At 69.7% G+C, this 57671-nt stretch carries 45 protein-coding genes and 1 tRNA gene (1 of these 46 only partly in view); 26 read left to right on the top strand and 20 right to left on the bottom strand.

Annotated elements, in window-relative coordinates:
* From ACIRHA_RS41645 to ACIRHA_RS41630, 4 genes are all read left to right on the top strand, one after another.
* Positions 1-694 carry the final stretch of a tetratricopeptide repeat protein gene (locus ACIRHA_RS41645; RefSeq protein ID WP_403856949.1) on the top strand. Its footprint begins 1790 nt before the window's first position, so 694 of the gene's 2484 nt are visible here — the last part of the coding sequence; its start codon lies off the left edge, out of view; its stop codon occupies positions 692-694.
* Between the two features lie 29 nt (positions 695-723).
* Complete coding sequence (locus tag ACIRHA_RS41640; protein ID WP_403856878.1) at positions 724-1974, top strand: protein phosphatase 2C domain-containing protein; 1251 nt, start codon at positions 724-726, stop codon at positions 1972-1974.
* Between the two features lie 47 nt (positions 1975-2021).
* A complete protein-coding gene (locus ACIRHA_RS41635; RefSeq protein ID WP_403856875.1) occupies positions 2022-3377 on the top strand; it encodes a VWA domain-containing protein in 1356 nt (451 codons plus the stop codon).
* Between the two features lie 77 nt (positions 3378-3454).
* Positions 3455-4738 (top strand): FHA domain-containing protein, encoded by a 1284-nt coding sequence (locus tag ACIRHA_RS41630; protein WP_403856872.1) that lies wholly within the window; start codon positions 3455-3457, stop codon positions 4736-4738.
* 31 nt (positions 4739-4769) lie between these two features.
* Here the strand turns inward: ACIRHA_RS41630 and ACIRHA_RS41625 are convergent, their stop codons facing one another.
* On the bottom strand, positions 4770-5768 hold the full coding sequence (locus ACIRHA_RS41625) for a methyltransferase domain-containing protein (protein ID WP_403856869.1): 999 nt from the start codon (positions 5766-5768) through the stop codon (positions 4770-4772).
* A gap of 105 nt (positions 5769-5873) precedes the next feature.
* On the opposite strand from ACIRHA_RS41625, the gene ACIRHA_RS41620 reads away from it, so the two are divergent.
* Entirely contained in the window at positions 5874-6278 is a 405-nt protein-coding gene (locus tag ACIRHA_RS41620) for a globin (RefSeq protein ID WP_403856866.1), read from the top strand.
* Between the two features lie 165 nt (positions 6279-6443).
* Here the strand turns inward: ACIRHA_RS41620 and ACIRHA_RS41615 are convergent, their stop codons facing one another.
* The 4 genes from ACIRHA_RS41615 to ACIRHA_RS41600 all read right to left on the bottom strand — a co-directional run bounded on the left by ACIRHA_RS41615 (position 6444) and on the right by ACIRHA_RS41600 (position 9737).
* A complete protein-coding gene (locus ACIRHA_RS41615) occupies positions 6444-7127 on the bottom strand; it encodes a hypothetical protein (RefSeq protein WP_403856863.1) in 684 nt (227 codons plus the stop codon).
* Positions 7124-7555, bottom strand: coding sequence for a thioesterase family protein (locus ACIRHA_RS41610; RefSeq protein WP_351342833.1), 432 nt, complete (start codon positions 7553-7555; stop codon positions 7124-7126). Before ACIRHA_RS41610 ends, ACIRHA_RS41615 begins: the two co-directional genes overlap by 4 nt.
* On the bottom strand, positions 7555-9219 hold the full coding sequence (gene ettA / locus ACIRHA_RS41605; protein ID WP_403856860.1) for an energy-dependent translational throttle protein EttA: 1665 nt from the start codon (positions 9217-9219) through the stop codon (positions 7555-7557). Before ettA ends, ACIRHA_RS41610 begins: the two co-directional genes overlap by 1 nt.
* Before the next feature lie 251 nt (positions 9220-9470).
* Entirely contained in the window at positions 9471-9737 is a 267-nt protein-coding gene (locus ACIRHA_RS41600; RefSeq protein WP_403856857.1) for a hypothetical protein, read from the bottom strand.
* A 234-nt stretch (positions 9738-9971) separates the two neighbouring features.
* Between ACIRHA_RS41600 and ACIRHA_RS41595 the strand changes: the two genes are divergently transcribed.
* The 3 genes from ACIRHA_RS41595 (at position 9972) to ACIRHA_RS41585 (ending at position 16472) form a co-directional block, all read left to right on the top strand.
* Positions 9972-11213 (top strand): acetyl-CoA carboxylase biotin carboxylase subunit family protein, encoded by a 1242-nt coding sequence (locus ACIRHA_RS41595; RefSeq protein ID WP_403856854.1) that lies wholly within the window; start codon positions 9972-9974, stop codon positions 11211-11213.
* Positions 11214-11252: 39 nt separating this feature from the next.
* A complete protein-coding gene (locus ACIRHA_RS41590; RefSeq protein ID WP_403856851.1) occupies positions 11253-13292 on the top strand; it encodes a hypothetical protein in 2040 nt (679 codons plus the stop codon).
* Between the two features lie 117 nt (positions 13293-13409).
* Entirely contained in the window at positions 13410-16472 is a 3063-nt protein-coding gene (locus ACIRHA_RS41585) for an AfsR/SARP family transcriptional regulator (protein WP_403856848.1), read from the top strand.
* Between the two features lie 50 nt (positions 16473-16522).
* Here ACIRHA_RS41585 and ACIRHA_RS41580 read toward each other — a convergent pair whose 3' ends face one another.
* The 5 genes from ACIRHA_RS41580 to ACIRHA_RS41560 form a co-directional block, all read right to left on the bottom strand.
* A complete protein-coding gene (locus tag ACIRHA_RS41580) occupies positions 16523-17350 on the bottom strand; it encodes a cutinase family protein (RefSeq protein ID WP_403856846.1) in 828 nt (275 codons plus the stop codon).
* 171 nt (positions 17351-17521) lie between these two features.
* Positions 17522-19003, bottom strand: a complete 1482-nt coding sequence (locus ACIRHA_RS41575) for a TQXA domain-containing protein (protein ID WP_403856843.1) — start codon at positions 19001-19003, stop codon at positions 17522-17524.
* Between the two features lie 415 nt (positions 19004-19418).
* The gene (locus ACIRHA_RS41570; RefSeq protein WP_403856840.1) at positions 19419-20240 is read right to left on the bottom strand and encodes a single-stranded DNA-binding protein; all 822 of its coding nucleotides are present in this window, start codon (positions 20238-20240) and stop codon (positions 19419-19421) included.
* Positions 20241-20280: 40 nt separating this feature from the next.
* The gene (locus ACIRHA_RS41565) at positions 20281-22302 is read right to left on the bottom strand and encodes a GTPase (protein ID WP_403856837.1); all 2022 of its coding nucleotides are present in this window, start codon (positions 22300-22302) and stop codon (positions 20281-20283) included.
* A gap of 5 nt (positions 22303-22307) precedes the next feature.
* On the bottom strand, positions 22308-23951 hold the full coding sequence (locus tag ACIRHA_RS41560; RefSeq protein WP_403856834.1) for a dynamin family protein: 1644 nt from the start codon (positions 23949-23951) through the stop codon (positions 22308-22310).
* Positions 23952-24283: 332 nt separating this feature from the next.
* Between ACIRHA_RS41560 and ACIRHA_RS41555 the strand changes: the two genes are divergently transcribed.
* A tRNA-Arg gene (locus ACIRHA_RS41555) sits at positions 24284-24356 on the top strand.
* Between the two features lie 536 nt (positions 24357-24892).
* Here the strand turns inward: ACIRHA_RS41555 and ACIRHA_RS41550 are convergent.
* The 3 genes from ACIRHA_RS41550 to ACIRHA_RS41540 all read right to left on the bottom strand — a co-directional run bounded on the left by ACIRHA_RS41550 (position 24893) and on the right by ACIRHA_RS41540 (position 26143).
* Positions 24893-25303, bottom strand: coding sequence for a type II toxin-antitoxin system VapC family toxin (locus ACIRHA_RS41550; protein ID WP_403856831.1), 411 nt, complete (start codon positions 25301-25303; stop codon positions 24893-24895).
* Positions 25290-25508: a hypothetical protein gene (locus ACIRHA_RS41545; RefSeq protein ID WP_403856828.1), complete on the bottom strand. Its 219-nt coding sequence runs from the start codon at positions 25506-25508 to the stop codon at positions 25290-25292. Before ACIRHA_RS41545 ends, ACIRHA_RS41550 begins: the two co-directional genes overlap by 14 nt.
* A 146-nt stretch (positions 25509-25654) precedes the next feature.
* On the bottom strand, positions 25655-26143 hold the full coding sequence (locus ACIRHA_RS41540) for an ATP-binding protein (RefSeq protein ID WP_403856825.1): 489 nt from the start codon (positions 26141-26143) through the stop codon (positions 25655-25657).
* A gap of 215 nt (positions 26144-26358) precedes the next feature.
* On the opposite strand from ACIRHA_RS41540, the gene ACIRHA_RS41535 reads away from it, so the two are divergent.
* From ACIRHA_RS41535 to ACIRHA_RS41510, 6 genes are all read left to right on the top strand, one after another.
* Complete coding sequence (locus ACIRHA_RS41535) at positions 26359-27204, top strand: helix-turn-helix domain-containing protein (RefSeq protein WP_403856823.1); 846 nt, start codon at positions 26359-26361, stop codon at positions 27202-27204.
* Between the two features lie 10 nt (positions 27205-27214).
* Positions 27215-27406, top strand: coding sequence for a DUF397 domain-containing protein (locus ACIRHA_RS41530; protein WP_403856820.1), 192 nt, complete (start codon positions 27215-27217; stop codon positions 27404-27406).
* Positions 27399-27635 carry a DUF397 domain-containing protein gene (locus ACIRHA_RS41525; protein WP_403856818.1) on the top strand — a complete coding sequence of 79 codons (237 nt, stop codon included), beginning with the start codon at positions 27399-27401 and terminating at the stop codon, positions 27633-27635. Before ACIRHA_RS41530 ends, ACIRHA_RS41525 begins: the two co-directional genes overlap by 8 nt.
* A gap of 210 nt (positions 27636-27845) precedes the next feature.
* On the top strand, positions 27846-28169 hold the full coding sequence (locus tag ACIRHA_RS41520) for a WXG100 family type VII secretion target (RefSeq protein ID WP_403856815.1): 324 nt from the start codon (positions 27846-27848) through the stop codon (positions 28167-28169).
* Between the two features lie 8 nt (positions 28170-28177).
* Positions 28178-29434 carry a DNA/RNA non-specific endonuclease gene (locus ACIRHA_RS41515; RefSeq protein WP_403856812.1) on the top strand — a complete coding sequence of 419 codons (1257 nt, stop codon included), beginning with the start codon at positions 28178-28180 and terminating at the stop codon, positions 29432-29434.
* Positions 29435-29441: 7 nt separating this feature from the next.
* Positions 29442-29972 carry a hypothetical protein gene (locus ACIRHA_RS41510; protein ID WP_403856809.1) on the top strand — a complete coding sequence of 177 codons (531 nt, stop codon included), beginning with the start codon at positions 29442-29444 and terminating at the stop codon, positions 29970-29972.
* 300 nt (positions 29973-30272) lie between these two features.
* Here the strand turns inward: ACIRHA_RS41510 and ACIRHA_RS41505 are convergent, their stop codons facing one another.
* The 4 genes from ACIRHA_RS41505 to ACIRHA_RS41490 all read right to left on the bottom strand — a co-directional run bounded on the left by ACIRHA_RS41505 (position 30273) and on the right by ACIRHA_RS41490 (position 34093).
* Positions 30273-31307, bottom strand: a complete 1035-nt coding sequence (locus tag ACIRHA_RS41505; protein ID WP_403856806.1) for an aldo/keto reductase — start codon at positions 31305-31307, stop codon at positions 30273-30275.
* Between the two features lie 576 nt (positions 31308-31883).
* Positions 31884-32906: a P63C domain-containing protein gene (locus ACIRHA_RS41500; RefSeq protein ID WP_403856803.1), complete on the bottom strand. Its 1023-nt coding sequence runs from the start codon at positions 32904-32906 to the stop codon at positions 31884-31886.
* A 238-nt stretch (positions 32907-33144) separates the two neighbouring features.
* A complete protein-coding gene (locus ACIRHA_RS41495; RefSeq protein ID WP_403856800.1) occupies positions 33145-33594 on the bottom strand; it encodes a hypothetical protein in 450 nt (149 codons plus the stop codon).
* Between the two features lie 109 nt (positions 33595-33703).
* Complete coding sequence (locus ACIRHA_RS41490; RefSeq protein ID WP_403856797.1) at positions 33704-34093, bottom strand: hypothetical protein; 390 nt, start codon at positions 34091-34093, stop codon at positions 33704-33706.
* Between the two features lie 1491 nt (positions 34094-35584).
* Between ACIRHA_RS41490 and ACIRHA_RS41485 the strand changes: the two genes are divergently transcribed.
* The gene (locus ACIRHA_RS41485) at positions 35585-36055 is read left to right on the top strand and encodes a DIP1984 family protein (protein ID WP_403856794.1); all 471 of its coding nucleotides are present in this window, start codon (positions 35585-35587) and stop codon (positions 36053-36055) included.
* A gap of 570 nt (positions 36056-36625) precedes the next feature.
* On the opposite strand, the gene ACIRHA_RS41480 is transcribed toward ACIRHA_RS41485, so the two are convergent.
* A complete protein-coding gene (locus tag ACIRHA_RS41480) occupies positions 36626-37054 on the bottom strand; it encodes a phosphotransferase (protein WP_403856791.1) in 429 nt (142 codons plus the stop codon).
* A 488-nt stretch (positions 37055-37542) separates the two neighbouring features.
* On the opposite strand from ACIRHA_RS41480, the gene ACIRHA_RS41475 reads away from it, so the two are divergent.
* The 9 genes from ACIRHA_RS41475 (at position 37543) to ACIRHA_RS41435 (ending at position 51263) form a co-directional block, all read left to right on the top strand.
* A complete protein-coding gene (locus ACIRHA_RS41475) occupies positions 37543-37842 on the top strand; it encodes a WXG100 family type VII secretion target (RefSeq protein ID WP_403856788.1) in 300 nt (99 codons plus the stop codon).
* 76 nt (positions 37843-37918) lie between these two features.
* Positions 37919-38233 (top strand): hypothetical protein, encoded by a 315-nt coding sequence (locus ACIRHA_RS41470; RefSeq protein WP_361121436.1) that lies wholly within the window; start codon positions 37919-37921, stop codon positions 38231-38233.
* A 56-nt stretch (positions 38234-38289) separates the two neighbouring features.
* Positions 38290-38988, top strand: coding sequence for a hypothetical protein (locus ACIRHA_RS41465; protein ID WP_403856785.1), 699 nt, complete (start codon positions 38290-38292; stop codon positions 38986-38988).
* 25 nt (positions 38989-39013) lie between these two features.
* Positions 39014-43528, top strand: a complete 4515-nt coding sequence (locus ACIRHA_RS41460; protein ID WP_403856782.1) for a DUF6531 domain-containing protein — start codon at positions 39014-39016, stop codon at positions 43526-43528.
* A 17-nt stretch (positions 43529-43545) separates the two neighbouring features.
* Positions 43546-44115 (top strand): hypothetical protein, encoded by a 570-nt coding sequence (locus ACIRHA_RS41455; protein WP_403856779.1) that lies wholly within the window; start codon positions 43546-43548, stop codon positions 44113-44115.
* Positions 44112-44723 (top strand): DUF4291 domain-containing protein, encoded by a 612-nt coding sequence (locus tag ACIRHA_RS41450; RefSeq protein ID WP_403856776.1) that lies wholly within the window; start codon positions 44112-44114, stop codon positions 44721-44723. Before ACIRHA_RS41455 ends, ACIRHA_RS41450 begins: the two co-directional genes overlap by 4 nt.
* 169 nt (positions 44724-44892) lie before the next feature.
* The gene (locus ACIRHA_RS41445) at positions 44893-49344 is read left to right on the top strand and encodes a DUF6531 domain-containing protein (protein WP_403856773.1); all 4452 of its coding nucleotides are present in this window, start codon (positions 44893-44895) and stop codon (positions 49342-49344) included.
* 49 nt (positions 49345-49393) lie between these two features.
* Positions 49394-49834, top strand: a complete 441-nt coding sequence (locus ACIRHA_RS41440; protein WP_403856770.1) for an SMI1/KNR4 family protein — start codon at positions 49394-49396, stop codon at positions 49832-49834.
* 40 nt (positions 49835-49874) lie between these two features.
* The gene (locus tag ACIRHA_RS41435; protein WP_403856767.1) at positions 49875-51263 is read left to right on the top strand and encodes a hypothetical protein; all 1389 of its coding nucleotides are present in this window, start codon (positions 49875-49877) and stop codon (positions 51261-51263) included.
* Positions 51264-51338: 75 nt separating this feature from the next.
* Here the strand turns inward: ACIRHA_RS41435 and ACIRHA_RS41430 are convergent, their stop codons facing one another.
* Entirely contained in the window at positions 51339-55730 is a 4392-nt protein-coding gene (locus ACIRHA_RS41430) for an FtsK/SpoIIIE domain-containing protein (RefSeq protein ID WP_403856947.1), read from the bottom strand.
* A 211-nt stretch (positions 55731-55941) separates the two neighbouring features.
* On the opposite strand from ACIRHA_RS41430, the gene ACIRHA_RS41425 reads away from it, so the two are divergent.
* On the top strand, positions 55942-56886 hold the full coding sequence (locus ACIRHA_RS41425; protein ID WP_403856764.1) for a hypothetical protein: 945 nt from the start codon (positions 55942-55944) through the stop codon (positions 56884-56886).
* Positions 56887-56889: 3 nt separating this feature from the next.
* On the opposite strand, the gene ACIRHA_RS41420 is transcribed toward ACIRHA_RS41425, so the two are convergent.
* Positions 56890-57477, bottom strand: coding sequence for a sigma-70 family RNA polymerase sigma factor (locus ACIRHA_RS41420; RefSeq protein WP_403856761.1), 588 nt, complete (start codon positions 57475-57477; stop codon positions 56890-56892).
* Positions 57478-57671: the final 194 nt, after the last annotated feature.

Here is a 57671-nt window from a genome sequence, read left to right as displayed (position 1 = left end):
GCGGGTGGTCTGGTACCGGGGCGTCGCGGCGCTCGCGACCGGCGACCACACGAACGCGGCGCTGTCCTTCGACGCCATATACGACGCGTTCCCCGGCGAGCCCGCGCCGAAGCTGGCGCTCGGCGTCTGCGCGGAGGTGCTCGGCCAGCTCGACAACGCGGCGGAGTACTACCGCCTGGTGTGGTCGACGGACCCGAGCTACGTCAGCGCGGCGTTCGGCCTCGCGCGCGTGCAACTCGCCGCGGGCGACCGGGGCGGCGCGGTGCGCACCCTGGAGTCGGTGCCCGAGTCGTCGATCCACTACACGGCGGCGCGGGTCGCCGCGGTGCGCTCGCGACTGCGGGGCCGGACGGCGCAGGGGGCGAACGGGGACCCGTTGCTGCACGATCTGACGGCCGCCGCGGGACAGGTCGAGGCGCTCGACGCGTTCGGGCTCGACGCGGTGCGCCGCGAGCAGTTGTCCACCGAAGTGCTCGGCACGGCTCTGGACTGGGTACTCTCCGGTAGGCAGGGTTCCGGTCCGCCGCAGGATCCCGTGCGCACGGTGGTGCTCGGCAGCGATCTGGACGAGCGCGGCCTCCGCCTCGGTCTTGAACGCTCGTACCGGACTCTGGCCAGGCTCGCTCAGCGCGGCGAGGAGAGGATCGAACTGGTGGAGCGGGCCAACCGCTACCGCCCCCGGACGTGGGTGTGAGGATGTCGCAGACGCACAAGGCGGCCGCTATGTCAGTGTGTCCCAGCTGCGAGGAGCCTCTGGAGGAGGCCGATCGCTTCTGCGGGGCATGCGGATACGACCTGTCGGCGGAGCCGCGCGCCGAGGAGCCGGGCTCTTCCGACGCCTCCGTGGAGTGGCCGGCCGCCCCCGAGGGCGACAGTTCGGACCTGCCCGCCCCGGTCCACCTGCCGACCGACCTGGAGGGCACGGACTCCGGCGGCTCGGAACTGCCCACCGACGTACGCTTCGACATCCCGCCGTCCGATGAGGAGTTCAGGATCGCCGCGCCCGACCCGCGCACCGCGACGCCCGAGCAGCTGGGGTCCGCGACACCGCCCGCCGGAACCAAGCTGTGCGTGGCCTGCCGCGCCGGGCACGTCGACCCGGACGGCTACTGCGAGAACTGCGGCCACGCCCAGCCCCGCGAACGCGACCACATGGAGCAGGAGTTGGACGCGGTCGCCGCGGTCAGCGACCGGGGCCTGCGCCACCACAGGAACGAGGACTCCTTCGCGATCTCCTCGGCCGCGCTGCCCGACGGCTCCCCGGCCGTCGTCGCCGTGGTCTGCGACGGGGTGTCGTCGGCGACGCGGCCCGACGACGCCTCGCTCGCCGCGTCCCGCGCCGCCACCGAGGCGCTGCACGAGGCGCTGCCGCGCGGCACCCACCCGCAGCAGGCCATGCACGAGTCGATCGTCGCGGCCGCCGAGGCGGTCAACGCCCTTGCGGACGAGCCCGAGACGGCCCGCGAGCACAAGCCGCACCAGAACGCGCCGGCGTGCACCTTCGTCGCCTCCGTCGTCACCAAGGAACTGCTCATCATCGGCTGGATCGGCGACTCGCGCGCCTACTGGGTGCCCGACGACCGCGAGGCGCCCGCGGCCCGGCTCACCGAGGACGACTCGTGGGCCGCGCAGATGGTCGCGGCAGGCCTGATGAGCGAGGCGGAGGCGTACGCGGACGAGCGGGCGCACGCGATCACGGGCTGGCTCGGCGCGGACGCGTACGAACTGGAGCCGCACACCGCGTCGTTCAAGCCGGACCGCCCCGGAGTGGTCGTGGTCTGCTCCGACGGGTTGTGGAACTACGCGGAGTCAGCCGACGAGATGGCCCGCATACTGCCCGCGGACGCGGCGCGCAACCCGCTGCACAGCGCCCAGGTCCTGGTCGGCCACGCCCTCGACGGCGGGGGCCACGACAACGTAACAGTGGCGGTACTGCCGTTCCCTGTGCCGCAGTCGGGGGCAGGATCGGCGTAGCGCTGGAAAGCCGCGCAAATGGTCTTGTTCAGGGGGGACATGACACCATGGCAAATTTCTCGAAACCACACGTTCCGCAGTTCGCCGTCGAGGTCTACCAGAACGAATATCTGCCGGAGGGCGGCCGCGACGTCAACGCGATCGTCACGGTGACCTCGACCGGGGGCGGCACCGTGGGCGGCGCGGTCAGCGCGCCCCACCTGTACAGCGTCCCGGGCGAGGGCACGGACGCCGCGATCGCGCTGATGGTGGACTGCTCCGGCTCGATGGACTATCCGCCCACCAAGATGCGCGGCGCGCGCGAGGCCTCTGCCGCCGCGATCGACGCGCTGCGCGACGGTGTGCACTTCGCGGTGATCGCCGGCACTCATGTGGCCAAGGAGATCTACCCGGGCGAGGGCCGGCTCGCCGTCGCGGACCGGACCACCCGCGGGCAGGCCAAGCAGGCGCTGCGCAAGCTGTCCGCGGGCGGCGGCACCGCGATCGGTACCTGGCTGCGGCTTGCCGACAAGCTCCTGGCCTCGGCGGACGTGTCGATCAGGCACGGCATCCTGCTCACCGACGGCCGCAACGAGCACGAGTCGCCGGAGGACCTGCGCGCGTCGCTGGACGCGAGCGCGGGCCGCTTCACCTGTGACGCCCGCGGCGTCGGAACGGACTGGGAGGTGAAGGAGGTCACAGGCATCGCCTCCGCCCTCCTCGGTACCGCCGACATCGTCGCCGACCCGGCCCATCTCGCCGAGGACTTCACGCAGATGATGGAGACGGCGATGGGCAAGGAGATCGCGGACGTCGCCCTGCGGCTGTGGACGCCGCTCGGCTCCGAGATCACCTTCGTGAAGCAAGTCGCTCCCACCGTAGAGGAGTTGACGGAGCGCCGCACCGAGGCGGGCCCGCGGGCCGGCGACTACCCCACCGGCTCCTGGGGCGACGAGTCCCGCGACTACCACGTGTGCGTACGGGTCCCGGACGCCGATCTCGGCCAGGAGATGCTCGCCGCCCGCGTCTCCCTGGTGATCCCGCAGCCGGACGGCTCGGCACAGGCCGTGCCGCTGGGGGCACAGGGTCTCGTACGTGCGGTGTGGACGGACGACATGACAGCCTCTACGTCGATCAACCCGCAGGTCGCCCACTACACGGGCCAGGCCGAACTGGCACAGGTCATCCAGCAGGGACTCGACGCACGAAAGTCGGGCGATGCGGACGGGGCGACCGCGAAGCTGGGCCGCGCCGTGCAGCTCGCGGCCCTCTCGGGGAACGCGGATACGGCCAAGCTGCTTTCGAAGGTGGTGGACGTGGTGGACGCCGCGGAAGGTACTGTTCGATTGAAGGCGAAGGTCGCGGAGGCCGACGAGATGACTCTCGAGACCCGGTCGACCAAGACAGTTCGCGTCAAGAAGTAACCATCCACGTTCAAAATATCCACCCACGCACTACGGCAAGCCCTGCTTGCACTTGAAGGAGAGGGGGAAGCGCCGACATGCCGACCTGCCCGAACGGACACCAGTCGGGTTCCGAAGACTGGTGCGAGGTCTGCGGTCACCGCATGGCCGGTGCCGTGCCCCCGCCCCCTCCGCCCCCTCCGCCGCCTCCGGCCGCCGGTTACGGCTACCCGCAGCCGCCCGCGCCGCAGGCGCCGCAAGGCGGGGCGGGCACGCCCGAACTGTGCCCGCAATGCCGTACGCCACGTGAGGGCGGCGCGCCGTTCTGCGAGGAGTGCCGCTGGAACTTCCTCACGAACACGGCGACGTCGTACACGCCCGCGGCCCCGAACCCGCCGATGCCCACGTCGGGCGGCCAGGGCGGCCCCGGTGCGCCCGGCTTCCCGGGGCCCCACGAGCCGCAGGGCCCGAACCCGGCGCTGCAGTTCCAGCAGCAGCCGCCGCCAGGACCCGACGCGTACGAGTACCAGGGTTCGCGGCCCTCGCAGATGAACCGGCCCGCGGAGCCGATCCCGCCGTCCCCGTTCGGGAACGAGCCGTCGGGCCAGGCCCCGCCGCCTCCCCCGCCGTCCTTCGACGGCCACGGCCCGTACGAGAGCGGTGGCGCCCCGCAGGGCTTCCAGCAGCAGGCTCCGGCCCCCGCGCCGGCTCCGCCCGCGCAGCCGGGTCCGCCGCCGGGTCCGCACGGTCAGCCCGGCCCGCCGCCCGGTCCGCCGCAGCCCGTGCAGCCGGGGCCCATGCAGCCCCCGCCGCCCGACCCTTCGTTCGGCGGCCACGGTGGTCCGGGTGGTCCCGGTGGCACGAACGGGGACGACTGGATGCTGCCGCCTCCGTCGTCGGACCCGTCGGCACCCGGCGGGCCTTCCACGACCCCGCCGCCGTTCCAGCAGCAGCCGCCGCAGCAGCAGTACGCCCCGATGACGTGGTCGGCGACGATCGGTCCGGACCGCGACTACTTCATGGCGATGATGCAGCGCAGCGGCCCCGAGGCCTCGGGGCTCAACCTGCCCGCGTACTCGCCGGAGCAGCAGCGCCCGCTCACCGGCAACCAGCTGTCGATCGGCCGGCGCCGCCACTCCACCGGGGAGTCCCCCGACATCGACCTGTCGGTGCCGCCGGAGGACCCGGGCGTCTCGCACCAGCACGCGGTGCTCGTGCAGCAGCCGGACGGCACGTGGGCGGTCGTCGACCAGAACTCGACGAACGGCACGACCGTCAACAACGGCGACGAGCCGATCCAGCCGTTCGTCCCCGTGCCGCTGCAGGACGGTGACCGGGTGCACGTCGGAGCGTGGACGACGATCACGATCCGGCGCGGCTGAGCACACGCACGCGCAGGACGTTGCCGGGCACCTAGAGGGTGGTGCCCGGCAACTCCCATGTGTGGGGCCCCTCCGGATCGTCCAGCCAGGCCCACTGGCGGTCACCGCGCACGGTCACCCCGAACCGCTCGCGCTCGGGCCTGCCCTCCCGCTCCCACAGCGCGAGCGCGTCGTACGGGGCCAGGCGGCCCGCCGTCAGCGTCAGCAGGAACCGGAACAACTCCTCGCGCAGCACGGGGTGCGGCAGCCCTCCGGCCCGCGTCTCGGGCGCCCGCTCCGCGCCGCCGCGCAGCGCCATGAAGTACGCGGAGGTGCGCAGAAACCGCCCCTCCGCATACGCCCCGTCCCTCTCCCCCTCCCGCACATCGAGGACCACGATCCCGGTCGACAGGGGCGCGAGGATCCGCGCACCGGCCGCACACTGGCCGAGCCAGCCCACCGGCACCGAACGCAGCGCGCACGTCGCCATGATCCGGTCGTACGGCGCCCGCTCGGGGCACCCCCGCGCCCCGTCACCGGTGACGACGCCCGTCCGGTACCCGGCGGCGGCGAGATGGGCCCTGGCGGACTCGGCGATCTCCGGATCGAGGTCGACGGACGTGACGTTCCCCGCACCGACCCGATGCGCCAGCAACGCCGCGTTGTACCCCGTCCCCGCACCGATCTCCAGGACCCGGTCCCCGTCCCGCACCCGCAGCTCCGCGAGCATCCGTGCCATCAGGGACGGCTGGCTGCTGGAGGAGACCAGCTCACCGTCGCGCAGCCGGGTGGCCAGCGGCTGGTCGGCGTAGGCGCCGCGCAGCCAGCGCTCGCGCCGCTCCGGGTCGGGATGCTCGCCCCACAGCCGTTCATATCCTCCGGGCACGCCGACGAAGTAGTACGGCACGAACAGATGCCGCGGCACCTCCGCGAACGCCTCCCGCCAGGCCGGGTCGGCGTCCCAGGCACCACTGTGGCCGATCTCGCGCACGAGCCCGGCCCGCGCCCGTACGGCGAGCTGCTCGAGGTCCCGGGTGTGCTCTGCGCCCATATGTCCACTGTCCTGCGCGAACCGGCAAACGGCGACCCCCGTTCCGCGGTGGGAAGGGGGCCTAGGTCCCCGGTCCCCGGTCGGTGCGTCTGAGAGCATGGAGAGGTGACTGAGATCCCGCGCGACACGCTTCAGGAGCAGACGTTCTACGAGCAGGTGGGTGGCGAGGAGACGTTCCGCCGCCTCGTGCACCGCTTCTACGAGGGCGTCGCACAGGACCCGCTGCTGCGTCCCATGTACCCGGAGGAGGACCTGGGCCCCGCCGAGGAGCGCCTGGCCCTCTTCCTGATGCAGTACTGGGGCGGCCCCCGCACGTACAGCGACAACCGCGGCCACCCGCGCCTGCGCATGCGCCACGCCCCGTTCCAGGTCGACCGCGCGGCCCACGACGCGTGGCTGAAGCACATGCAAGTGGCAGTGGAGGAGCTCGGCCTCTCCGAGGAACACGAGCGCACACTCTGGAACTACCTGACGTACGCGGCAGCCTCAATGGTCAACACGGCAGGCTGACCCCCTCCACCCCAAGCCCCTGCGGACGGGCGAGCCCATTCAAGCCCCTGCGGCGATTGAGCAGCGGGGTCCGGGGCAGAGCCCCGATCTTTCCAGCCCCGCCGGCGCTTGAGGCGCGGGGTCCGGGGCAGAGCCCCGCGACCGCACCCCCGTCTCGGGCCCCGCTCACACAGGGCTGACGGAGAGCCCACCCAGCCCGGCGGACGCCCTCCGCACCGCCACAGACCCATAAGCGGAGCGCAACCGCACCCACGCCCCCGCCACCACCAGATCGACCTCGGCCCCCCGCAAAAACCCAAGCGCCGCCGCCGCGTGCACAATCCGCACCGGCGCCCCACTCCCCCCGATCTCCCGCGACCAGACCTCGCCGCCGATACGGTCGAGCTCACCGCGCGTACGCGCCTCCGGCGCCAACTCCTCGACCCGCGCCCGGAATTCCGCCACGGCCGCCTTCACGAGCGCACGCAGCGCATCCGCGTCCGGAAACCCGTCCACCCGCTCCCAGCCGCCGAGCGGCGGCAGCACCCCGGCCCAGGGCGGCCCGGTGACAGCCGCGGGAACCGTGGCCGTGGCGGTCCCCTCGTCGAGGGCGTCGAGCAACTCCCCCGCGGACACGGTCACATCGAGGGTGTCCTCGATCCCGTTCTCGTACGGCTTGAGCAGCCGCGCCGTACGCACGGCCAGCACCTCGAACGAGGGCGGCCGCCCGAACACCGCGAGCGCCTGGCCACCGGCCTGCGCCCGCAGCCGCACGGCGGCCGCCTTGTCGTAGTGCAGCAGCCGGCCGAGGAAGGCGGCGAGATCAGCCGCCTCCCCCGCGTCGGCGAAATGCAGCACGGACGCGCTCATGCGACAAGCGCCTCCGCACGATCCGTACGCCCCGCGTCGTCGTCCCGGTACTCCTCGAGGAACTCCCGCTCCTCGCCGGTGATCCGGCGCGGCCGCTGCGCCTCGAAGTCGAACGGCACGACGACCGTGGAGGCACGCACGTACACGACGTCCTCGTCCTTCACTTCATAGGAGAGCGTGAACGAAGCGGCCTTTATCTCACTCACCCACAGCTCGATGTCCACGGGCCGGTGCCGGTGCACCAACTGCCGCTTGTAGTCGATCTCATGGCGCGCCACGACGGACCCCTGCTGGAAGTCCTTGTCGGGCCGGAACAGGAAATCAATCCGCGCTTCCTCCAAGTACCGGAGGAAAACCACGTTGTTGACGTGGCCGTACGCATCCATGTCGGCCCAACGCAGGGGGCAGGCGTATACGTGGCGAGCCATCAGCCGCGGGTCAGCTTCTTGTAGGTGGCACGGTGCGGACGCGCGGCGTCCGGGCCGAGCCGCTCGATCTTGTTCTTCTCGTAGGACTCGAAGTTGCCCTCGAACCAGAACCACTTGGACTCACCCTCGTACGCGAGGATGTGCGTGGCGACTCGGTCGAGGAACCACCGGTCGTGAGACACGACCACAGCGCACCCCGGGAACTCGAGCAGCGCGTTCTCAAGGCTCGACAGGGTCTCGACGTCGAGGTCGTTGGTCGGCTCGTCAAGGAGCAGCAGGTTGCCGCCCTGCTTGAGGGTGAGCGCGAGGTTCAGGCGGTTGCGCTCACCACCGGAGAGCACACCGGCGGGCTTCTGCTGGTCGGGCCCCTTGAACCCGAACGCGGAGACATACGCGCGGCTGGGCATCTCAACCTGCCCGACATTGATGTAGTCGAGCTCGTCGCTCACCACGGCCCAAAGGGTCTTCTTCGGGTCGATGTTGGCGCGGTTCTGGTCGACGTACGAGATCTTGACGGTGTCGCCGACCTTGATGGAACCGGAGTCCGGCTCCTCGAAGCCCTGAAGCATCTTGAACAGGGTGGTCTTACCGGCACCGTTCGGCCCGATGACACCAACGATGCCGTTACGCGGCAACGTGAAGCTCAGATCATCGATCAGAACCTTGTCCCCGAACGCCTTGCCGAGGTGCTCGACCTCGACGACCATGTTGCCCAGGCGCGGGCCCGGCGGGATCTGGATCTCCTCGAAGTCCAGCTTCCGCATCTTGTCGGCCTCGGCAGCCATCTCCTCGTAGCGAGCGAGACGCGACTTCGACTTGGTCTGGCGGCCCTTGGCGTTGGACCGCACCCACTCCAGCTCTTCCTTGAGCCGCTTCTGCCGCTTCTCGTCCTTCTTGCCCTCGACCTTGAGGCGCTCGGACTTCTTCTGCAGGTACGTGGAGTAGTTGCCCTCGTACGGGATCGCGCGGCCGCGGTCGAGCTCGAGGATCCACTCGGCGACGTTGTCGAGGAAGTACCGGTCGTGAGTAATGGCCACGACGGTGCCCTTGTACTGGGCGAGGTGCTGCTCCAGCCAGTTCACGGACTCGGCGTCGAGGTGGTTGGTGGGCTCGTCGAGGAGCAGCAGGTCGGGCGCCTCGATGAGCAGCTTGCAGAGCGCGACGCGGCGCTTCTCACCACCGGAGAGGTTGTTGACGGGCCAGTCGCCGGGCGGGCAGCCCAGGGCGTCCATGGCCTGCTCCAGCTGACCGTCCAGGTCCCACGCGTCGGCGTGGTCGAGGTCCTCCTGGAGCTTGCCCATCTCGTCCATGAGCTCGTCGCTGTAGTCGGTCGCCATGAGCTCGGCGACCTCGTTGAAGCGCTTGAGCTTGCCCATGACCTCGGCGGCGCCGTCCTGCACGTTCTCCAGAACGGTCTTCGACTCGTCGAGCTTCGGCTCCTGCATGAGGATGTTGACGCTGTAACCGGGCATGAGCACGGCGTCACCGTTCGACGCCTGCTCGATCCCCGCCATGATCTTCAGGACGGTCGACTTACCGGCACCGTTCGGACCGACAACGCCGATCTTCGCTCCGGGCAGGAAGTCCAGGGTGACATCGTCGAGGATCACCTTGTCGCCGTGCGCCTTGCGCGCCTTGCGCATGGAGTAGATGAACTCAGCCAAGAGAAACCGTCCGGCAGTCGAAGTGTGTGTAGCAGTTAAGGCCCCGCATACTGCGGCTCCACCGCGTGAGGGCAGATACACCCCATCTTGCCTGATGGCCACCTGCCGGGGGAAACCCGTATCGGGCCGAGGCCCTGAACTGGGCGTTCTGCGGGGCCCGCCGTAGCGGAGCCGTCACTGTCGGTCGCCGACCGATGGGCGGCAGCCGGATGCAGGCGCTTCGGCAGGCCCGCGTTCGCCAACCCGTCGGCTCAGCACTTCTTCTTCAGCACACGGTAGAAGTCGTCGACGAACTCGCCCCTGGTCTCTTCCGACGCGTACGTCGGGGCACTGATGGGGTGCTGCGGGTCATGCGCACGGTAGGCCTCGCAGTACTCGTGGCGGTCGGCCTTTGAGGCCTCGTACCAGGCACCTTCCCCAGCCGACCTGGTGGGGCGCAGCTCGGGCTTCTCCTGTGCGCACCCTGCGAGCAGGGCGGCGGACAAGACCGTCACGGCGAGTATCGGTGCGCGCTTCATGAGCCCTCCACGACATTGAGGCCACGGTCGCAGAGACCGTAACCCGCCGGGCCCGTAAGGCCATTGGCGTCACCGTTCGGTCACCTCCCGGGCGGGTGTGCGGGGCACCAGGTGTCCCTGGGCGGGAATGAGGTGCCCGGGGTCGGGCAGGAGGTGGATGCGCGGCAGACCGCCGGGCACGGGCGTGCTTGGCACGCCGTTGATGAGCGCATCGCGTCGAAGGAGAAGCCGCCTATGACACAGGGCGAAACGGCCACCAGGAACCCGGACAAGGGCTACGTAGCGCTACTTGGCTGGAGTCTCAACGCGGTGGAAGCCCTGGACCGATTCGATCGGAGATACGTCGTCGTGGCCCCGGAGTGGGCCGAGGAGTACTGCGTCGAGCACGACATCCCCTACGTACCGTGGAATTTCGAACGGCTCAACGACCGCTCCATGGAGATCGCCGAGACCCTTCAGAACGAGGGCGTCGACGTCGCGATCCCGCTGTATGAGGAGACCGTCGAATGGGCGGGGGCGATCAATTCCGTCCTCCTCGGCAATCCGCGGCTGTACGGGCAGGCCATGCTGCTGCGCGACAAGGCGCTGATGAAGCGCCGCGCGCAACTCGGCGGCATCCGGGTCGGGATCTTCGAGGAGGCCCACGACCGGGACGACGTGATCCGCTTCCTCAAGCGCGTCAACCAGACCCTGCTCAAGCTGGACGGGGACCCGAACGACCCGATCCACCTCAAGGCGTTCGACAAGGCGGGCTGCCTCGGGCACCGCGTCATCCGCACCCCGGACGAGGTCGACACGATCCCGGACGAGGAGTTCCCGGTCCTCATGGAATCCCACCTCGACGGCTGGGAGTTCGCGGTCGAGGCGTGGGTGCACAAGGGGAAAATCAAGTTCCTCAACATCTCCGAGTACGTCACGCTGGGTTATTCGGTGTTCGTACCTGCGACCCCGGAACTGGAGAAGTACCGCCCGCAGATCACGGCGCAGATCGAGAAACTCATCAAGACGTTCGACATCGAGTTCGGCTTCGTGCACCCGGAGTACTTCGTCACCAGTGACGGCGAGATGCACTTCGGCGAAGTCGCCTACCGGCCGCCGGGCTTCAAGGTGTTCGAGCTGCTGGAACGGGCATACGGGTTCAACGCCTACCATGCGCTGGTGCTGGCGTTCGACCCGAAGACGACCGAGGAGGAGATCGACGCCTTCTTCCCGCGCGAGGTCGTCGACGCGTCCGGGGTCGCCGGCTGCTTCGGTGTCTACCCGCGCCGCCGCGTCGTCAGCGATCTCGAGATCCCGGAGGAGACCGAGGACGACGACTACTACGAGTCGCACGACCTCTCGACACCGCTCGAGGAAACTGTCACCAAGAGGACCGCGTTCGGTACCCACTGGGGCCTGGTGTACTTCTTCGGTGACGACCCCTACCGGATGCGCGAACTGTTGAAAAAGCAGGAAGAGCTCGACTTCTACGTCTGAGAACTCATGGACGCAGGAGGCCAACCCGAGGGAATCCCTTTGAAACCGACCGTCGACGTCAACGGTGCGGCCACGACGCTGGACAAGCGCGTGGCCGCACTCGACGACGCCATCCAGGCCATGGCCGAAACCCGCGACTTCGGCAAGCACACGAAGCTGCGGCGGCTCCTGGAAGCCCTGCGTCGGGTGCTCACGCAGCCGGGCGGCGCCGCGGCCGTACAGGCCAGGGCGCAGGCCATCGAGGAGGCCGGGCTCTTCCAGGGGACGGACTGGGCGTCACCGGAGATCCTCATCCCGTCGCTGGTCAGCGCAGGCCTGCACAGCGGGGACACGGACACCGTGGTGATCGAGGCGACCAGCGAGCTGCGGATGCTCGCCGTCGCCCGCGGCGACTTCGCGCACCCGACGCTGCCCGCCGATGACGCCCGCCAGTTCCTCTCCCAGGTACTGGCGGCCAACCTGGAGCTGCTGTTCAGCGCGCCCAGCGAGGCGGAGCGGGCCCAGCAGGGCCGCACCGCCCAGCTCATCCGGGACCTGTTCCGCCACCTCGCCGACGAGATCGGTTACGACAGCGTCCTGGACAATCTGGTCGACGAGATCTGGCGGATCCTGCGCCAGCGTCCGATCCAGGTCGAGGCGGTGCAGGCCCTGATCACCCGGATCGCGGTCTACCGCAACGACCCGGACGTCGCTCTCGGCCCGTCGTCGGGCCAGGGCATCGACCGGCTCATCACGAGCCTGTTCGGAACCACCGAGGCGTGCCGGGACGACCCGGGCATGGAGGTCTTCCGTTCCCGGCTCGAGGCGATGGACGCCGGCGGCCTGCAGTACGAGGCGGCGGGGTTCGCGCGGGCGATGCACGACACCGGCCTGGTGTCGCAGTACCACGCGGAACTGCTCCGGTTCCTGCTGCGTGAGAGCGACTACCTCGTCGGTGAGGCGCTCGGTCTCTCCGACACCGGCCGGAACTGCCTGCTGCGCTACAGCCAGTTGGTGCACCGGCTGATCGAGGTGGCCGTGCACCCGCAGACCGCGCAGAGCATCTACGGTCTCGCGCTGCTGCTCGACCGCGGCATCCTCTACGAGCCGCCGATAGTGCCCGCGCTGTGGCGCCAGCTGTCGCTCGAACTCGCCCCGGCCGCGCGAGAGCGGCTGACCGCGGTCTTCGGCGAGGGTGACGAGGAAGTGGGGCCGCGGGAGCGGCTGGTCGCGGGGGTGCTCTCGATGCTGGGCCAGCCGCTCGGCGTCGGCCAGGGCGACAACCCCACCTGCCAGTCGGCCCGCGCGCTGTCGATGTGGTCGTACAACGACCCGGACTACCTGCTGCAAATGGTGGTCTGGGCCGCCCGCGACGACGAGGTCCTCATGCACTTCGAGGGCCAGCCGATCTCGTCGAGGGACAGCGGGACCGGAGTGGCGACGACGCTGCCGATGGACCTGGACCCCGTATCGCTGGTCGTGGTGCCGCACCTGGACCGGATCTACGCCGAGATGGGGCGGCACTGCGCCGACCGGCCCGGGGACCCGCACCGGTGGGTCAACCCCGAGTTCCACGGCTGGTGGACGCCTCGCGGGTTCCACATCAACGTAGACGTCGCGACCGGAAACCTGGTCGAACTCGACGAGTTCCTGCGGCAGTTCCACGCCTGCTACCACCCGTCGTACAACGGCGAGCAGCCGCTGATCCATCCGCAGCCGGCCGGTGTCGCCGTCACCGACAGCGCGGCCCGCTACGTCGGCTGGCACGCGATCACGATCCTGCGGGTCGCGCCGGACCCGCAGGACGTCATGCGGGTGTACTTCTTCAACCCGAACAACGACAGCGGCCAGGACTGGGGCGACGGCGTCGTCGTCTCCACCGCGGGCCACGGCGAGCGGTTCGGCGAGGCCTCACTGCCGTTCGACCAGTTCGCCTCGCGGCTCTACATCTTCCACGCGGACCCGCTCGAACACGGCGAACCGGAGCGGGTGCCCGCCGAGGACGTCGCGGGGATCATCGGGTACATCGAGCGCAGCTGGGGCAACGACCGGCTGCCGGCGGGGATGTTGCAGGCTCACGAGGGGCCGCCCAGCTTGTGATCCCGGTACTCGTTACGTAGATCGCCGTGTGTCTCCGTCGTACGCGGCGGGCGCAGGTCTTGTGGGGGTCGGTGCGAGGCGGGTGAAGGGTGGGGAGGGCGTGGGTACGCTCGCCGCGTGCCGATTCCGAGCGAGTTGTCCACGGACCCGAACCAGCGGCTTCGCTTCTCTTTGCTCGGCCCCCTCCAGGCCTGGCGGGGTGACACCGGGCTCGAACTCGGGCCGGTACGTGAGCAGGCCCTGCTCGTCGCCCTGCTGCTCAGGCCGGGCAGGACCGTCGGCCGGCAGCAGCTGCTCGACGGGGTGTGGGGGACGGAGCCGCCCGGCACGGGCAACAGGGTGATCCCGGTGTACGTGCACCGGTTACGGCGCCGCTTGGACCTCCACGGGGAGGCGCGTTCGGTGATCGAGACCGTACGCGGCGGGTACCGCTTCGTCCCGGGCAGTGCGTCCGTGGACGTCGCGCGGTGGGAAGAGATCGCCGCCGAAGGGCGTGCGGCGAAAGCCTCCGGAGACCTGGGCGCCGCCGTGGAGGCGTGGTCGCGCGCGTCGGACCTTTTTCACGGGGAGCCGCTGGCCGGGATACCGGGGCCCTTCGCCGAAGGGGAGCGGCTGCGGCTGGAGGAGCAGCGGCTCTTGGCCGTGCAGGAGAAGGCCGACTGCCAACTCCGTTCCGGGCGGCACGCCGAGGCGCTGGCCGAACTGTTCTCCCTGACGACGGCCCACCCCTACAACGAGGCGCTGGCCACCCTGCTCATGCGTGCCCTGCACGCCGCCAACCGGCAGGCCGACGCGCTGGACGTCTACGCGACCGTGCGCCGCCGCCTGGTCGACGAGCAAGGTGTGGAGCCGGGCGCCGAACTTCGACGGGTGCATGCGGCGGTGCTCCGTGGCGACGAGGCGGCAGTGACGGTGGCCGTACGGGAACGGTCGGCATCCCCACCGCCACCCGAGCCTCCGCGGCGTCCCGACGACTCCCCCCGCAAGCACCGCGCGCGCTATGAACTGCCCGTCGACACAAGCAACTTCACCGGCCGTGAACGGCAGCATTCGCTGCTGGTCGCGCCCGCCGACGACCGGGAGGTCACCGTCCGGGCGGTCGACGGCATGGCCGGCGTCGGGAAGACCTCCCTGGTCGTTCGCGCGGCACGGGCCTCGCGCCACCGGTACCCCGACGGCTGCCTGTTCGTGGAGCTGCACGGGCACCGCGAGGACCGCGCGACGGTCGGGCGGCAACGCGTTCTGCGCCGATTATTACGGGCCGTGGGGGCCGGCGAAGGGCAGGACTCCGAGGACCTGGACGAGCTGGCCGCGTCATGGCGGGCGGCCACCGCCTCCCTCCGGCTGCTCCTCGTACTCGACGACGCCGCCCGCGCCGAACAGGTGCGCCCCCTGCTTCCCGCGGGGCCCGGCTCCCTGGTGATGGTGACGAGTCGCCGGCGGCTGACGGGCCTCGACGTGGACCGCAGGGTCTCGCTGCCCCCTCTCGGCATCGACGAGGCGACCGACCTGCTGACCCGCATCGTCGGCCGCGAGGACGGGACGGAAGAGGAGAAGGAGGGCGGCGACGACTCCGGCCGCGAGCGCGTCGCCGTACGCGAGTTGGCCACCCTGTGCGGGCGGCTTCCGCTCGCCTTGCGGATCGTCGGCGCGCGGATCCAGGACCGTCCGCCCTGGGCGGTGGAGGCGCTGGCGGCCCGGTTGACCGACGACGAGCGCCGCCTCGACGAACTCGCGGTGGAGGACCGCAGCGTAGAAGCCGCGTTCGGGGTCTCCTACGCCCAGCTTCCGGACTCCGAGCAGCGCGCCTTCCGCGTCCTGGGCCTGTCGCCCACCGTGCGTCTCGACCGGCTGACGCTGGCCGCCCTTGTCGACCGGCCGTCACCTGACGCCGAACGCACCCTGGAGAACCTGGCCGACGCGAGTCTGACGCAGCGGGTGACCGTCGACCGCTACCGCCTGCACGACCTGGTGGCCGTCTACGCCCGCCGCGTCGCCGCCGCGTCGCCCGACGAGGCCTCGGCGGCACGGGAGCGGGTGTTCCGGCTGTACGTCGCCGCCGCCCGCTGCGCCAGCGACTGGGGAACCTCGTCCACCCCGACGGGCCCCCAGGGCACCGGCCCCTTCACGGGCTGGGAGGAGGCCACGGCCTGGCTGGACGAGGCGGGCGGCGAGCTGGTCGACGTCGTCGCTCAGGCGGTGGCCGCCGGCCGAGTGGACGAAGCCTGCTGGATCGCCGAGGGCCTGGTCGACTACCTCACCAGGCAGGGCCGGTTCCACGAGTGCCGCACCACTCTGGAGATGCTGCTCCCGCTGCTCGACCAGGCCACCGACCGCCGGATGGACTCCGCCCTGCGCATCGGTTTCGGCATCCTGTACGGGGTCCAGGGCCGATACGGCGAGGCCCGTGCCTGGTTCACCGAAGCGCTGGACATCAGCCGCCGTGCCGACGACCGGCATGAACAGGCCCGCGCCCGCGCCGGTCTCGGGACCTTCGCCAATCTGGAGGGCCGGATCACCGAGTCCATGGCGCACTTCGGCGAAGTCCTGCGCCTGGCAGGCGAGTTGACGCACGACGACTGGCTGACCGGCTCGATCATGACGCGGGCCGGCGACATGCATCACCAGCTCGGCGAGCACGACAAGGCGTACGACCGCTATCTGAAGGCGATCGCCCTGGCCGAGAAGGCGGGCAGCCCCCGGCTCCTCGGCAAGACCCTGCTCCGCCTCGGCGGGCTCCAACTCGACCTGGGACGGCCCGCGGAGGCCGTCGGCTCCCTCGGTAAGTCGGAGAGCCTGGCCCGGCGTCTCGGAGATGTCCCCTTGTACGCCGCCGCTCTCGAAAGGCTGGCCACGGCCGAGGCGGACCTGGGCAACCCGGCGGCGGCCGCCGATCTCCGGCGCCGGGCACGCACCGTCCTGGACGAGGCGACCGACACCGCCCCGGAGATCGCGTTACGCCACCGGCTGCTCTGGCACGAGGCCGTGGACGACGGCCTGTCCGGGTCCCGCGACTTCTTCGAACGCGGCACCGCCCTCCCCGACACCGAGTCCAACCGGGCGCGCATCTCCCGCGCCCTCGGCGACCTCGGAGAACGAAGACCGGGATCGGGACGGGGAGGCGGAGGGGGACGGGGGCAAGGACAGGGACGGGGCGGGAATGGTCCGGCCGGGCGATAACCGGCCGGACCACCTCCCCCGTCCTGCTCCCCCGTAGCGCCCCGGCAGTCCTACACCGGGTCGCCGTTCTGGTTGAGCCACTGAACGCCGTTCTGGCCGGTCTGGTCGAGGCTCTTGGGGATGGCGACCGCCGGATACAGCGGGTGCACGTTGAAGTACCCGGGCGCGTTGGTGACGGACCTCAGGTCGCACACCGGGTCTCCGACGATGCAGAACCGCTTGACCGGGATCCCGTCGAAGTTCACCGGCCCCGCACCGGGCGTGGTGGCCACGCCGGGGATGCCGAGCCCCTTGGGGACCTTGGCCCCGAAACCGGTGTCGGGCTGCATCGGGTCGGCGTAGAGCATGCCGTCCACCTGCGACTTCGGAATACCGGTGTCGCCCTTCGCGATCTGCTGAAGCACCACGTCCGCCGCCTGGGCGCCCTGGGAGTAGCCGGTGATCGTGAGCTGCGCGTCGGGATGCGCGTCGTGGGTGTCCTGCGCCGCCTTCAGCCCCCTCTCGATGCCCAGTTGCACGCTGGCGTCGTAGGCGGGTGAGGTGAGGGCCTCGGGGTTGACCTTCCCGGAAGGCTCGATGAGCGCCCCGGAGGGGCCGATGATCGGGCCCGCGGAGGCCGGGTAGCAGATCTTGATCGCGGAGGCGCCGAGGCCGAACGCGTCGTTCGCGGCGTCGTAGGAGGAGTTGGTGTTGGGGCAGCCGTCCTTGTTCTCCGTGGGGCCGGTGCCGCCGATCTCGATGTAGTAGTGCTCCGCGCCGTCCGCATGCGCGGCCGGCGCGAACGCGACGGCGCTGCCCGCGGTCAGCACCGCCGCCACGGCAACGGCACGAACCGCCCCCGCCGCCCTGCTCTTCCTCGACATGCGCGCTGTCGACATGTGCGTTCCCCCTTGGGTTGTGAACGTGCCGGTCAACCAACGCACTTGACGCTAGGCGCCGGTGATCACATCCCGTTGACATGTGGATGACAGCGCAGGTGGCGAGGCTGCGGGGCGCTCATTCGGGGCCGGGGAGGGGGCACCCCGGCCCCGAATGAGCGCGCTGTTCGACTACTCGCCGCCGCCGTCGCTGTCGCCGTCGCCCGGGGACTTCTTCTTGCGGCCCAGGACGATCGACGCCCCGCCGACCAGGACCAGCAGCACCGCGATGCCCGCGATGATCGGCGTCGCGTTCGAACTGCCCGTCTCGGCCAGGTCCGTGTCGCTGCCCGAGCCCGTGCCGCCGACGGAGGCGGGGCTCGGCTGTGTCGTCGCCTGAGTCCTCAGGCCGCCGCCCGCCGTGGCACCCACCGCCGAGGTCGTCGCGCAGTCGAGCACACCCCGTATCCGCTTCTCGAAGCCGTGCGGCCCCTTGATCGTGAAGTCGTACGCCTGGTCCTCCTGCAGCGGTATCGTCACCGTCCGCGTCTCCCCGGCGGGGATCGTGTGCCGGGTGCCCATGAGCGTGAACGTGTACGGCGCGTCCCCGTTGTTGGCGGCCGTGATGTCGACGCCGCCCTTCGCGCAGTTCTCCTGTGCGGACAGCGCGGGCACGGCACCCTCGCTCGCCCAGGTCGCCGTCGCGGTCGCGGAGACCGTGGACTCGCTGGAGCCCGCGAGGATCTGCGTCTGGCTTCTGGTGTCGGAGGCGAAGGCCCGGCCGACCGGGACCGTCGTCGACGCCTGCACGGCCAGCTCCGCCGAACCCGCCTTCGCCCCCTTGGGTACGTCGAAGTAGAGCCGGCTGCCGTCCTTCGCCGTGGTGACGAGCCTGCCCTTCTCGTCGACGAGCCTCACCCCGCCCGCGGCGGCCTCGGCGGGTGGCAGCACGGTGACGCTGTCGGCGTTCGTGTGCACCGTGACAGGGCCGACCCTGTCACCGCCTTCCACGTCCGCGTGCGTATCCGCGTCCGCAGCCCTCTTCGCGTCGGCAGCCCTGTCCGCATCCGTACGATCGGCGGATGCATCGTCGCCCGGCCGCGCGGACACGGCCTGCGGCGTCAGGGTCAGCGAGGGCCGCGGTTCCGCGAGGGGCCGCGCGCTGCGCTGCAGATAGTCGGCGAGCTTCTCGGCGGCGGGGCCGACCGCGTCCACATCGACCTTGCCGGCCTTGTCGGAGTATCGCCAGATCGCGACCTGGGTGCCGGCCGCGGCCTCCTGCTCGGTGAGGCTCCCCGTGCGCGCCTTGCGGGCGAGCGCGGCGAGATCATTGACCTGCGGGTACGAGTTCTGCAGGATCCAGCGGATGCGTCCCGCGTTCGCGTTGTCGTACAGCGACGTGCCGGACCAGGAGGTCTCTTGGTACTTGGCGTCCGGCTGCGTCGGGTTGTGGACGTCGACGGAGTACGTCTGGAGCGTCCCGCCGTCGTCGACGGCCATCCGGAACAGGCCCGCCGGCACCTTCTCGTCCTTCCCGGCCTCGTGGATCACGGCCGCGCCGTACGTCTCCAGGCCGGCCAGAGTGGCGCTCGCGCCTCTCTGCTCCGTGGCACCGTCGTCGGCTTGCGCGACGCCCGCGCCGGATATCGCCCCTACCGCCATGAGTCCCGACATCAGGGCCGCCGCGGCGAGACGGGCTGCGCCTCGTCCACGCCGAGCGGTCCGTGAGCACACAGAAAACACGAAATTCCCCTTCAGGCGGGACGGGTGGTCACATGGGGGGTGGTGTCCCGCCGGCAGAATCAACGCCAACCACAATGACTCGGCTGGCCCTTGCACTCCCGACCCGTCGCTGCACCTGATGCGCAGAGGTCCCGACGAGCCCAGGAGTCACGCTCGGCATCCTAGGGAAATGATCTTCGGCGATCCCCGGAGCCGCCTTCCGGCAACCGATCCGAATCGCAATCGTTATCGCCAACACCGTTTCCGAGCTGGGCATATCGACAAATCGCCCGTACACGGAGCCCTCTGGCCACGCTTCGACCGACCACGGTCATCCCACCGGTTGTGGTCACCCCACCGGCCACGGTCACCCCACCGGTTGCGGCTCGGCCACGTCGGGCACGACCGAGTCGGGCTCGGCCGGTTCCGGCTCCGGCTCCGGCCCCGGCCCCGGCTCCGCCAAGTCGGGCTCAGTCTCCGCCGGTTGCCGTTCCGCCGCCTTGCCGGGGCCGCCGACCTCAGGCCACGCGCCGACCCTGTCCGCCCGCACGCCATCCGGCTTCGCCGCGCCCGGCTTCGTCACGTCCCACGGAGAATCGCCTCGCGGGGATTCGCCCCACGGAGCATCGGTCCGCGGAGAATCGCCTCGCGAGGAGTCGCCTCGCGGGGAATCACTCCACGGAGCATCGGCCCGCGGAGAATCGGCCCGCGCGGAATCACCCCGGGCCGCGCCCTCCGCACGGAGCTGCTGCACCCGGCGGAACGCGGAGGTGCCGCGCGATAGGTCGTGCCCGATCGCGACCGCCTCGATGTCCGCCGACGTCCAGTGCTGCCCGCCCCGCTCCTCGTCGCGCACCTTCAACTTGCCCTGCACCATGACCGGTTCACCGAGCGCCAGGGAGCTCTGCACATTCGTCCCCAGCGCGCGCCAGGCCCAGACCGTGAAGAAATTGGTGTGCCCGTCCACCCACACGTTCTGCACCCGGTCGAAGCGGCGCGTGTGCGCCGCGAGCCGGAACCGGGCGACCGGCCCTGTCGGCAACTCCCGGAACACCGGTGTCGTCGCCACGTTCCCCACCACGGTCACCATCGTCTCGCTGCCCATCCGGAACCCCTCCCGTACCCCCGCCCGGCCCCACTCGGCCAGGACGTCCGTGCGCGGCCCGAGCCCTTCCCGAGCCGCGATCACAGAGTGCCCCCGCGCCGCGATCCGCGCCGACGCCTGTGTCCTACCCGCGGGTTGTGGACATCCCGGTCACTCCTCCGGCCACCCGTACGTACTGCTCCCGCACCTCCCGATACCGCAGCAGCTCCGCCGCGACGGGATCCAGCACCCGCGCCCTGCCACAGGCCGCCGCCGCGTCCCTGAGCCGCCGCTCGGCCTCCTGCCCGTACCGGCGCGCCGGCCCCTTCGCCGCCATTCGGCAGGACCACTCCACGCAAGGCCCGCCCACGAACCCGGCCAGCACCAACAGCAGGGGCACGCCCAGATTCGTCGAGAAGATCCCGACGGCCTGCCCCAACAGCCACAGCACACCCAGAACTTGCAGCAGCGTCATGGTCACCTGGGCGAACACCGCGACCGGCCACCAGCCGGGCCGCGGCGGCCGCCCGGCCCCGTGCTCCGCCTTCGGCTTCGGATACCCGGGCGCGGCCCGGGCCACGACACCAGCCCCGACATCAGGCACGCCGCCATCGCACACACCATCGGACGCCAGCTCGTCGAGCGCCTCGGGCAGCCCCTCGCCGCCCCGCGTCGCGGCCTCCCGCACGGCCTGCCCCCACGCGGCGGGCAGCCCGGCCGCCGCGGCGTCGCCGACCACCCGCACCGCGTGCTCGACGCGCTGCCGGGCCGTGACCTCCTCGTCGGCGGGGACCACGGGAACCGTGCCGGTCGAGCCGACCGCGCGCCGGTCCTCGTACCAGCGCCAGAGCCTGAGCCACGGGGTTCCGCAGGCCCGGTTGGCGCCCCGGCTCCACTCCCGCCCGGCCGCCTGGCCCGCGGCGGCCGCGCCGACGGCCTCGGCGAGCCGGTCCGCGAACTCCTCGCGGGCCTCCTCACTCAGCCCGCCGTGCCGCCCGGTCGCGTACACCTGCTTCAGACGGTCGGCGGCGGCATCGACATCGGCGCCGATCCGGCGCGCGGCGGCCCGGCGTTCGGTGGTGACCTGGTCCAGGCAGTCGCGCAGCTCGTCCACGCCCTCACCAGTGAGGGCGGAGAGCGGCAGCACCGTGGCACCGGGCTCCCCGTGCTCGCCAAGCGCGATGCCGTCCTCGTCGAGCAGCCGCCGCAGATCGTCCAGGACCTGCTCGACGGCGTCGCCGGGCAGCCGGTCCACCTGGTTGAGCACGACGAACATCACCTCCGCGTGCCCCGCCATGGGCCGCAGATACCGCTCATGGAGCATCGCGTCGGCGTACTTCTCAGGGTCGACGACCCACACCACGGCATCCACGAGACCGAGTACCCGGTCGACCTGGTCGCGGTGTTCGAGCGCGGCGGAGTCGTGATCGGGCAGATCGATGAGGACCAGCCCGTCCAGCGCCGCCTCTCCCTGCGCGCCGTTCTGCCCCTGCTGCCCTTGCTGCGCGGGGCGCCGCCGCGCCCGCCCGGGGATCCCGAGCCGGTCGAGCAGCCCGGCGGCCCCGTCCGTCCAGCTGCACGCGATCGGTGCCGAAGTGGTGGGCCTACGTAGACCGGTCTCCGAAAGCGGCACCCCCGCGAGGGCGTTGAACAGCGTCGACTTGCCGCTCCCTGTGGCCCCCGCGATGGCGACGACGGTGTGCCGTGACGACAGCCTCCGCCGGGCCGCGGCCTCGTCGAGCACCTGCCCGGCCTCGGCGAGGGTCGCCCCGTCGAGCCGGGTGCGCGAGAGCCCGACGAGCTCCCGCAGCGCGTCAAGCCGCTGCTTCAACTGTCCGTCGTACGTCCCCGATCCGGCCGGCACCGCCACCTCGCCGCCCTGCTTGGCGACGCGCCGCGCGATGAGACCGTCGTCCCAGGGGCTGGACTCCGTACGCCCTTCGGGAATCGCCACGCCTTGAGCGGCACCGGCGGCCTCGGCACGGCTCTCTGCCTCTGAGGCGCCCCCAAGGTTGTCCGCTAGATCCGTCAGATCGGAGTCGTCGACGGAATCGGTGGAATCGGTGGAATCGGTGGAATCGGTGTGATCGACGGGCTCGACTGGGTTGTTGGGGTTGCTGTTGTGGTTGCTGGGGTCGGGATCGGTCTGATCCGTGACGGCGGCCAACGCCCTCACCTCTCCTTCTGCAGCAGCGAAAGGGCCGCGATCAACTCGGCCTGGGATTCGGGTGTGATGTCGAGCGCGTCGAGCGGCGCGAGCCGACGCTCGCGTTCCGCGCCGAGCACGGTGTCCAGGTACTCGCTCAGGAGCTGCCCGCCGCGATCACGCAGCCGCAGGGCGCCCTGGGCGCCGATCCGCTCGGCGAGGTTCTCGCCCGCGGCCTTGCCCCGGCGCCCGCCGAGCAGCCCGGTGGCGACGAGCGCCGCGACGGCCTCGGCGTCGGGCGGCGAACCGTCCATGGCCTGGGCGGCGGCCCGCACCTCGTCCTCGGCGTACTCCTCGAGCACCCGCCGCCACCGTCGTACGACAAGACCGATCCGCTGCTCGGCGGTCTCGGACTCGGAACCCTGCCTACGTAGTTCGGGGGCACGCGCACCGGGCTCCAGGCGCCAGACATCGTCGACCCGCTCCTCAGCCGCAGTCACCGCACACGCCAACAACGAGCCGAGACTCTCCACCAGAGCGTCGAGCAGCTCCCCGGCCGCACAGTCCGCCGGATAACTGCGCCAGTGCTTCAGCGCATTCCCCGAGAGCACCCCGCCCTCCTGCAAACGCTCAACTACGCGCGCGTGCTCACCCTCGTACGCGTCCTCGACGGCGGTGGTGAGCCGGATCATGGCGGAGTGCTGGGCGGCGACGGCCGCGGCCAGTTCGGGCATCCGGGCGCGCAGCGAGTCGAGCGTGCCGCGGGCGGTACGGGCCACGGCGCGGGCGCGCGCCTCCGGGTCCTGGGCCCGATGGGTCAGCCAGGCACGGAGCGGGGCGACGGCGGTGGCGGGCAACAGTCCCCCGTTGCCGGTCGACTCCGGGAGCTCCGGCACGGTGAACCTCGGCACCTCACCGAGCCCGGCCTTGGCGAGCAGCGCGCCGTACTGCCGGGAGACCTCGGAGACGACCTGGTGGGGCACCCGGTCCAGCACGGTGACGAGGGACGCGTCGTACTCCTTGGCGGTACGCAGCAGCCGCCACGGCACGGCGTCGGCGTACCGGGAGGCGGTGGTGACCATGACCCATACGTCGGCGGCGCTGATCAGCCGTGCGGCGAGCACCCGGTTCTCGGCGACGAGGGAGTCGATGTCGGGGGCATCGAGCAGCGCGAGCCCACGCGGCAGCACCCCGGAGGTCTCCACGCGCAGCACGCGCTCCTCCCCACCAGGCACGGGCTCGAGGTCGTCCTCCTCCTCGCCCTCCCCCTCCGGTCCGCCGTCGGCCTGCTTGGGCATCCACACGCGCGTGAGGTCGGGCAGCACCCGCATCCCGGAGAACCAGTGGTGGTCATCCGGGTGGCAGACAAGCACGGGAGTACGCGTGGTCGGCCGCAGTACGCCTGCCTCGCTCACGACACGCCCCACGAGCGAGTTCACGAGCGTCGACTTGCCCGCGCCGGTCGAACCCCCGACCACGGCGAGCAACGGCGCTTCGGGGGCCCGCAGGCGGGGCACCACATAGTCGTCGAGTTGTGCGAGCAGCTCGCCGCGGTTGGCACGCGCGCGTGGCGCCCCCGCGAGCGGGAGCGGAAAGCGCGCGGCGGCGACACGGTCGCGCAGCGCGGTAAGTGCGTCGAGCAGCTGAGGCCGAACGTCCAAGGTCACCACACGTGAAGAATGCCCAATTTTGGACGCATTATGAAGCATATGACCATGCCTGCGCGCCGATAAGTCACGCGATAAGGCACAGGAAGCACACAGCGGGACGGAAGGGGCGACTGGGGGCGCAGGCATAACGAGTGCACAACACCCGAGGCGTATGAAGCCAAAAGCGCTGCAGGATTCGTACCCACCTGCGATTATCGGGACCGCTTCACTGAACCTCCACATCGTGCCGCGGAGGCGAAGCTGCAAGGGCAGGGACCCGGGAGCCCTATCCTTGTCCCGGCAAGGTCACGGATCACCCCACATCCCCCGACCAAGCCACCGGCCACACACCGGCCCCCGTAGCTCAGTGGATAGAGCAGGCGCCTTCTAAGCGCTTGGCCGCAGGTTCGAGTCCTGCCGGGGGCGCTCAAGACCTTCCCGGTCAAGGGGTTCGCGGCCGGTGAGGGCATGACCGCGTGGCGGGTCAGCTCACCGAGATCGGCGACGGTCGCGGTCGGGATCGTAACTGTGAGCCCAATCTCCCGGTGGTGCTCGGGGCCCGAGAGCCCTTCCGGCCCCTGTCCGCCCGACCCGGAGAGCTGGGCAGACTGAGCAGACCGGGCCTGGAGTGTGTCGAGCTCTGCGGCCAGGGTGCGGCGTTCACTGCCGAGCCGGTCGTACCGTAAACGGATCTCCTGGCGGAACGCCCTGACCGCTATACAGTCGCCCTCGCCGGCTCGCCGTTGACACCGTCGCGAGCTGCAAATACCTCCGGCTCTGGGCATCGTTGGGGTGTCGCCTCCAAGCACGCCCCCGTAAACGACGCCCGAAACGACAGCGGAAACGACAGCGGAAACGACAGGGTGAACGCCAACAGGCACTTCCACCGGCTCGACACTGGCTCGCCGCCACCGTGACCTGCCCACATCGGCGACCACAGCCGCAGACACCGCCGGGACCACTTACGGCAGCAACGTGAACGCCGGAACGTGGGACGGCGTGACCGCCCGGAAATGCCGGTGGTCCAGGGTGGCCACCTCCGTCGCCTTCAGACGCTCCGCCGTCGCGATCACCGAGGCATCCGCGATCCCCAGCGGGAAGCCTCGGTAGCGGCGCACCAGCTCCACGATCCGCGTCATGTCCTGGCCGTCGGGAAACACCTGCGTCAGATCGCCGCCGGCGACGGACTCGACCAGATTCATCTCCGCGTCGGCCCCGACATACTTCCCCACCAGGTAGCAACACTCGGTCAGCACATACGGCGTGACGAGCAGCTCACCGTCGTAGGACTCCAGCAGATCGGCACACCGCTCGTGATCGGGGTCGTTGCGATTGAGGAAGGAGACCAGCGGTCCGGTATCAACGATCAGCATCGTCCTCGCCGATCTCCTCCCGGGCGATCTCCTTTGCCCGGGCCCCCAGATCGGTCGGCGGGCCGTCGAAACTCCGCAGTATCCGGAACCGGCTCGGCGCAGGCTTCACCAGGCGCAGCGCGTGCCGCCGTACCTCTTCGGCCTGCTCCGGCTCCAGACGGTCGATGAGCTCGTGCAGATCGCTGTAGTCGTACGCCGACGTCATGGCCCTGCCCCTTCCCGCACGGAACACGTCCACGATAGCGCCGCCGACCGAACCACCGGCTCGGCACGCGAGCCCGGACGAGGCTCGCGCCGCGCCCTCCGGTCCGGCCCAGCGGCCCCTCCGGGCCGGGCGCCCCTGGCCCGCGATCACCAGCCGCGCGCGGGCCCACTCAAGGCACCGCCCCGTCGGTCCGTTGCCCCGCACTCGGCCCACAGCAGCTTCCCGCCCTGCCCGTCGGGGAACGCGTACGCGCCCCAGTCATCCGCGTAGGCCCGTACGAGAAACAGCCCGCGCCCACCCTCCGCACACGCATCCGCACGCGGCCCGCCCCGCTCGAACCCCGCGGGAATCTTCGCGTCGCCATCCCACACCGCCACACGGACCCGCCCCGGATCGGCGGCCCCGGGACCGAGGCGCAGGGCATATGGGCCGGTGGTGTGCAGGTGCGCGTTGGTGAGCAGCTCCGAACCCAACAGCTCTGCGTCCTGAGTCAGTTCAGCCCTGCCATGCACTTCAAGGACCAGCCGGAGCAGGGCGCGAGCAATACCTGGGGCGCGGGGGTCATGAGGGAGCTGGAGGGTGTACGTGCCCGGGAACCGGGCGGGGTTGGCCGGAAGCGGGGATACGGTGGCCATGGAGTCTCCTTTTGGGAGGGCGAGTTGGAGTGTCGGCCGAGTGGATCGCGTCAGCCGGTGCCCAGTGACCAGGTCGCTCCGTCGAGCGGGATGCTTCTGGGCGAGGCGTCTGAATCGAAGGTAGCGGCATTCGGATAAACTCTTATCGATAAGAGAGAAAAACCCTTAGACGCCACCCTTGTGGGTGACCGCGTCACCAAGGAGGCGCAGAGTCAGTGCGGAGTAACCCGACAGGGCGCCAGCTACGTCTCGGCTCCGAGCTGCGCAAACTGCGCGAGCGCGCCGGCCTGACCTCCACTCAGGCCAGTCAACTGCTCGGCGTGAAGCAGAATCAGGTCAGCAACACCGAGTCGGGACGCATGGGCGTCAGCCCCGATCGCGTACGAGCCCTGGCCTGCCACTACGAGTGCGCCGACCCCACGCTGGTCGACGCGCTGGTGAACATGGCCGGCGAGCGCGTTCGCGGCTGGTGGGAGGAATACCGCGCCACACTGCCCGCCGCGCTCCTCGACCTGGCCGAGGTGGAACACCACGCCCGGCGCATGCGCACGGCCATCACGGTGCACATCCCCGGGCTGCTCCAGACCGCCGAGCACGCACGCGAGGTCTTCCGCCAGGACGTTCCCGCCATCGCCCCGCCGGAGATCGAGCACCGCGTCTCGTTCCGCATCAAGCGGCAGGCGGTCCTGTTCCGGGAGGAACCGACCCCGTACCACGCGATCATCCATGAGGCCGCGCTGCGTATGCAGTTGGGAGGATCCGCCGTCGCCAAGGGGCAACTTCACCATCTGCTCGACATGAGCGAACGACCCGACGTCGTGATCCAGGCACTCCCCTTCAGCGCGGGCTCTTTCGCCGGATCCGGGCAGTCGATCTTCTACTCGCACGGCCCCGTGCCGAGCCTCGACACCGTCCACCTGGACCAGTCACACGGACCGGTCTTCCTGGACGCAGAAGCCCAACTGGCCAAGTACCGCGTCCTGATCGAGCGCATGGAAACCATCGCCCTGCCCGCTGCCGCCTCACGGGACTTCATCCACACCATCGCCGAAACCCTGTAAAGGACCCCAAATGCCCACGCCCGCATGGCAGAAGTCGTCCTACTGCGCGCAAGGCGACTCCTGCATCCACGTCGCAGCCGACACCGACCGCGTCCTGCTGACCGAGTCCGCCGACCCTCGCGAAGCGATACTTGCCGCCACCCCTGCCGCCTTCTCCGCACTCCTCTCCCTGATGAAGCAGAACGCCTCGCGCCGTGACTGACGCTCTTCCGGCAGGCATACCCGACGACCTCGCCTGGCAACGAGCCGCACCCGAAGACGCCAACGGCTCGGGCCCCTGGATCGAAATCGCCTACGGCGACAGCGAGTTGGTGTACCTGCGCGAAACCTCTGCCCCCGACACAGTCGTCACTACGACACGCACTAAATGGGAAGCCTTCGCACGTGGCATCCAAGCCGGAGAGTTCGACCACTTCGTCGACGGGGTGTAGCGACCAACGCCGGATCTGCGTAACGCCCAGGCCCAGGCACTCTTCCGCCTCCCCTGCCTCGGCATCCGTGATGCACGGCCGGTCAGTGGGCACCGCGCGGCAGCGTCCGGGACACGTACTGATTCCTGGGATTCCTAGGCCCAGCTGCGTGTAGGAGGCATGCGATACGGTCGCACTCTTGACCAAGTGGACTCGAGGGGAGCGAGTGGCGTGGGTGAGCGCATGCGGGTGGACAGCGACGAGCTCCGAGATGCCGCACCGGTCTTCCACCGGCAAAGCGATCAGCTGCACGACGCGCTGACGACTCTGCACTCCCGCCTCACCGCCCTCGGCGCTCCCTGGGGCGACGATGAGCAGGGCAACAAGTTCCACGCCAAGTACGGTCCGGCCAAGGAAGACGTGGATACCGCCACCAAGACCCTCGTCACGGGCATGGAATCCATCGGCGACGCCCTGAAGTCGATGGCCGAGAACCACGACGAGAACGAGTTGGCGACCAAGGACGCCTTCGACTCCGCCGCCAAGGATCGCTGAGCCCGCCGGTGGACATCGAGGAGATACTCAAGGACGCCCTGCTCAAGCTGGGCATGTGGTGGCCCGACGCCGACGCCGACCAGCTGCGCGAGGCCGCCAACGCCTGGCGTACTTTCGCCGAATCGGTCGACGACGTCACGGCAGTCACACACAAGGCGGCTCGCAGCGTCATCGACGGCAACGAAGGCCAGTCCATCGAGGCCTTCGGCGACTTCTGGGCGCGCTATCACAAGGGCGCGAAGACCGGCTGGCTCGATGACCTCGCCGAGTCGGCCCGTGCGATCGCCAAGGGCCTGGACAAGTACGCCGACACCGTCGACGAGGCGATCAGCCACCTGTGGACCGAGATCGGAATCGCCGCCGCCGCACTCGGGGCAGGCGTACTGCTGGCCATCGTCACCGGCGGCGCGGGTGCCGTGGCGGGCTCCGCCGCAGCCGAGAGCGTGATCGCTGCCTCCGCAAGCATCGGCGTCACCGTGTCCGCCGAAATCGCCGGCGTCATCGGCACGACCATGACCGGCGTCGCTTTCGGCGCCATCGAATCCATCGCCATCGACCTGGCCGTCGCCCAGCCTCTGCACGTCGCCGCAGGCGACCAGGAGAGCATCAGCCTTGAACATGCCCAGGAAGCCGGCATGGCCGGTGCCCTCCTGGGCGGCGCCCTCGCCGGAGCGGGCAGTGGAGCTGCGGCCATCAGGAACGCGGGCGGTCTGCGAAACGTCCTCGGGGACCTCACCATGCCCGGCATGCGCCTGGCCGCGGTGGGCGACGGTGACGGTGCACTCGCCGGCAGTGTGCTGCGAAGCGAATCGAGGGGCGGGGCCGGCGGTGCGTCGGAGCGCCCGATGCGAGGCGGTTCCACTCCCTCGTACTGCAAGCCGTTGGACAGTCTGGGGCGAGCCACCGGCGTGGAGACGCGGATCACTCGCGAGATGCTCGATACGGGCACGAAGGCCTCGCGCCGAGTGCAGCCTCCGGGTTGGGAGGGCGCGGCCGCCGGACATACACGAGGGCACTTGCTGGCCCGCGCCTTGGGCGGCGACGGCCGCGCCGAGGGGAACATCGTGATCATGTACGACCGTGCCAACAACGAAGTGATGGAGCAGCTCGAGAGCCGTATCTACGACACTGTGCAGACCCACGGTCCCGTGGATTACGCCGCCACACCGGTGTACGCCCGCCCCGACGACTTGATCCCCACCGGTGTCCACATCCGAGCCACCGGCCACGGGCTCGACATCGACCAGACAATCATCAACCAGTAGGTACCCAGTGAACGATCTTGAACTGCTCGCCGCCTACCGCGCATACGGCACGACCGAACCGGTCCACAACGACTGGCGCACAGCAGAAGAGGCGCTGAAGGTCAGCATCCCGACCAGCATCAAGGCGTTCTTCGATGCCTTCGGCGGCGCGAGCTTCGACGACTTCCTTCACGTGTACCGCGCGGGCGCATCGAACCCGCACCTGGACCTGGTCACACAAACCCTTCAGGCACGCGACACCATGCGCAAGACGCGCCCCCACATCCAGCACCTGCTTGAGGAACGTGGCTCCTCGCCGGACCAGCTCATCCGCTGGGCCGGCACCGACAACGCCGACCTGTGTTTCCTAGTCCCCCAGCCCGCTCCACAGGAGTGGGCTGTGCTCACCGTGATCGGACGTGGCCCGGAGTTCGACCTATACGACGGTCCCGTTGAGGGTTACCTGCTGCGCGTCATGCGCGGCGAACTCCTCAGTGAGGTCTTCCCCGAGGACTTCCCTGATGAGGAGCCTGGCTACGTACCCAATCCAACGGCATAACGGCATAACGGCACCAGCAAGGCTTCGGCTGAACCGGGCTGAAGTCCCCGATGTCCCCGATGGGCGTGAGACTTCCGCACCGAGCGAGGGGCACATGAGCGTCCACCGATCTCCGCCCACGGAGTTCGTCATCGACCCACCGAACGGTCTCGCCCCGCTCCGGATCGGCATGGCCTACAAGCAAGCCCTAATCCGTCGCCAACCGTAGCCGACTCACCCCAACACCTCTATGACGTCCTGCAATGCCATTGTCCGCTCGATCACCAGGGCGAGATTGATCAAGCGGACAGCGTCTCTCACTCAGGTGTGCAGCACACCATCGATCTCGGCAAGTTCGTCGGCCGACAGAGGTCCGAACTCCAACGCCCCGGCGTTCTCCTCCGCCTGTGCAACCGTCCTGAATCCAGGGATCGGCACCGTACGCGGGCTCCGTGCCCACAACCAAGCCAGCGCCCCCTGAGCGAGAGTACGGCCGTGGCTCGTAAGGACGGACCGCACCGCTTCCACACGCGCCAGCCACTCTGGATCAACGCCGCCACCCGTCGCGAACCCCGGCAACCAGGCGGGTGGAGCGCTGCGGATGTCAGTGGCGGCGAGCGCGTTCCCCGGCGCGAACTTCCCGGTGAGCAGGCCCATCGCGAGCGGGCTGCGGTTGATGCTCGCGAGGTTGTGCTCTTCGCACAGACGTAGCATCTCAGGCGCGTCTTGAAGCACGTTGCAACGGTGCTGCACGGCCGCGCAGTTGGGGCCCACGGCGAAGACGGCCGCGCGCTCCGGGTCATCGGTGCTCCATGCGTACGCGCGGATCAGACCTTCCCGTACGAGATCCTCGCAGGCGTCCCGCAGCAGCGCGGCTCGCTCGGGATCAGCGTCCGACAGATGCAGCTGGTAAAGGTCCACGTAGTCGGTGCCGAGCCGGGAAAGCGACGCGGTCAGCGCACGCCGTACATACGCCGGCGAGTCATCGCCGCCCGTGCGGACCTTGCTCTCCTCGTCGAAGAGGTTGCCCCACTTGGTGGCCACGACGACATCTGCCCTGCGCCTGCCGAGCGCCCGCCCCAGTACGTGTTCGCTGTGCCCGGCCCCATACGCATCAGCAGTATCGAAGAAGGTCACGCCGAGATCCAGCGCACGGCGCACGGCACGTACAGATTCCTGATCATCGACCTCGCCCCACCCGAGCGGCTCTCCGCCAAGCCCCTGCCAGGGTCCGCCAATGGCCCAGCAACCGAAGCCGAGCCCGCTGACCTCGATCCCGCTTCGCCCAAGGACCCTTGTGTACGGCGTGTGCGCCGAGGTGGTCTGCGTCCCGTTATTCGCGTTGGTCGTCTCCATGCCCGTGAACGCTAGGAGTTGGAGTGCACGCGAAGGCAACCCATGCGCACGACCATCCTAGAAACGGCGCGGACAGAGTTTCCCTACTTCATCAAGACCGGCTGCGCTCCGCTCCGCCGGGCTCTCGGCTCCGCTGCCCTTCGCGCTCATGCCTCCGGCCCGCGCTACGGGCGCTGCGCCTACGCCCGCCAGGGGTGGTTGGGCCGGGCTGTGAGCGAGTGGATCGCACGGCTCAACTCGCCGTCAAAGACGATGCCTCCGGCGGGGGATCGGCCGGCACCGGGAGCCGGGGGAAACGCTGCCGGGTGCGGGTCCGTGGGTGGTTGCGAGGAGCTCCCATCCCGTCCACCGTCGACCCAGGCAAAGCCGAGCAGACGTGGCCCCTGGTGTCCAGGTCGTTCGTACAGTGGCGCGCTCCACCTGGAAACCAGGGGCCACGCCCGCTCCACGTTGTGTGGGTCGACGGCGGACGCGATGGGAGCTGGGGTTGGGTGGTGGGCTGAGCTGATGGGGCAGGGTAGATCATGGCCCCAAAGCCGCTCCGCCGACCTTTCGCGGTGAGTCGCCGACGCGCCTTCAAAGTCCGCGCTCATCAGTGTCAAACGGCAAGGTTGCTTGAACGCCGAGGCGGGGGTGGATCTGATCGAGCTTCAGCATAAAGTCCTGCCAGTCCTTACTGAGCTTCATCAATGTCACGACCGACCCGAGATGTTCACGCAACTTTGGATACCCCACATTGGAGGTGAGATGCTGGAAGTAGCGATGCTTAAGCCTTCCAGTCTCACTGCGAGGGGTTACGCGCTTCAGCTCGTCCAATACGCCAGGAGCCAGGCGCTTGTAAACGATGTCGTTAGTGAGGATGCCAAAATACTGCGGCCTCCTGACTGTTTCTGCCGGGTAGTCTAGCCCACGTAGCCTGAACAACTCGCTGTAGAAGTCCGGCGGGAATGTGCGAACCCATGGCTGCAATTCTTTCTCGATGAAGGCGGCCAAGATCTTGCTAAGGGCGTTCCGGGCGCGAAATTCCTGATAGCCGGTGGCTTCGTCCACGAGGGCGATGATGCCAACGTGCGCGAGTCCGCGGATGAGGATCTCGGCGCGCTTGGCCACATGTTCCTGTTGACGGTCAAGGGCCCCAGCATCGCGTGCTTTAAGGTAGATTTCGCAGACCACCGGGAGAAGCTCAGCGTTATACCCGTGCGCCCGCCCTCCAGCAGGGTGCGTAAAAGTGATCGGCCGGGCCTTTTCGAGAATCTCTTCCGTGATGAAGGAGCTCAGTGCCTTGCTCTGCAAGATAGGGGGGATGGGTACGGCCCCTCCCTCGCGGCGGGTGTTTGCCTTGGGGTGTCGCCCTAGAGCTTGCAGAAAACTGGCCTGCGTCAGGACGCGAGTGCCGTCATCGAGGACATAGCACTCAATCTCAAATTCCCCGATTTTTAGCGGCCTGTCAGGGGACCCAGAAACCGCCTGGGTCAAATTGTCGTTCCAGCGAGCTGCAGCCGCCTTCTTGGCGATTGCGCTGCGTTCTGCCGGTGACAGTTGCTTCGCTCTGGCAACCCCACCCCGTGCGCGACCCGACGCCTGCTTGTCCTCGGCCACGGTAACCCCCTCCTATGCTTGCAGGCATGCTTGCATGGTCGAGCATGCCTTGCAAGCACAAGGCGGAAGATGCTTGCATCTAGACCCGTGCCAGGCCGACCGGGGGACCACGGGGAACGGCAGATATGAAGTCGGCTTCACCGAGGGGCCGCTAGGCCGCTCCCCACAGGTCAGAGCCTCAACTCCCCCTAGATCAACCGAGCTTCCCAAACTGAGGGTCTGGCGACCGGTTGGCGCGTTAGGACCGCTGCAGAACCTTCCGCATCTCCTCGATCAACGCTGCCCGAGTCTGGCGGGCAGATCGCCAAGCATTGACGTACTCCGGGGAGTTCGTGGCGTGGCCGGCAGCCACCGCGTCATGGAAGTCGAGCACAGAGAGGGTGGCGCGACCGGCACTGTCGAAGATCACCCGTTGCGCCACTAGTTCCAGTTGCTGCCGTGCTGCGTAGACACCGTGTTCTGCGATCGCGACGTGCCCCTTGCCAATACGTTCAGGGGATGTCTCTGCTCGGGAGAATGCGTCCTTGGCTGTCGACAGCGCCGTGAGGTACTCCGTGAACGCGGCGCGCAGCGTGTCACGATCTCGCTCCGAACGGTCGCGTCGCCAGCGGACATGATCGGCAACGAGCGTAGCGAGCACGCCAAGCACCGTGCCCACTGCTGTCGCGGCAAGCGTCGACCATTGCATGCGCCCCCTGAGGTTCCCGTTCGAGCGGCTCTTCCGCCCAACCCACGGAGGCTCTCGCCTCGACAGTCTTCAAGACCGTTCACCGTGCAGTCCGAAGCGCATGGGCCGTTCAACCACCAGTGATGGCAGGGACGATCACTGCCGCGAACCCGGAGACCAGGCCTCCTACGGCCAAGAATGCGTTGAACTTCTCTTTCGCAGTGGGGAACACCGCCCGACTGACGTCACCCGCCCTGTTGCGCAGCACGATCAACTTCAGCTTCTGCCAGCGATGTTGGCGGTTTCGGCATCCCATCAGTACGCCATAGGCGTTGTTCCGGCAGTAGGTCCGTCCGCCTCTATTGACCGCACCACACCAGACTGGCACCTGGAACGAGGCATAGCCGAAGACTGCGACGGACAAGGCGGCGATGACCGGAAGTGCCCACTGCTGGGTCCAGGCCACGATGAGGGCCCCAACCGCGATGTATCCCCAGTACAGACGCATGGCTTTTCCCATAGACGCGCAGCGTAATGTCATATGCGCAGGTCAAGCAGCGGCCAGAACCAGACAGAATCCTGACCGTGGCGCGTACCTCCGTCTTGACGCTGCTGGTACTGCCGTCGCCACGAAGACAACGGGCCGGGGCCGTCCCTGGGCCGTCCGATTGATGGCATACGTGCAGGTCAAGGCTCCATGAAGAGAGCAGTGGCCATGACCCTTCTAAGCGCTTGGCCGCATGTTCGAGTCTTGGCCGACACTCGAGCCCGCGGCCACTTATGGCATCGGCCCGCCCAGCGCACGCGCCCGACCGCGCGGCGACCCCGCCCACCCCAAAAGCAGACGAGTCGGGCTGCATGCCGGGCCCGGTTCCGCCGCGATGTCGCAGACCACTGCGGCCGCGCCCCACGAATACCGCTTCCAGCGCACGCACATCTATCCACCGGCAGCCAACGATTCCACCGGCACCACCCGCCCCCGCCGCTCAACCCGCACCGTCGCCCGCAGCCCACCCCCGCCCCCACGACCAGCCAAACCCGCTGGCTCTCGCCGGGGGCGCTCAAGACCTTCCCGGTCAAGGGGTTCGCGGCTGGTGAGGGCATGACCGCGTGGCGGGTCAGCTCACCGAGATCGGCGACGGTCGCGGTCGGGATCGTGACCGTCGGCACGACCTCCCGACGCTCACGGCAGCAACCTGAACGCCGGGACCTGACGAGCATCTCGCCGAGGTCCAACAGCGCCGCCGACCGGACCACTGGCTCGGCACGCGAGCCCGGACGGGGCGCGCGCTACGTCCTCCGGCCCGGCCCAGCACACCCTCCGACCGGACGCCCCTGGGCCGCGATCACCAGCCGCGCGCGGACCCGCACCGGACACCACCACGTCGGTTCGCGTCCCCGCACTCGACCCACAGCAGCTTCCCGCCCTGCCCGTCGGGGAACGCGTACGCGCCCCAGTCATCCGCGTAGGCCCGCACGAGAAACAGCCCGCGTCCGCCCTCCGCTCAGCGGACTCCGCCAGTTCAGACCTGCCGTGAGCTTTGAGGACCAGGCGGAGCAGGGCGCAGGCGATGCCGGGGGTCGTGGGGGGCGTGTGGGGGGAGCTGGAGGGTGTACGTGCCCGGGAACCGGGCGGGGTTGGTCGAAAGCGGAGATACGGTGGTGAAGCAGAGCGCCACCCCCTGTGGCTGACGACCTTCCACCGGCATACCCGACGACCTCGTCTGGCAGCGAGCCGCGCCCGAAGATGCGAACGGTGCGGGCCTCTGGATCGAAATTGCCGTCAGTGAGGGCGACTTGGTGTACCTGCGCGAGACCTCCGCGCCTGACACCGTAGTCACCACAACGCAGGAGAAGCGGAACGCTTTCACGCTCGGCGTACAGGCTGGAGAGTTCGACCACTTCGTCGACGACGTATTCGAGCCGTGAGCCGCGAGCCGGTTATTCCGTGGTTTCGCAGGGCGTCCGTCCGTACAGTCGGCCGGACCAACTACGAGCGGGGGTGGAGCCGATGAAACTGGCCGAGGCACTGGCGGAGCGCGCGGATACGACGCGGCGGGTCGAGCAGTTGCGGTCGCGTGTCGTTGACAGCGCGCGTTATCAGGAAGGTGAGACTCCCGCGGAGGACGCGCCGCAGTTGCTCGCCGAGGCCGGCGAGGTGCTGGACCGGCTGGAGCTGCTGATCCGGAGGATCAACCGCACCAATGCCGCGGTGCGGGTCGGTGAGGACGGCACTCTCACCGACGCACTCGCACGCCGGGACGTGCTCCGGCTGCGCCATTCAGTGATCACCGCGGCGGCGGATGCGGCCGCGGGTTCGGGTACGCGGGGTTACGGCCGGCAGCTGCGTTCCGAGCTGGTCATGCTGTCCGCGCTGTCGGTCGGCGAGCTGCGCGCGCAGGCCGATGTTCTCGCGCGCGAGATCCGCGAGATCGACGTGCGTATCCAGCGGGCGAACTGGGAGGTTGATCTGCTGGAGTAGGTGGTCCGTGGAGGGCATGAGGATGTGGAGCAGCAGGTAGCCGTGTCGGAAGCGTGCACACACCGAGGGCCGGCGGGTTTCCGGCCCACTCCTGGCGCGTGAAGAGCAACGCGGGGGTTCGACTCCCCACGAAACAGTGCAGCTCAGCACCGCGTACAGGTGACAGTGCACCGCGCACAGCACATCACCACGTGCAGATCCGAGACGGTGAGGGTGGGTTCGGGGTTCCCCACATCACAGCAGACCCGGCGGGCCGGTCCCGAGAGGCTGGGCAACTGCCGCGCGGGACGCCAAGGCCACAACCCTCGTCTGCGTCCTGCGGCACCGGACCGGACGGGCAGAGGGGCGCCGAGGCGGAGTCCAAGCGTCGTCGACGGCCCACGCCTTCGAGACGACCGGATCATCGCAGCAGCAGGAGGCAGCAAGGTGCGCGGTGGAATCTGGTAGCACGACGCCCCACGGTCGTGGCAGCAGCGCAGCCGGCCGACCGCGCAAGAGCGCCCGTCGGCCGTGGTGTCGGGTCGGCGGCAAGACTGTGACGTAGGACTACGACGTATTCGTAGTCCTACGTCACAGTTCCAAGGGCAGGGCGGCGTTCCCCCTCGGGTCCGATCCGGCCCGGTCAGTGGAGGGCCGCCGCGAAGGTATCGCGGTGGGTTGTCGTGTAGGCGTGTTCTTGGGCGGACCAGTGGATGCGTGCGTGGATTTGGGCGGCGGACGCGACGTGTGGGGTGGGGACGTGAGGTGGGTGCGCCACCAATCGGCGTTGCGGAGTTGGCGGGTCAGTGCGGCGTCCAGCACGTGGGCGCGGGACGCGGCGTCGAGGCCGTACGCGTCGGTGAGGGTGCGGACCTGTGCGGCTTGGGCCGTTGCTGGGGGTGCCGTGGGCTTGAAGCTGATGCACCAGGTCCACGCCATGTAGCCGAGGTCTTCGAGCGGGTCGCCCGGGGCCGCGGTGTCGAAGTCGATGAAGGCGGACGGGACGCCGTCGCAGAACACGGTGTTGTTCGGGCGCCCGGGTCGTGGTGGCAGATCACTGAACCGGGGCCGCTGAGGCGGCTGTTGCGGGTGGCGTCATGGAAGGCGCGGAGCAGGGTGCCTGCGGCGGCGACCTGGTGAGCGCGCCACGTTCGGAAGCGTGCGGGGACCCGGCCGGGTAGCACCGGGTAACGGCACCTCGGTCACGGGCACGGTCCATTCCATTCCATGGCTTCGTCCTGTCCCCGCCCCCTCCCTCTCCCCTCCACCTCGTCCATTCCTGGCCCGGATCCCGCCCACCGATCGACCACCGATTGCCCGCTGATCGTCCACTAGTCGACCACCGGCTGCCCATCGATCGCCCACACGTTCTTTCCCCTGGTCCGGTGCCCTCCCTCTTTTCGTCACCGTTCCGCAACAGCCATGAACCGCTGCGCCGAGTGCCCCGTAGACCCCGGTGTGCGCGGATCCAGGACCGCGGGCGAATCGAGACGAGAGAAGGAACCGAGATGGCCGGCGGCAACATCAAGATCAGCCCCGAAGAAATGCGTGAGGCGTCCACCTGGCTGCAGAACCAGAAGGAACTCATGCAGCAGAGCCTGCACGAGGCCAACACCAAGATGGACGAGATGGTCGAGGCCGCGTACGCGACGCCCGGCTCGGAGAGCAAGTTCCGCCCGTACTGGGAGGAGTACAAGAACGGCACCGAGAAGGCCATCGAGGGTCTGCAGGGTGTCAGCGAGTTCATCAAGCAGGTCGCCGACGCGTTCGTCGACACCGACGACCAGACCGCCGGCTCCATCGGCTGAAGCTCCCCCGCATCGCCCGGCCCCGCTCTCCCTGTGAGGGCGGGGCCGGGCGGCTGGGACAGGAGAGGAGACACCGATGGGCAACATCAGCGTGCCTGTGCAGGATCTGAAGGACACCGTCAAGGAGCTCCAGAACATCGGGGACCTGATCGGGAACTCCGCGACGCTCTACAACGCCACCGGCGGCGCGGGGGACTTCAAGAGCCTGGCCGGCGACAGCACGCTCGCGGACGCCCTCGACGCGTTCGACAAGGCGTGGGTGGCAGGTCACGAGCGGGTTCACGACAACGTGAAGACGTTCGCCGACAACACGGACACGATCGCCGAGAACTTCACGCAGACCGACGACGAGACCGTCAAGTCGCTCGACGAAGACAAGCAGGACGCGTGACGACACGTGACACCACACGTCACGACAGCACACGTCACGCGGAAGGGAACAGCGCCATGACGGAACCGACCACGGAGCAGCCGGAGGCGGCCGCGCCCGCGGAGTACAGCCTGAGGTTCCCCGACTCGTGGTGGCATCTCGACCTCGACCCGAGCACCCGGGACGCGTCGATCCGCCGCCGTATCGAGGCACAGGTGGAGAAGGCCCCCCAGCTCACCCGCGAGCAGGTCGACGGGCTGATCCGCAACACCCGGCGCATCGCCCGCGAAGCGCACGCGAAGGGTGCGTTGCGGGCATCGGGCATGCTCAGGATCCTGCGTGCGGGCAGCGGTCCGCTGGTGCTCAGCGCCACGACGGTGGTGCTGCGGATCACCGTTCCCGAGGAGGAGTCGGAGGATCTGGCGGACCTCGTCATGGCCGCCGGCGTGCAGCTCGGCACCGACGCGGAGGGCAGCGGACTGCCGCCCGGCGAGGTGGAGTTGGTGGAGCTGCCGCACGCCGGGGCGGCCGGGCGGATCTCCCGCGTCGAGGACGTGGACTACCAGGGGAAGCGGGTTCCCACCGCGGTGCGGCACACCCTCGTCCCGGTGCCCAACACCCACGACTACCTCGTGATCGCCAGCTCCACTCCCAACGTGGATCTGGCGGAGCAGTTCTACGAGGTCTTCGACGCGATCGCGGAGTCGCTCCGCTTCGACGGCCAGGCCGACACGGCCGACGCAGCCGACACGACCGACGCAGCTCAGGGAAAGTGAGGTCGCGGCCATGGCGCGTCCAGCGGTGTCCGATTGGGAAGACGTCTTCGGGTTCTCGGACGACCCGACCCCCGGTGATGCGGACATGCTCGGAGATCTCGCCCGCCAGTACCGCTCCGTAGCCGACAACGCGGGCGACGCCCTGCCCCTCGTCTCCGGCCTGGAGGACAACCAGGTCGGCGAGGGCAAGACGATGGACAAACTCCGGGACAAGCTGGGCGACCTGGCCAGCCAGGTACGCAAACTCCACAGCTCCTACGACCAGGCCGCCAGCGCCCTCGACACGTATGTGCACTCGCTGCGTGATCAGCAGCGCAACGCCGACAACGCCCTGGAAAAGGGGCGCGAGGCCAAGGACCGGCTGAATTCCGCCACCGATGTCGTCAAGGCGGTCACTGCCGACATCAGCCACCTCGACGGCGTCAAGCACCCCCCGGACGACAAGGAAGCCCGCGCCAGCACCCGCCGCGCCCTCGACGAAGCCCACAGCAAACAGTCCGGCGCCCAGGCCCAGGCCGACGACGCCCAGGCCGACCTCGACGCCGCCCGCATGCTCGCCGAAGACGCCCGCCAGGTCCGCGAGGAAGACGCCTCCGTCGCCGCCGGGAAACTCGACGACGCCCGCGACGAATCCGTCGCCGGCTACAGCCTCTGGGACAAAATCAAGAAGGCCTTCAGCAAGGCCCTCGCCATCATCAGCGCCGTACTCGGCGTGCTGGCGCTGCTGATACCCGGCCTGCAGGGCCTGGGCATCGCGCTCACCATCGGCGCCGTCGTCGCCGGCGCCGCGTCACTCGGCATCAACATGTCGATCATGGCCGAGACAGGCGACTGGGACATCGGCGAAATCGTCCTCGGCATCGTCGGACTCGTCGCCGGCGGCGGCGCACTCCTCAAGGGCATCAAGGGACTCGGCTCCGCCCTCAAGGGCGTCAAGCCCAGCTCGATGAAGAACATCGGGTCCGGCATCCGCTCCAACAGCCGTGCCGCGGGCGGCAAGACCTGCAAGACGGACCCGGTCGACGTGGCCAACGGCGAGATGCTGCTGCCGCAGACCGATGTGGACCTGCCGGGTGTACTGCCGCTGCGGCTGACGCGCACGCATCTGTCGGCCTACCGCTACGGCCAGTTCTTCGGACCCTCCTGGGCCTCGCCGCTGGACGAACGCCTCGAGGTCGGCGACACGGGCGTGGTGTGGTGGGCGCGGGAGGACGGGTCGATCCTGACCTACCCGCGACTTCCCGCCACCGTGAGCGAGGACGCGGTGTGGCCGCAGGAAGGGCCCCGCCTCCCGCTGACGGCCGAGACGACCGCCGAGGGCGTCCTCACCTATCGCGTCGTCGATCCGCACACGGGCTTCGTCAACGTCTTCGCGGACCGCTCCGTCGATGCCGGTGGTCATGAGACGAGTACGTTCTGGCTGACTCGGTGGCATGACCGCAACGGCAACGAGGTGCACGTCGAGCGGGAGCCGGACGGCTCTCCGACGGCCCTGGTCCACTCCGGCGGCTACCGCGTCGAGCTGAACTGCGTCGCCGGCCTGCTGCTGGACGTGGCGGTCGCCACGCCCGAGGGATCAGTGGAAGTGCTGTCCTACCAGCACGACGCGGAAGGGAACCTGACCCACGTCGTCAACTCCTCGGGTCAGCCCATGGTGTTCGGCTACGACGAGCAGTCCCGCATCACCTCCTGGACCGACCGGAACCACTCCACCTACCGCTACGTCTACGACGACGAGAACCGGGTCACCGAGACCATCGGCCCCGACGGCCGTCTCTCCTCGCACTGGAGCTACGACCCGGCCGAGCAGCGCACCCACTACACCGACGCCTGCGGCGCCACGACCGTCTTCCAGCTCAACGACCTGCATCAGGTCGTCGCCGAGACGGACCCGCTGGGCCACACCGTCCACTCCGAGTGGGACCGCTACGACAACCTCCTCGCCCGCACCGACGCCCTCGGCAACACCACACGCTTCGAGTACGACCTCTCCCACAACCTCACCGCCGTGCACCTCGCGGACGGGAACGGCTCGTCCGCGGTGTACAACGCGCTGAACCTGCCGGTCGAGACAACCGGTCCGGACGGGACGGTGTGGCGGCACGTGTACGACGAGCGGGGCAACCCGACGGCCACCACCGGACCCGACGGTGTGACCCTGCGCTACGACTACGACCGCACCGGTGCCACGGCGTCCGTCACCGATCCGACCGGCATGCGGACGCGGTACGTGAACGACGGCGCGGGACTTCCGCTGTCCGTGACCGACGCGCAGGGCCACAGCGCGACACTGGAACGCGACGCCTTCGGCCGCAGCGTCGCCTACACCGACCCCATGGGCGGAATCACCCGGCTGACCTGGACGGTCGAGGGACGGATCGCCACCCGCACCGACGCGCACGGCGAGGTGGAGTCCTGGACGTGGGACGGCGAGGGCAACTGCACCTCCCACACCGACGCGGCCGGCGGCACCACGGCCATGGAGTACACCCACTTCGACCAGCTGGCCGCCCGGACCACGCCGGACGGCGCACGCTACGCCTTCGCCTACGACCCCGAGCTGCGGCTCGCCCAGGTCACCAGTCCGTACGGGCTGACCTGGGACTACACCTACGACACGGCAGGCCGCCTGGTCGCCGAGTCCGACTTCGACAACCGCGAACAGGCTTACGGCCACGACCCGTTGGGCCGTCTGACCTCCCGTACGACGGCACTCGGCACCCGGTTCGTGTACCACCGCGACCTCCTGGGCCACACGCTGTCGAAGGATGTGGACGGACAGGTCACCCGCTACACCTACGGCGCGGGCGGTCAGCTGACCGGGGCGGAGTCCCCCACGTCGACCCTGACGATGGAGCACGACCTCGTGGGGCGGCTGCTGTCCGAGACGGTGGACGGGCGAACGACGCGGTACACGTACGACAGCCTCGGCCGCCGCACCTCCCGGACGACGCCGACGGGCGTGGTCACGGAGTACGCGTACGACCCCTTCGGCAACCCCGCGTCGATCACCTCCGACGGACACACCGTCGCCTTCACGCACGACGCCATGGGCCGCGAGCTGACACGCTCCTTCGGCCCGGAGGCTTCTCCCGTCACCCTGACCTCCGCCTGGGACCTGGCGGGACGCAAGGTGGCGCAGGACCTGGCCGTACCGGGACGAGCGATGCGGTCCCGGACCTACGGGTACCGCGGCGACAGCCACCTCACCTCGGTGCACGACGCACTGGGCGGCGCCACGCGGATGTTCGAGCTCGACCCGGTGGGCCGCCCGCTGTCGGTCACGGCCGAGGGCTGGACCGAGACCTATGCCTACGACCGGGCCGGCAACCAGACCGAGGGCTCCTGGCCGGACTCCGCGGGCCACACGACGGCCCGCGGCGAGCGGTCCTACGAGGGAACACGGGTCCGGTCGGCGGGCGCGGTCCGCTACGAACACGACGCCGGCGGCCGCATGGTCCTCCGGCAGCGGCGACGTCTGTCGCGCAAGCCGGACACGTGGCGCTACGAGTGGGACGCGGAGGACCGGCTCACGGCGTGCGTCACACCGGACGGTGGGCGCTGGACGTACTCCTACGACCCGTTGGGCCGGCGCACCGCCAAGTACCGTCTGGCGGAGGAGGGTTCCACGGCGTCCGCCGTGCACTTCTCCTGGGACGGCACCCGGCTCGCCGAGCAGTCCGACACGGCCAACGGCGTGACCCTGACCTGGGCGCACGAAGGCGACCGGCCGTTGACCCAGCTGGAGCGCAGGCCGCGGTCGGCCGGGCAGGACCTCGCGGACCTGAGCAAGTCCGAGGTCGACTCGCGCTTCTTCGCGATCGTCACGGACCTGGTGGGCACTCCGACCGAACTCGTCGACGAGGACGGCGGCGTGGCATGGCAGTCCCACGCCACACTGTGGGGCCGAACGTCCTGGAACCGCGATGCCACCGCCTACACCCCGCTGCGCTTCCCGGGCCAGTACGCCGACCCCGAGACGGGCCTGCACTACAACTTCTTCCGGCACTACGACCCGGACACGGCGCGATACGCGTCACCGGATCCGCTGGGTCTTGCACCGGCGCCGAACCCGTCGGCGTATGTGCACAATCCGCACACGAACAGCGACGCGATGGGGCTGGCGCCCGACCCCTGCACCGACGTTCCGGTGTATCGCAAGCAGACGGATCACCCCGACAGTCAGCGCATCCACATCGGTTCCAACGGCGAGGTGAAGATCACGGGCACCGGGCAGCTGTACGTCAACATGAGTGGCGACATCAGGCACACCCTGGAGTTCCGCGGTGCCGGCGGCCAGATCGTGAAGTTCGGCGTGCGGAACGAATTCCGCGAACGTGTCCGTGCCGAGGCCCTCCCGCAGCGTAACCCCGACCCCAATAACATCTCCAAGAGCCAATGGCGAAAGATGCGGCAGGGTCGTCCGGAGATCTCCGATCCGACCAAGGGACCAGACCTCTACGGTATTCCGCAGGGCATGTTCAACGACCTGCGGGCGAACATAGTCCCCGGGTCCGGCAGGGTTGTACAGGAAGGCTGAGGCGGCGGTTCGCAATGATGCACGATCTCGAAAGTGTCGCGGAAGAGCTGCGCCGGGTCAGGAGCGGCCCGTCGGCCAAGGAGGCTCCGCCCGTACTGTCGCGTTTCGACGCACAGGTGGAGGGTTCACCGGCGGCCTACGTGGAACGGCTGCGCTCCGTTCTCCAGGTGGCTCTGGAGTTGGCCGGAACGGCCGAGTTCGACGATTCGGACCTCCCGGAGGAAGACCTTCCTGCTTGGTTCCGCGCGATCGGTTCCGGCGGCTCGGAGAAGGCGCCGGAGTTCTCCCTGACCGGAATGCGGTGCTACCTCGAACTCAAGGGCGCCGCCGAGTGGGACGTCCAGGAGTGGCTGTACCGGTTCGATCCCGAGGAGTACTCGCGGGGGTGGGCCTGGTGGGACGCCACCTGCGAAGGCCCGTCGCAGGTCCGCATCTGGGTGGACGCCTGGGGCGAGTCCTTCTTCGGCTGCGACGAACTGCGCTGGCTCGCCTTCACCGCGGGAGCCACGAGTGTGCAGGGCCCCGAGCTGTCGCGCACCGAGGAGTGGGTCGCCTCGTCCGGCGGCGGGATTCCGGGGAAGGCGTGAGCGCGGAAGAGCGGCATCCGGAGCGGGCGGTACGCGCCTGGTACACCGATGAGACGATCACGGTGTACCAGGCGTACTCGCCCGCCGTCGCCGATGCGGCGCTGGAAGCGGGAACCTTCGTCGCGCCGTTCAAGCGCGACCGCATGACCTGGATCAAGCCTTCCTTCCTGTGGATGATGTACCGCTCAGGTTGGGCCTCCAAGCCCTCCCAGGAACGCATTCTGGCGGTGGAGATCCGACGCGAGGGATTCGAGTGGGCCTTGGCCCATGCGAGCCTCAGCAGTCATTCCCGCTCGGTTCATTCCGATGCGGAGGAGTGGCAGCGGCAGAAACGTCTCAGCCCGGTACGGGTGCAGTGGGACCCGGACCGGGATCTGCACCTCAATCGCACCGACCGCAAAGCGGTACAGGTGGGCCTGTCCGGCGAAGCGGTGGAACGGTACGTCGACGCATGGGTGGTTGGCATCACCGACGTCACCACGCCGGCGCACCGCATTCATGCACGGGTGTGTAACGGGGAGACAGAAGAGGCGAGAAGTCTGCTGCCCAGGGAGACGGTGTACGAACTCCCGCAGACGCTGCGGTCTCGAATCGGCGCCGATGCGTGAAGGGCGCCCGCCGGCTCTATTGCAGACGATGAGCAAATACCGCAGGAGGAAACGCAGTTCCTGTGGCGAGCACGAAATCTGATTGTTCGTTACCGAACGCAGCAGCCGTTACCGGTCTGCCCGGATCCGGCCAGAAGAAAGATGGGGGATGGCCATGGCGCGTCCAGCGGTGTCCGATTGGGAAGACGTCTTCGGGTTCTCGGACGACCCGACCCCCGGCGATGCGGACATGCTCGGAGACCTGGCCCGCCAGTACCGCTCCGTCGCGGACAACGCGGGTGATGCCCTGCCCCTCGTCTCCGGCCTGGAGGACAACCAGGTCGGCGAGGGCAAGACGATGGACAAACTCCGCGACAAGCTGGGCGACCTGGCCGAGCAGGTCCGCAAGCTCCACAGCTCGTACGACCAGGCCGCCAGCGCCCTCGACACGTATGTGCACTCGCTGCGTGATCAGCAGCGCAACGCCGACAACGCCCTGGAAAAGGGGCGCGAGGCCAAGGACCGGCTGAATTCCGCCACCGATGTCGTCAAGGCGGTCACTGCCGACATCAGCCACCTCGACGGCGTCAAGCACCCCCCGGACGACAAGGAAGCCCGCGCCAGCACCCGCCGCGCCCTCGACGAAGCCCACAGCAAACAGTCCGGCGCCCAGGCCCAGGCCGACGACGCCCAGGCCGACCTCGACGCCGCCCGCATGCTCGCCGAAGACGCCCGCCAGGTCCGCGAGGAAGACGCCTCCGTCGCCGCCGGGAAACTCGACGACGCCCGCGACGAATCCGTCGCCGGCTACAGCCTCTGGGACAAAATCAAGAAGGCCTTCAGCAAGGCCCTCGCCATCATCAGCGCCGTACTCGGCGTGCTCGCCCTTCTGATACCCGGCCTGCAAGGCCTGGGTATCGCGCTCACCATCGGCGCCGTCGTCGCCGGCGCCGCCTCACTCGGCATCAACATGTCGATCATGGCCGAGACCGGCGACTGGGACATCGGCGAAATCGTCCTCGGCATCGTCGGACTCGTCGCCGGCGGCGGCGCACTCCTCAAGGGCGTCAAGGGACTCGGCTCCGCCCTCAAGGGCGTGAAGCCCTCGTCCCCCAAGCCGGTCAACAATCGCGCCGTGGGCCGGGGTCTGAACGACCGCAAGTGTGCGGGCGACCCGGTCGACGTCGCCAGCGGTGAGATGGTTCTGCCCGAGACCGACCTGGAACTGCCGGGCGTGCTGCCGTTGACGATCTCCCGGACGTATCTGTCGACGTACCGCTACGGCCAGTTCTTCGGCCCCTCCTGGGCCTCCGTACTCGACGAGCGCCTGGAGATCGAGGGCCAGGGGCGCGTGTGGTGGACCCGCGAGGACGGGTCCATCCTCACCTACCCGAGCCTGCCCGCCGACGAGTCCGCCGACCCGGTCTGGCCCGACGAGGGCGCCCGCCTCCCGCTGACCTGTGCCGGAACCGACGAGACCACGGGCCGGGTCACCTACCGCGTGGCCGACCCCCACACCGGTATCGTCCAGACCTTCGCCGACCACCCCGACGACGAGAACGGCCTTTTCTGGCTGACGCGTTGGCACGACCGCAACGACAACGACATCGTCATCAACCGCCTGGAGGACGGCACTCCGACCGAGCTGCTGCACTCCGGCGGCTACCGCGTCGAGGTCCGCTGCGTCACCGGCCTGATCACCGGCCTCTCGGTCGCCACTCCCGATGGTCCCGTCGAGGTCATGTCCTACGAGCACGACGCCGACGGCAACCTCACCCACGTGGTGAACTCGTCTCGCAAGGCCATGGTGTTCGGCTACGACGAGCAGCACCGCATCACCTCGTGGACGGACAGGAACGACTCCACGTACCGGTACGTCTACGACGACGAGAACCGCGTCACCGAGACCATCGGCCCCGACGGCTACCTCTCCTCCCACTGGTCCTATGACCCCGTCGAGCTCCGCACCTACTACACCGACGCCTGCGGCGCCACCACCGTCTACCAGCTCAACGACCTGTACCAGGTCGTCGCCGAGACCGACCCCCTGGGCCACACCACCGCCTCCGAGTGGGACCGCTACGACAACCTCCTGTCGCGGACGGACCCGCTGGGGCACACCGCCCGGTACACGTACGACAAGACGTGGAACCTGACGGCGATCCGTCTCCCGGACGGTGCCAACTCGTTCGCGTCGTACAACGAGCTGAACCTGCCGGTCGAGGTGACCAGGCCGGACGGGGCGATATGGCGGCACGAGTACGACGAGCGGGGCAACCTGACGTCCATCACCTCCCCGGACGGCACCGCCGACCGTTTCGCCTATCACGACACCGGCGCGCTCGCCTCGGTGACGGACCCGGCCGGTGCGCAGGCCGCGTACGAAGTCGATGGCGCGGGCCTTCCCCTGGTGTTCGCCACCTCTGCCGAGGGCCGGACGACGATCGAACGTGACGCGTTCGGGCGTCCCACGATCGTCACCGACCCACTGGGCGCGACCACTCGCACCGTGTGGACCGTCGAGGGTCGGCTGTCGGAACGAACAGAGCCTGACGGCCGCGGCGAGAGCATGACGTGGGACGGGGAGGGCAACTGCCTCACCGGTACCGGCCCCGCAGGCGACGCCAGCAGCTACGAGTACACCCACTTCGACAAGCTCGTGGCCCGCACCGGCCCGGACGGCGTCCGCTACACCTTCGGCTACGACGCGGAGCTGCGCCTCACCCGGGTCACCAACCCGCAGGGGCTGACCTGGGACTACACCTACGACCTCGCAGGCAACCTCGTAGCGGAGTCCGATTTCGACGACCGCGAAGTCGGGTACGCACATGACGCCGTGGGCCGTGTGGTCTCTCGCACCACTCCTCTGGGCGAGGAGGTCGCCTTCCAGTACAGCCCCGTCGGTGATCTGCTGACCAAGAACATCGCGGGGACGACCACGTCGTACACGTACGACTCGTGCGGGACACTCGTCCGGGCAGCTTCCCCTCACGTAACACTGGAGCTCGAACGGGACGTCATGGGACGGGTTCTGGCCGAGACCGTCGACGGCCGTACCACCTGCTTCACCTACGACGCTCTCGGCCGACGCACCTCCCGCACCACCCCTACCGGCGCCGTCACCGAACTCGGCTACGACGCAGCCGGAAATCGCGATGCCCTCTCCATCGAGGGGCACAGTATTGGCTTCACTCACGACGCTCTCGGCCGCGAACTGACCCGCGTCTGGGGCGCCAACGGCTCGCTCGTGGAAGCCAGGACCGCTTGGGATCCGGCCGGTCGTCCGGTGGCCCACAGCCTCGTCGCGCAGGGCCACTCCCTCCGCGACCGCCGTTACACCTACCGCGCGGACGACCGTCTCACGGCTGTCACGGACGCTGCGACGAACCGGGCCGAGCACCTCGAACTCGACCGGAGCGGACGCCCCCTGGCCGTGACCGCTGACGGCTGGACCGAGACCTACGCCTACGACCAGGCCGGCAACCAGACGTCGGCGACCTGGCCCGAGAAGGCGGGCCGCGCAGAGGCCATCGGCGACCGCACCTACACCGGCACTCGCATCCAGACCGCAGGCCGCGTCCGCTACGAATACGACGCCGCGGGTCGCATGGTGCTCCGCCAGAAGCAGCACCTGTCGAGGAAGCCCGACACCTGGCGCTACGAATGGGACACCGAGGACCGGCTCCTCTCCTGCGTCACACCGGACGGCGTCCTGTGGCGCTATACCTACGACCCGCTCGGCCGCCGCACCGCCAAGTACCGGATGGGGGAGGACGGTTCGGTCACCGAGGCAGTCCACTTCACCTGGGACGGAACCTGCCTGGCCGAACAGACCGACACCGTCACCGGCGTAACCGTCACCTGGGACCAGGACGGCCACCGGCCGCTCACTCAGCTCGAACGCAAACCCCGCCCCGGCGGCGACCTCACCCAGGGTGAGTACGACTCCCGCTTCTTCTCCATCGTCACCGACCTGGTCGGCACGCCCACCGAACTCGTCGACGAACAGGGCGCCATCGCCTGGCGCTCCCGATCCACTCTGTGGGGCACCACCGCCCGCAACCGGGATGCCACGGCCGTCACCCCACTCCGCTTCCCCGGCCAGTATGAGGACCCCGAAACCGGCCTCCACTACAACTACTTCCGCCACTACGACCCCGAGACCGGACGCTACGTCTCACCGGACCCACTGGGGCTGGAGCCGGCGCCCAACCCCGTGGCCTATGCCGACGACCCGCGGACGACGATGGACCCCTTGGGCCTCGCCAACTGCGGGGGTCACAACCTGCGTCCCAGGCACCAGCCGGCGAGGATTGGCCAGAACGGATCGGACAAGTACCGGGATACGTTCTTCAACGCCAACCCTGCCCAGAAGGGGAAGCCGATGGTGATCCATCACGCCATCGAACAGCAGGTCCTCAATAAGTACCCGAACGTCTTCAGGCGGGACGAGATCAACTCTCTGGAAAACCTGCGCGGTATTCCGCAGGCCGTGAACGGCAGGGTCCATCTGAGCGGCATCCGCAAGGAGTGGGATTCCTTCTACAAGAGTAATCCCAATGCGACCCGTCAGGATTTCCTGGACAAGGCGACCGACATCGACACCAAGTTCGGGAAGGAGTTCGATCCGCCCGTCCGCTAGCGTCGGTCTTGATCCCGCCCAGGAAACTTCCTCCGCAAAGGTGACGTACATGTGGAAAGAGCTCATCAACCGTCTCGGCGTCGAGTGGGAACTCGCAGACCCCGCCCTCCAGGACGACATCGCGGCCGTCGAAGCGGCTTTGCGGCATCCGTTCCCCGACGACCTCAAGGCGCTGCTGTCCGAGAGCAACGGCGTACGTGACGAGTTCGGCGGCGGAGTCGTCTGGGACCTGCAGAGGATCCAAGAGGACAACACCTTCCTGCGCACGGACGAATCGATCCGTGAGCTCTACATGCCGTTCGACTCGCTTCTCTTCTTCGGCGACAACGGGGGCGGGGATCAGTTCGCCTTCGCCCGGACCGGGACGGGAACGAACATCTACGTCTGGGACCACGAAAACGACAGCCGCATGAATGTCGCCGACGGTATGGAGCAGTATCTCAACCGAACCGCTCAGGCAGCCGACCCGGACTGGTTCCGCCACCTCTGAAGAAGTGTGCCGGGAGCCGACGAATAGTGAGGTGACATCCATGGCACGTCCGCCGGTGTCCGACTGGGAAGACGTCTTCGGGTTCTCCGACGACCCGACCCCGGGCGACGCGGAGATGCTCGGCAGACTCGCGCGCGGCTACCGCTCGGTGGCCGACGACGCGGGAGACGCCCTGCCCCTGCTCTCCCGGCTGGAGGACAACCAGGTCGGCGAGGGCAAGTCCATGGACAAGCTCCGGGACAAGCTCGGTGATCTGGCCGAGCAGGTCCGCAAGCTGCACAGCTCCTACGACCAGGCCGCCGGCGCTCTCGACACGTACGCGCACTCGCTGCTCGACCAGCAGCGCAACGCCGACAGGGCGCTGGAGGACGGCCGGGAGGCCAAGGCGCGGCTCGAGTCGGCCACCGAGGTGGTCAAGGCCGCCGGTGCGGACATCGGCCGGCTGGACGCCGCGCACCATCCGCCGGACGACCACGAGGCCCGCGCGAGCACCCGCCGCGCGCTGGACGAGGCGCGCGGCAGACAGTCCACCGCCCAGGGGCACGCCGACGACGCGCAGGCCGACCTCGACGCCGCCCGCATGCTCGCCGAGGACGCCCGCGAAGTACGCGAACAGGACGCCTCCACCGCCGCCCAGAAACTCGACGACGCCCGCGGCGAGTCCGTCGACGGCTACAGCCTCTGGGAGAAGATCCGCAAGACGTTCAGCTTCGTCCTCGGCATCATCAGCGGAGTGCTGGGCGTGCTGGCCATGCTGGTGCCCGGTCTGCAGGGCATCGGACTCGCCCTGACCATCGGCAGCTTCGTGACCGGCGCGACGGCGTTCGGGATCAATATGTCCATCAGCGCGGAGACGGGCGAGTTCAACGTCCTCGGCATCGTGCTGAGCAGCATCGGGCTGTTCCTCGGCGGCGGCGCCGTTCTCAAGGGCGTCGGTTCGATCGCCAAGTCGGTCACGTCCGCGGTCAAGGTGGGCGGGGCGGGCGGCGGCATCAGCAAGGTCAGCAGCGGGTTCAACGAGTTCCGGGGCGAGTTCAAGAAGATTCCCGAGGCCCTGGGGAAGGTCCGCCGGAACATCTGGATCTCCGGCAAGGACTTCGGGAAGCTCCCCACCGACATCGTCAACGCGGTGAAGGGGATCGGATCCAAGATCGACGATCTCGCGTTCGTCGCCAGGTCGATGCGGAACCCGACCGGTGCGGTGAGTTCGGTGCTGGCCAACATCCTGGCGAACGGCTTCCGGGCCCCCTCGTCGGTCCTGAGGCTGCCGACCCTGGACGGCCTGCGGGGCCTCACCCACGCCTGGACCCGCACGGACGTGGCCGGCTTCGCCCTGGGCGTGGGTGGCCTGGCCTACGGGCCGTTGGCCTTCACCGGGCACACCACCCCGCCGGTGCACGACGACAGTTACCTGCCCGGCACCACCTGACCGGGGCGACACGGAAGAGGGCCCCGCACCGGCCGAAGCCGGTGCGGGGCCCTCGCGCATGCCGTCCCCGTCGGGTCAGCCCTCGGCCGCCGGCAGCACCGTCTCCGGGACCTGCACCGTCCTCAGCACCCCGTCACCCAGGTGCAGGATCGCCCGGCCGGGGCGGGTCGCGCCCAGGCGGCTGCGGGGGATCTTGACGCCGATCAGGTCGCCGTCGCTCATGTTCTGCGGCTTCAGGAGCAGGCCGCAGCGGTTGCGGCGGGCCTCCGTGTGCCAGCCGGAGAAGCCGGAGGAGAGGCGGTCCGTCTGGCCCGCGAGGACCAGGCCGCGGCCGTTCTCCGCACCGGTCTTGGCGATCTCGGTGAGGACGGGCTCGGCCCTCGACTTCAGCAGCAGGTCGGCGTCGTCGAGGATCACCACGGCGCCCTTCCGCGAAGCCCCGAGCGCCTGTTCAAGGGCCGAGGGGTCGATGTCCGACTCGTCGAACACCGCGAGGACACCGGGCCGTCCGGCGAGCCGGCGCAGCGGCGACCTGGCGGGCGCGCCGACGACGATGGGTGCGCCGACGGAGAGCAGCGACAGCGCCAGCGTCGACAGGACGGTGCTGCGGCCCGAGCGGGCGGGGCCGGAGACGATGAACGTCGGCGTGACGGAGAAGTCGGGGCCTACCGCCGCGAGTTCGTCGCCGCCGACACCGGACAGCGCCCACCGCGCGGACGGCAACGGCCGCGGCACGTACTGGATCGCCTGCTCCCAGGTGAGCCGGTCCGGCAGCGTGTCGACGCGGAACGGCCGTGTGGTGGCCGGGAGATGAGCCGCTTGCTCGCGGCAGTGCGCGGCGATCTGCTGGAGCGCCCCGGCCTGCGCCTGGCCCTCCGGGTTCGCCGTGAGGAGCGCGATCTGCACCTCCGCCTTGTCTGCGGCGCGGAAGGCGCGGCCCGGCGGGATCTCGTCGGGGACATTGCGCTGGGTGATGCCGATCTGGCCGTACTCGGACTTCTCGTTCAGCTTGAGGACGAGCTTGTCCTCGGTGGAGCCGTTGACGCGGCTGGAGAACAGCGCGCGGTCGCCGGTCATGAGGAGGTGGATGCCGACGCTGGCGCCGTCGCGGAGCAGGGTCATCACGGAGTTGAGGAGGTTGCCCGAGTCGTACTCGCCGAGCTGCTTGTCGAAGACCTCCCAGCGGTCGATGAACAGCACGATGTGCGGCGGGCGTTCGGCCTCCGGGAGTGCGCGGCGCAGCTCCGCCAGGTCGGCGCTGCCGCGGGCGGCGAGCATCTCCTGGCGGCGGCCGAGCTCCCCGGTCAGCCGGGCGAGCAGCCGGGCCACCCGGTCGGGCTGGGTGCGCTGGGTGATGGCTCCGCAGTGCGGCAGGCCCTCGATGGGCAGCAGCGCGCCGTTGCCGCAGTCGATGCCGTACATGTGCAGCTTGTCGGCGGAGTGGGCGAGGGCCATGGCGCCGGCGATGGTGCGCAGCGTCTGCGACCTGCCCTGGCGGGGCGAGCCGATGATGTGCAGGTGGCCGAGCGTCGCCGGGTCGATCACCAGGGCCTGCCGGGCCTGTTGCGCGGGCAGGTCCACGACGCCGTACGCGACGGGCGCCAGATCGTAGTCCGAGGGTGCGGGCGGCGGGAGTTCGCCGGTGACCAGGGCCTCGGGCAGCGGCGGCAGCCACGGGCTGTGCTGGGCGGGGATGCCCATCTCGCGGTCGGCCTCGCGGATCGCCGTGACGAGCCCGGTGAGGTCGGTCTCGACCTCGGCGGGTGCGGCGGCGGCGCGGGGCCGCGTCGGGAGGGGTTCGCCGAGGCGTTCCCAGCCGACCGCCACCGCCCAGGGCGCGGGCAGCGAGACCGTCGTGGCGCCGGGCCTGCGGCCTCCGACGCGGCCGGACTGGAACGGCACGAGGGAGTTCTGGCCGAGCCGGACGTAGGCGCGGCCCGGGTTGCTCTGCGAAATCCCGGCCGCCTCACCGGAGTTGATGACGTCCTGGCTCTCGCCGGAGTCCGTCACACGCAGGGCGATACGCAGGTTGGTGTTGGCGCGGATCTCGGAGGAGACGACGCCGCTGGGGCGCTGCGTCGCGAGGATCAGGTGGATGCCGAGCGAACGGCCCCGCTGGGCGATGTTGACGAGGCCCTTCACGAAGTCGGGCAGGTCGCGCACCATCGAGGCGAACTCGTCGATGACGATGAGGAGTCGGGGCATCGGCACGTGGCCCGCCCTCGGCTCGCGCTCCAGGAGATCGACGTAGTCCTCGATGTCCTTGGCGCCGACCGCGGCGAGGATGTGCTCGCGGCGGGTGAGTTCCGCCGTCAGCGACACCAGGGCCCGCTCGACGAGGTGTGCGTCGAGGTCGGTGACCATGCCGACGGTGTGCGGCAGGTCCATGCAGTCCTTGAACGCGGAGCCGCCCTTGTAGTCGACCAGTACGAAGGTCATCGCGTCGGGGCGGTTCGCCACGGCGAGGGAGGCGACGATGGTCTGGAGCAGCTCGGACTTGCCGGAACCAGTGGTGCCCGCGACGAGGCCGTGCGGGCCGTCGCGCTTCAGGTCGAGGTGGAACGGACCGTCGAGGGAGACGCCGACGGCCGCCCGGGTCGAGCGGCCCCCGGCCAGCCAGCGCGCCCGGATACCGGAGGCCTGCGGCGGGTCGAGGGAGAGGACGTCGAGCAGCCGCGCGGAGGCGGGCAGCACCGCGGCCTCATCGTCGCCGCCGCCCGGGTCGCGCAGCGGGCCCATCGCGCGGGCCAGCGAACGGCAGTAGTCCACGGACACCGTGTCGGGCCGGACGCCCGTGACGGTGCCACGCCCCGAGCGGCCCACCCGGATGGTGCCGCCGGGCTCCTCGGCGACGACGGCCTGGCACTCCTCGGGCAGCAGCAGTTCCTCGGAGTCCAGGCAGAGCGCGCGGACGCCGACGGCCGGGCCCTCGCGCAGGATCTGCGTCACGCCGGGCAGCGAGCGCAGCCTGCGGGCGCCGTCGAGGACGACGAGGATGTCGGGTCCCGCGGCCTTGCCGCGCCGTTCGGCCGCCGTCGCCGTGGCGCGCTCGGTGATCAGCGCGGTGAGCTCGGCGACGCGCCGGGCGCAGCTCTCGGTGCCGTAGCCGATGGCGGCCGGGGTGTCGCCGGACTTCTTGCGGACGTGCGGCAGCCAGCGCAGCCAGGACCAGCCGTCGCGGCCCTGTTCGCCGGTGGTGAGCAGGTGGATCTGGAGGTCGCGGGGGCTGTGCAGGACGGCGGCCTGGGCGACGGCCCAGCGGGCCACGGAGCGTGCGGCGGGGCCCTGGCCCGCGATGCCGAGGACGTGGTGCTCGCGCAGCGGCACCGTCACCGGCACGTCGTACGCGGTCCACGGGTCCTGGCGGCGGTGCTCGTCCTTCGTCGGGTCGTGGAGGACGACCTCGGAGTCCATGTCGTGGGTGCCGACGCGGAGTTCGAGGAAGTCGGCGTCGGTGGCGCGGCGCTCCCAGAGGCGGCGGCGGGGGCCGACGGCGGTGAGGACGACCTCGGCCGGGTCGGGGAAGCCGCGGCGGCGGGCGGTGCGTTCGGCCGTCAGGGCCTCATTGGCGTCGCCCTCGATGCGCGCCTTCTTCTCCTCGAACTCGGCGACCCTGTCGGAGTGGGACTGCTTGCCGGAGCGCCGGCTCATCACGTAGTTGCCGACGACGACGACCGGGGAGAGCAGCCCGAACAGCAGCATAGTCATGCGGTTGAAGGCCACCGCGCCGACGACGGCCATCACCAGCGGGGCCGCCGCCGTGATCCACGGGAGCGGCCGGGCGGCGAGCGGGGCGGGCGGCGAGGGCAGTGCGAAGTGGGTGGCGCGCTCGGCGGGCCGCAGCCGGGGCGGCCGGTTGTAGTCCCAGCCGGTGCCGTCCTCGGAGGGCTGCACGGCCGCGTCCGGCTTCTGCGGCAGGGCGAGTTCGAGCAGGCAGTCGCCGACGAGGAGCTGGGCGCCGACCGGCCAGGCGACGGACTCGGTGACGTCCTCGCGGTCGAGCTGCACGGAGCCGCCGCCCGTCGCGGAGGCGTCGGGCGCGATCCGGCAGCGTCCTCCGGGGGCGATCGTGAGCACGGCGGACGGGCGGTCGGGGACGGCGCGCAGCACCTGGGCGGAGCCGTCGTGGCCGAGGCCGATCCGGTACTCCCCCATGTCCATGCGGTGCACGGCGCCCGCGCCGGGGCCGCCGACCACACGGACCTCCACGAGGCCGTCGGGTTCGGCGGCCGCGGTGCCTGCCGGGCGGCCCAGACCCACGATGGAGGCGTCCTGCAACGGCGCGTCCCGCAGTCGCATGTCCCAGGGCAGCAGCCGGTCGTCGGCGTACAGGCCGAGGCCCTCCGGGGGCCGGTGGACGCCTCCCGCCCCGGCCAGCGCCTCCGCGACAGCGCTCATGGGCGTGTCGGGGTCGGCGTCGAGGTGGACGTCGAACGCGTCACCACCCGCCTCGACCACGGTCAACATCAACGACACGAAAACGTCCTCCAGCCAGGGTGAATGCGGGCCTGGGCAGCCGCGGTCGGCGGCTTCCGTACCACTGTCGTGACTACGGGTGCTGCCGGCGGATGGTTCACGGACATCCCAGGTGAACCATCCGCCGACCGGCGCCGTAGAGGCCATCGGGTGCACGGCGCAGCGGCCGTGCAGCTCCCGTTTTGTGACAAGGAGTCAGTGGATGATCTGGTACGTCCTGGCCGCGGTGCTGGGTCTTGCGCTGATCGCGGCGGTGACGGTGCTGATCGTCACGGAGCTGCGGAACCGCCCGCCGAAGCCCGTCAAGGCCTCGGCCGCCGTCACGGGCCGGGCGGCGCTCGACGTGGTCGACGCGGGCCTGCGCCGCCTTACGGGCGAATGCCTGCGCTCCGGCAGGTCGTTGCCCGATCTGTACGCGGTCGTCTACTCGGAGGAGCGGCTGGGACTGCTGCTCGCCGGAGCCCAGGAGAACGCGCCCGCGCCCTGGAAGGCCGAGCAGGACGGCGAGCGCTGGACGATCTCGCCCGCCGATCTGCACCGTCCGGGACCCGAGGGCGAGCCGGCCCTGCCGTACGCGCTGACGGTGACGGTGGGCCTGGCCGGGCCCGACCGGGTGCTGGTCGACCTGTCCCGCGCGGTGGGCCCCGTCTCGGTGACGGGCCCGGACGACGAGGTGCGCCGCATGGCGCGCGCCCTCGTCCTCGAAGCGATCGCCGGTCCCGTGGGGGCGCTCGCCCAGGTCACGCTGGTGGGCTCGGTGGCCGACGGCCGGCTCCTCGCGGGCGACGAGACGCGCAGCTCGCGGCTGCACAGCGCGGCAAGCCTGGAGGAGGCCTTCGCCAGTGCGGCGTCGGCGAACGCGGGTGTACCGGCGGCCGGGTCGGCCGACGTCACGCAGGTGTTCCGGCTGATCGAGGGCAGCAGCCGGCTCGCCGTGCAGGGCGAGGTGCCCCACCTGTTCGTCGTGGACGCCACCCAACTCCCGCGCCGGGACGAGGTGCTCACGGGCCTGCGCCGTACGGACGCCCTGCTCGTGCTCGGCGAGGCGCCCACCGGCTGGCGCTGGAAGGCCGGCGCGGACGGCTCGCTCGACACCGGACCGCTCGGCCTGGAGATCACCCGCCATGCGGGACGACTGGTCTCCTGAGTGTCACGCCGCCTCGCTGTCCGCCACGCCGTGCGCGTAGAGACCGCGCCTGTTCAGCGCCTCGCGCATGGCGCGGGCGGCGTAGTACGTGCGGGACTTGACGGTGCCCGGTGGCACGCCCAGCACCTTGGCCGTCTGGTTGACGGTGCGTCCGAGGTAGTGGACGTGCAGCAGGACCTCGCGCTGGGAAGGGCGCAGGTCCCCCAGCGCCTCGACGAGGACCTGGGTGGTGAGGATGTGGTCCACGTTGTCGGACACCGGCAGGTGGGCGAGTTCCGGGTCGCCGGTCTCCGGCGGTCTGGCCTGGCGGGCGCGGTGGCCGTCGATGACGAGGTTGCGCAGCGCGGTGAAAAGCCAGGGCCGCGCCGAGTCCGCGGTCGGGTCGAGTTCCGCGGCATGTCGCCAGGCCCGTATGGCGACTTCTTGCAAAATGTCCTCGGCGCGGTGCCAGTCGCCCTCCAGTCGCCGCGCGGCGAACTGCAGCAGCGCGGTGCCGTGGAATTCGTAGAGCGCTCTGAGGAATTCGTCGGGCTGGAGGTCCGCGGCGTGGGGGCCGGGTATCCGGTCTTCGGGCGAAGCACTGGCCGACAAGGGCCTTTCCTCTCCGGATCGTCTGTGGGGGAAGACGGGTTCCGCCGGGTGCGGAGCAAACCGACAGGCATCGCCGCGGGGCGCCGCGGGGGGGGGGGGGGCGCCGCGCCGCCCCGGGGGCGGGGGGCACCGGCGCGCGGGCCCGCATGGACCCCGCGCGCGCAAGGAAAGGTGCGAGAACAAACGCTACTCAA

Source organism: Streptomyces sp. NPDC102360 (assembly GCF_044766085.1).
In the GTDB taxonomy this organism is placed as follows: Bacteria; Actinomycetota; Actinomycetes; order Streptomycetales; family Streptomycetaceae; genus Streptomyces.
The sequence above is the reverse complement of the archived record's forward strand: the minus strand, read 5'-3'. Positions and strand labels throughout refer to the sequence as shown.

Excerpts from the sequence above, each read along its gene's own strand:
- ACIRHA_RS41465 (WP_403856785.1), top strand. The coding sequence starts at position 38,290 with ATGACGGAACCGACCACGGAGCAGCCGGAGGCGGCCGCGCCCGCGGAG.
- ACIRHA_RS41455 (WP_403856779.1), top strand. The coding sequence starts at position 43,546 with ATGCACGATCTCGAAAGTGTCGCGGAAGAGCTGCGCCGGGTCAGGAGC.
- ACIRHA_RS41490 (WP_403856797.1), bottom strand. The coding sequence starts at position 34,093 with ATGGGAAAAGCCATGCGTCTGTACTGGGGATACATCGCGGTTGGGGCC.
- ACIRHA_RS41485 (WP_403856794.1), top strand. The coding sequence starts at position 35,585 with ATGAAACTGGCCGAGGCACTGGCGGAGCGCGCGGATACGACGCGGCGG.
- ACIRHA_RS41495 (WP_403856800.1), bottom strand. The coding sequence starts at position 33,594 with ATGCAATGGTCGACGCTTGCCGCGACAGCAGTGGGCACGGTGCTTGGC.
- ACIRHA_RS41440 (WP_403856770.1), top strand. The coding sequence starts at position 49,394 with ATGTGGAAAGAGCTCATCAACCGTCTCGGCGTCGAGTGGGAACTCGCA.
- ACIRHA_RS41630 (WP_403856872.1), top strand. The coding sequence starts at position 3,455 with ATGCCGACCTGCCCGAACGGACACCAGTCGGGTTCCGAAGACTGGTGC.
- ACIRHA_RS41425 (WP_403856764.1), top strand. The coding sequence starts at position 55,942 with ATGATCTGGTACGTCCTGGCCGCGGTGCTGGGTCTTGCGCTGATCGCG.
- ACIRHA_RS41475 (WP_403856788.1), top strand. The coding sequence starts at position 37,543 with ATGGCCGGCGGCAACATCAAGATCAGCCCCGAAGAAATGCGTGAGGCG.
- ACIRHA_RS41550 (WP_403856831.1), bottom strand. The coding sequence starts at position 25,303 with ATGCTGATCGTTGATACCGGACCGCTGGTCTCCTTCCTCAATCGCAAC.
- ACIRHA_RS41575 (WP_403856843.1), bottom strand. The coding sequence starts at position 19,003 with ATGTCGGGACTCATGGCGGTAGGGGCGATATCCGGCGCGGGCGTCGCG.
- ACIRHA_RS41640 (WP_403856878.1), top strand. The coding sequence starts at position 724 with ATGTCAGTGTGTCCCAGCTGCGAGGAGCCTCTGGAGGAGGCCGATCGC.
- ACIRHA_RS41615 (WP_403856863.1), bottom strand. The coding sequence starts at position 7,127 with ATGAGCGCGTCCGTGCTGCATTTCGCCGACGCGGGGGAGGCGGCTGAT.
- ACIRHA_RS41595 (WP_403856854.1), top strand. The coding sequence starts at position 9,972 with ATGACACAGGGCGAAACGGCCACCAGGAACCCGGACAAGGGCTACGTA.
- ACIRHA_RS41540 (WP_403856825.1), bottom strand. The coding sequence starts at position 26,143 with ATGGCCACCGTATCCCCGCTTCCGGCCAACCCCGCCCGGTTCCCGGGC.
- ACIRHA_RS41610 (WP_351342833.1), bottom strand. The coding sequence starts at position 7,555 with ATGGCTCGCCACGTATACGCCTGCCCCCTGCGTTGGGCCGACATGGAT.
- ACIRHA_RS41545 (WP_403856828.1), bottom strand. The coding sequence starts at position 25,508 with ATGACGTCGGCGTACGACTACAGCGATCTGCACGAGCTCATCGACCGT.
- ACIRHA_RS41505 (WP_403856806.1), bottom strand. The coding sequence starts at position 31,307 with ATGGAGACGACCAACGCGAATAACGGGACGCAGACCACCTCGGCGCAC.
- ACIRHA_RS41470 (WP_361121436.1), top strand. The coding sequence starts at position 37,919 with ATGGGCAACATCAGCGTGCCTGTGCAGGATCTGAAGGACACCGTCAAG.
- ACIRHA_RS41530 (WP_403856820.1), top strand. The coding sequence starts at position 27,215 with ATGCCCACGCCCGCATGGCAGAAGTCGTCCTACTGCGCGCAAGGCGAC.
- ACIRHA_RS41430 (WP_403856947.1), bottom strand. The coding sequence starts at position 55,730 with ATGTTGACCGTGGTCGAGGCGGGTGGTGACGCGTTCGACGTCCACCTC.
- ACIRHA_RS41600 (WP_403856857.1), bottom strand. The coding sequence starts at position 9,737 with ATGAAGCGCGCACCGATACTCGCCGTGACGGTCTTGTCCGCCGCCCTG.
- ACIRHA_RS41580 (WP_403856846.1), bottom strand. The coding sequence starts at position 17,350 with ATGTCGACAGCGCGCATGTCGAGGAAGAGCAGGGCGGCGGGGGCGGTT.
- ACIRHA_RS41435 (WP_403856767.1), top strand. The coding sequence starts at position 49,875 with ATGGCACGTCCGCCGGTGTCCGACTGGGAAGACGTCTTCGGGTTCTCC.
- ACIRHA_RS41635 (WP_403856875.1), top strand. The coding sequence starts at position 2,022 with ATGGCAAATTTCTCGAAACCACACGTTCCGCAGTTCGCCGTCGAGGTC.
- ACIRHA_RS41625 (WP_403856869.1), bottom strand. The coding sequence starts at position 5,768 with ATGGGCGCAGAGCACACCCGGGACCTCGAGCAGCTCGCCGTACGGGCG.